The 57671-nt window shown below is 27.1% G+C and carries 50 protein-coding genes and 1 riboswitch (1 of these 51 running past the window's edge); of the genes, 10 read left to right on the top strand and 40 right to left on the bottom strand.

All coding sequences use genetic code 11. The features are described 5' to 3' along the window. The 13 genes from ABUA17_RS09495 to cobT form a co-directional block, all read right to left on the bottom strand. Nucleotides 1-463 carry the 5' end (the start) of an ABC transporter substrate-binding protein gene (locus tag ABUA17_RS09495; RefSeq protein WP_195951476.1) on the bottom strand. The gene continues 920 nt to the left of window position 1, outside the view, so 463 of the gene's 1383 nt are visible here — the first part of the coding sequence; it begins with the start codon at nucleotides 461-463; its stop codon lies beyond the left edge, outside the window. Between the two features lie 403 nt (nucleotides 464-866). After that, nucleotides 867-2342 carry a cobyric acid synthase gene (locus ABUA17_RS09490; protein ID WP_042394882.1) on the bottom strand — a complete coding sequence of 492 codons (1476 nt, stop codon included), beginning with the start codon at nucleotides 2340-2342 and terminating at the stop codon, nucleotides 867-869. After that, complete coding sequence (locus tag ABUA17_RS09485; protein WP_042394884.1) at nucleotides 2335-2997, bottom strand: Dph6-related ATP pyrophosphatase; 663 nt, start codon at nucleotides 2995-2997, stop codon at nucleotides 2335-2337. The genes ABUA17_RS09490 and ABUA17_RS09485 overlap by 8 nt, the downstream gene beginning before the upstream one ends. A gap of 3 nt (nucleotides 2998-3000) precedes the next feature. Then, complete coding sequence (locus ABUA17_RS09480) at nucleotides 3001-3756, bottom strand: ABC transporter ATP-binding protein (RefSeq protein WP_042394887.1); 756 nt, start codon at nucleotides 3754-3756, stop codon at nucleotides 3001-3003. A 12-nt stretch (nucleotides 3757-3768) separates the two neighbouring features. Further along, entirely contained in the window at nucleotides 3769-4800 is a 1032-nt protein-coding gene (locus ABUA17_RS09475) for a FecCD family ABC transporter permease (protein ID WP_042394888.1), read from the bottom strand. Continuing rightward, nucleotides 4781-5710, bottom strand: a complete 930-nt coding sequence (locus ABUA17_RS09470) for an ABC transporter substrate-binding protein (protein WP_055292136.1) — start codon at nucleotides 5708-5710, stop codon at nucleotides 4781-4783. Before ABUA17_RS09470 ends, ABUA17_RS09475 begins: the two co-directional genes overlap by 20 nt. A gap of 319 nt (nucleotides 5711-6029) precedes the next feature. Continuing rightward, nucleotides 6030-6210: riboswitch (cobalamin riboswitch) on the bottom strand. 24 nt (nucleotides 6211-6234) lie between these two features. Then, a complete protein-coding gene (cobD, locus tag ABUA17_RS09465) occupies nucleotides 6235-7308 on the bottom strand; it encodes a threonine-phosphate decarboxylase CobD (RefSeq protein ID WP_042394893.1) in 1074 nt (357 codons plus the stop codon). A 12-nt stretch (nucleotides 7309-7320) separates the two neighbouring features. Then, complete coding sequence (gene cbiB / locus ABUA17_RS09460) at nucleotides 7321-8268, bottom strand: adenosylcobinamide-phosphate synthase CbiB (RefSeq protein WP_042394895.1); 948 nt, start codon at nucleotides 8266-8268, stop codon at nucleotides 7321-7323. Between the two features lie 19 nt (nucleotides 8269-8287). Further along, entirely contained in the window at nucleotides 8288-8890 is a 603-nt protein-coding gene (locus ABUA17_RS09455) for a histidine phosphatase family protein (RefSeq protein ID WP_042394899.1), read from the bottom strand. Nucleotides 8891-9155: 265 nt separating this feature from the next. Next, nucleotides 9156-9533, bottom strand: coding sequence for a bifunctional adenosylcobinamide kinase/adenosylcobinamide-phosphate guanylyltransferase (locus ABUA17_RS09450; RefSeq protein WP_042394904.1), 378 nt, complete (start codon nucleotides 9531-9533; stop codon nucleotides 9156-9158). Nucleotides 9534-9579: 46 nt separating this feature from the next. Further along, entirely contained in the window at nucleotides 9580-10365 is a 786-nt protein-coding gene (locus ABUA17_RS09445; RefSeq protein ID WP_195951474.1) for an adenosylcobinamide-GDP ribazoletransferase, read from the bottom strand. A gap of 31 nt (nucleotides 10366-10396) precedes the next feature. Continuing rightward, entirely contained in the window at nucleotides 10397-10981 is a 585-nt protein-coding gene (locus ABUA17_RS09440) for a bifunctional adenosylcobinamide kinase/adenosylcobinamide-phosphate guanylyltransferase (protein ID WP_042394909.1), read from the bottom strand. An 8-nt stretch (nucleotides 10982-10989) separates the two neighbouring features. Continuing rightward, complete coding sequence (gene cobT, locus ABUA17_RS09435; protein ID WP_042394912.1) at nucleotides 10990-12090, bottom strand: nicotinate-nucleotide--dimethylbenzimidazole phosphoribosyltransferase; 1101 nt, start codon at nucleotides 12088-12090, stop codon at nucleotides 10990-10992. Between the two features lie 113 nt (nucleotides 12091-12203). Between cobT and ABUA17_RS09430 the strand changes: the two genes are divergently transcribed. Both ABUA17_RS09430 and ABUA17_RS09425 read left to right on the top strand, forming a co-directional pair. Further along, nucleotides 12204-13061 (top strand): choline/ethanolamine kinase family protein, encoded by an 858-nt coding sequence (locus ABUA17_RS09430; protein ID WP_042394913.1) that lies wholly within the window; start codon nucleotides 12204-12206, stop codon nucleotides 13059-13061. A 19-nt stretch (nucleotides 13062-13080) separates the two neighbouring features. Then, a complete protein-coding gene (locus ABUA17_RS09425; RefSeq protein ID WP_042394915.1) occupies nucleotides 13081-13728 on the top strand; it encodes an HAD family hydrolase in 648 nt (215 codons plus the stop codon). 231 nt (nucleotides 13729-13959) lie between these two features. Here the strand turns inward: ABUA17_RS09425 and ABUA17_RS09420 are convergent, their stop codons facing one another. The 9 genes from ABUA17_RS09420 to ABUA17_RS09380 all read right to left on the bottom strand — a co-directional run bounded on the left by ABUA17_RS09420 (nucleotide 13960) and on the right by ABUA17_RS09380 (nucleotide 22416). Then, nucleotides 13960-14316: a hypothetical protein gene (locus ABUA17_RS09420; RefSeq protein ID WP_042394917.1), complete on the bottom strand. Its 357-nt coding sequence runs from the start codon at nucleotides 14314-14316 to the stop codon at nucleotides 13960-13962. A gap of 200 nt (nucleotides 14317-14516) precedes the next feature. Continuing rightward, complete coding sequence (locus tag ABUA17_RS09415; RefSeq protein WP_042394920.1) at nucleotides 14517-14840, bottom strand: hypothetical protein; 324 nt, start codon at nucleotides 14838-14840, stop codon at nucleotides 14517-14519. Between the two features lie 238 nt (nucleotides 14841-15078). Next, on the bottom strand, nucleotides 15079-16425 hold the full coding sequence (locus ABUA17_RS09410) for an MATE family efflux transporter (RefSeq protein ID WP_042395193.1): 1347 nt from the start codon (nucleotides 16423-16425) through the stop codon (nucleotides 15079-15081). A 127-nt stretch (nucleotides 16426-16552) separates the two neighbouring features. Continuing rightward, the gene (locus ABUA17_RS09405; protein ID WP_055277129.1) at nucleotides 16553-17194 is read right to left on the bottom strand and encodes a flavodoxin family protein; all 642 of its coding nucleotides are present in this window, start codon (nucleotides 17192-17194) and stop codon (nucleotides 16553-16555) included. Next, entirely contained in the window at nucleotides 17194-17694 is a 501-nt protein-coding gene (locus ABUA17_RS09400; RefSeq protein WP_195951473.1) for a flavodoxin family protein, read from the bottom strand. Before ABUA17_RS09400 ends, ABUA17_RS09405 begins: the two co-directional genes overlap by 1 nt. Nucleotides 17695-17725: 31 nt before the next feature. Beyond that, nucleotides 17726-19171: a MocR-like pyridoxine biosynthesis transcription factor PdxR gene (pdxR, locus tag ABUA17_RS09395; protein WP_042394925.1), complete on the bottom strand. Its 1446-nt coding sequence runs from the start codon at nucleotides 19169-19171 to the stop codon at nucleotides 17726-17728. A gap of 13 nt (nucleotides 19172-19184) precedes the next feature. Further along, nucleotides 19185-20084, bottom strand: a complete 900-nt coding sequence (locus ABUA17_RS09390) for a D-alanine--D-alanine ligase (protein WP_055292130.1) — start codon at nucleotides 20082-20084, stop codon at nucleotides 19185-19187. Between the two features lie 134 nt (nucleotides 20085-20218). Then, on the bottom strand, nucleotides 20219-21556 hold the full coding sequence (locus tag ABUA17_RS09385) for an MATE family efflux transporter (protein ID WP_195951472.1): 1338 nt from the start codon (nucleotides 21554-21556) through the stop codon (nucleotides 20219-20221). 62 nt (nucleotides 21557-21618) lie between these two features. Continuing rightward, nucleotides 21619-22416: a MerR family transcriptional regulator gene (locus ABUA17_RS09380; RefSeq protein ID WP_052330583.1), complete on the bottom strand. Its 798-nt coding sequence runs from the start codon at nucleotides 22414-22416 to the stop codon at nucleotides 21619-21621. A 294-nt stretch (nucleotides 22417-22710) separates the two neighbouring features. Between ABUA17_RS09380 and ABUA17_RS09375 the strand changes: the two genes are divergently transcribed. Continuing rightward, complete coding sequence (locus tag ABUA17_RS09375) at nucleotides 22711-23457, top strand: FAD-binding oxidoreductase (protein WP_042394931.1); 747 nt, start codon at nucleotides 22711-22713, stop codon at nucleotides 23455-23457. A gap of 38 nt (nucleotides 23458-23495) precedes the next feature. Here the strand turns inward: ABUA17_RS09375 and ABUA17_RS09370 are convergent, their stop codons facing one another. Then, a complete protein-coding gene (locus ABUA17_RS09370; RefSeq protein WP_055277119.1) occupies nucleotides 23496-23906 on the bottom strand; it encodes a hypothetical protein in 411 nt (136 codons plus the stop codon). A gap of 255 nt (nucleotides 23907-24161) precedes the next feature. Between ABUA17_RS09370 and ABUA17_RS09365 the strand changes: the two genes are divergently transcribed. After that, nucleotides 24162-25442, top strand: coding sequence for a dicarboxylate/amino acid:cation symporter (locus ABUA17_RS09365; RefSeq protein WP_042394935.1), 1281 nt, complete (start codon nucleotides 24162-24164; stop codon nucleotides 25440-25442). A 56-nt stretch (nucleotides 25443-25498) separates the two neighbouring features. On the opposite strand, the gene ABUA17_RS09360 is transcribed toward ABUA17_RS09365, so the two are convergent. The 3 genes from ABUA17_RS09360 to ABUA17_RS09350 all read right to left on the bottom strand — a co-directional run bounded on the left by ABUA17_RS09360 (nucleotide 25499) and on the right by ABUA17_RS09350 (nucleotide 27500). Then, nucleotides 25499-25654 (bottom strand): hypothetical protein, encoded by a 156-nt coding sequence (locus ABUA17_RS09360; RefSeq protein WP_156327858.1) that lies wholly within the window; start codon nucleotides 25652-25654, stop codon nucleotides 25499-25501. Nucleotides 25655-25788: 134 nt separating this feature from the next. Beyond that, nucleotides 25789-26265, bottom strand: coding sequence for a DUF6106 family protein (locus ABUA17_RS09355; RefSeq protein ID WP_042394938.1), 477 nt, complete (start codon nucleotides 26263-26265; stop codon nucleotides 25789-25791). A 98-nt stretch (nucleotides 26266-26363) separates the two neighbouring features. Next, nucleotides 26364-27500, bottom strand: a complete 1137-nt coding sequence (locus ABUA17_RS09350) for an NAD/NADP octopine/nopaline dehydrogenase family protein (protein WP_042394942.1) — start codon at nucleotides 27498-27500, stop codon at nucleotides 26364-26366. A 277-nt stretch (nucleotides 27501-27777) separates the two neighbouring features. Between ABUA17_RS09350 and ABUA17_RS09345 the strand changes: the two genes are divergently transcribed. The 3 genes from ABUA17_RS09345 (at nucleotide 27778) to ABUA17_RS09335 (ending at nucleotide 31590) form a co-directional block, all read left to right on the top strand. Then, nucleotides 27778-29175, top strand: coding sequence for a TRAP transporter large permease subunit (locus tag ABUA17_RS09345; RefSeq protein WP_195951471.1), 1398 nt, complete (start codon nucleotides 27778-27780; stop codon nucleotides 29173-29175). 232 nt (nucleotides 29176-29407) lie between these two features. Then, nucleotides 29408-30322 carry an ABC transporter ATP-binding protein gene (locus tag ABUA17_RS09340; protein WP_042394944.1) on the top strand — a complete coding sequence of 305 codons (915 nt, stop codon included), beginning with the start codon at nucleotides 29408-29410 and terminating at the stop codon, nucleotides 30320-30322. After that, the gene (locus ABUA17_RS09335) at nucleotides 30322-31590 is read left to right on the top strand and encodes an ABC transporter permease (RefSeq protein ID WP_042394946.1); all 1269 of its coding nucleotides are present in this window, start codon (nucleotides 30322-30324) and stop codon (nucleotides 31588-31590) included. The genes ABUA17_RS09340 and ABUA17_RS09335 overlap by 1 nt, the downstream gene beginning before the upstream one ends. Before the next feature lie 48 nt (nucleotides 31591-31638). Here ABUA17_RS09335 and ABUA17_RS09330 read toward each other — a convergent pair whose 3' ends face one another. The 9 genes from ABUA17_RS09330 to ABUA17_RS09290 form a co-directional block, all read right to left on the bottom strand. Then, a complete protein-coding gene (locus tag ABUA17_RS09330; protein ID WP_195951469.1) occupies nucleotides 31639-34515 on the bottom strand; it encodes a YhgE/Pip domain-containing protein in 2877 nt (958 codons plus the stop codon). Then, nucleotides 34512-36596, bottom strand: a complete 2085-nt coding sequence (locus tag ABUA17_RS09325; RefSeq protein ID WP_042394952.1) for an efflux RND transporter permease subunit — start codon at nucleotides 36594-36596, stop codon at nucleotides 34512-34514. Before ABUA17_RS09325 ends, ABUA17_RS09330 begins: the two co-directional genes overlap by 4 nt. A 334-nt stretch (nucleotides 36597-36930) precedes the next feature. Next, nucleotides 36931-37776 carry a MurR/RpiR family transcriptional regulator gene (locus ABUA17_RS09320; RefSeq protein ID WP_042394954.1) on the bottom strand — a complete coding sequence of 282 codons (846 nt, stop codon included), beginning with the start codon at nucleotides 37774-37776 and terminating at the stop codon, nucleotides 36931-36933. An 11-nt stretch (nucleotides 37777-37787) separates the two neighbouring features. Next, complete coding sequence (locus ABUA17_RS09315) at nucleotides 37788-38870, bottom strand: MupG family TIM beta-alpha barrel fold protein (RefSeq protein ID WP_042394957.1); 1083 nt, start codon at nucleotides 38868-38870, stop codon at nucleotides 37788-37790. 79 nt (nucleotides 38871-38949) lie between these two features. Beyond that, on the bottom strand, nucleotides 38950-40311 hold the full coding sequence (locus ABUA17_RS09310) for a PTS transporter subunit EIIC (RefSeq protein WP_195951107.1): 1362 nt from the start codon (nucleotides 40309-40311) through the stop codon (nucleotides 38950-38952). Between the two features lie 38 nt (nucleotides 40312-40349). Further along, complete coding sequence (gene murQ / locus ABUA17_RS09305) at nucleotides 40350-41255, bottom strand: N-acetylmuramic acid 6-phosphate etherase (RefSeq protein WP_055292217.1); 906 nt, start codon at nucleotides 41253-41255, stop codon at nucleotides 40350-40352. Between the two features lie 257 nt (nucleotides 41256-41512). Next, nucleotides 41513-42700, bottom strand: a complete 1188-nt coding sequence (locus tag ABUA17_RS09300; RefSeq protein WP_042394963.1) for a YibE/F family protein — start codon at nucleotides 42698-42700, stop codon at nucleotides 41513-41515. A gap of 102 nt (nucleotides 42701-42802) precedes the next feature. Continuing rightward, complete coding sequence (locus tag ABUA17_RS09295) at nucleotides 42803-45013, bottom strand: purple acid phosphatase family protein (RefSeq protein ID WP_195951106.1); 2211 nt, start codon at nucleotides 45011-45013, stop codon at nucleotides 42803-42805. 218 nt (nucleotides 45014-45231) lie between these two features. After that, nucleotides 45232-46011, bottom strand: a complete 780-nt coding sequence (locus ABUA17_RS09290; RefSeq protein ID WP_055292221.1) for an endonuclease/exonuclease/phosphatase family protein — start codon at nucleotides 46009-46011, stop codon at nucleotides 45232-45234. 195 nt (nucleotides 46012-46206) lie between these two features. On the opposite strand from ABUA17_RS09290, the gene ABUA17_RS09285 reads away from it, so the two are divergent. After that, a complete protein-coding gene (locus ABUA17_RS09285) occupies nucleotides 46207-47043 on the top strand; it encodes a tetratricopeptide repeat protein (RefSeq protein WP_042394970.1) in 837 nt (278 codons plus the stop codon). A gap of 102 nt (nucleotides 47044-47145) precedes the next feature. Here the strand turns inward: ABUA17_RS09285 and ABUA17_RS09280 are convergent, their stop codons facing one another. From ABUA17_RS09280 to ABUA17_RS09260, 5 genes are all read right to left on the bottom strand, one after another. Continuing rightward, nucleotides 47146-47301 carry a zinc-ribbon domain-containing protein gene (locus ABUA17_RS09280; protein ID WP_042394973.1) on the bottom strand — a complete coding sequence of 52 codons (156 nt, stop codon included), beginning with the start codon at nucleotides 47299-47301 and terminating at the stop codon, nucleotides 47146-47148. A 132-nt stretch (nucleotides 47302-47433) separates the two neighbouring features. Then, nucleotides 47434-48597, bottom strand: coding sequence for an AI-2E family transporter (locus ABUA17_RS09275; RefSeq protein ID WP_042394976.1), 1164 nt, complete (start codon nucleotides 48595-48597; stop codon nucleotides 47434-47436). Between the two features lie 144 nt (nucleotides 48598-48741). Beyond that, nucleotides 48742-50064 carry an APC family permease gene (locus ABUA17_RS09270; protein ID WP_042394978.1) on the bottom strand — a complete coding sequence of 441 codons (1323 nt, stop codon included), beginning with the start codon at nucleotides 50062-50064 and terminating at the stop codon, nucleotides 48742-48744. A 74-nt stretch (nucleotides 50065-50138) separates the two neighbouring features. Further along, nucleotides 50139-51014 (bottom strand): radical SAM/SPASM domain-containing protein, encoded by an 876-nt coding sequence (locus ABUA17_RS09265; RefSeq protein WP_042394980.1) that lies wholly within the window; start codon nucleotides 51012-51014, stop codon nucleotides 50139-50141. Between the two features lie 49 nt (nucleotides 51015-51063). Then, nucleotides 51064-54264: a ligand-binding sensor domain-containing protein gene (locus tag ABUA17_RS09260; protein WP_349817986.1), complete on the bottom strand. Its 3201-nt coding sequence runs from the start codon at nucleotides 54262-54264 to the stop codon at nucleotides 51064-51066. Between the two features lie 293 nt (nucleotides 54265-54557). Between ABUA17_RS09260 and ABUA17_RS09255 the strand changes: the two genes are divergently transcribed. Both ABUA17_RS09255 and ABUA17_RS09250 read left to right on the top strand, forming a co-directional pair. Continuing rightward, nucleotides 54558-56690 (top strand): ATP-binding protein, encoded by a 2133-nt coding sequence (locus ABUA17_RS09255; protein WP_055291840.1) that lies wholly within the window; start codon nucleotides 54558-54560, stop codon nucleotides 56688-56690. 177 nt (nucleotides 56691-56867) lie between these two features. Further along, entirely contained in the window at nucleotides 56868-57590 is a 723-nt protein-coding gene (locus tag ABUA17_RS09250; protein ID WP_042394984.1) for a gamma-glutamyl-gamma-aminobutyrate hydrolase family protein, read from the top strand. The last annotated feature ends 81 nt before the right edge of the window (nucleotides 57591-57671 follow it).

The following is a 57671-nucleotide window of genomic DNA, read 5'->3' as shown; positions in this document are numbered from 1 at the left end:
CATTATAAATAATTCCATATCCCTCAACAGCATAAGGAATACCATAAACGCCATCACCATCTGTTACTGCTAAAGTTTTATCAAGTAAATGACTATATAGTTCTGTATCTTTTAGATCTAAACAATAGTCTTTCCAAGATTGATATCCAACTGGTCCATTAATTTGGAATATTGTTGGAGCCTCTTTCTTTGCAATTTCAGATTTTAACGTTTGTTCATAAGTACCACTAGCTGCAGTTTCAACTTTTACCTTTACTCCAGTTTCTGCTTCATACTCTTCAGCTATCTTTTTATATACATCTGCAATTTCCGGTTTGAAATTTAAAAAATAAATTTCCTCTCCTGATGATTTAGAATCACTTGTAGCATCACCAGTACTGTCCCCCTTACTTCCACATCCTACAAATGCACCTGCAACTAATGTTGTTGCAACAGCAATAGCTAATAATTTTTTAATCTTCATAAACTTCCCTCTCCCCTTAAATATACTTTATATATAAATGACTTACAGATATATTGTAAATCTTTATATAACATTTTAAAAAAATATTTCTTCCTAAATTTAACTTAGAATAGTTGCTGGAACCGTTTCCTTTTTGCATTAAAAAAATCCATTTATTTTATATTAATTCAAATCATCTTATAATTTTATTTTACTGTAAATTATTGTTTAAATCAATATATTTTTCCTTTTTTATTAATATACACCTTTTTATTCAAATAATTTAAACTATTAGTAAATAAAGTTTTAAATTTTAACTATTTCATATTTATTTTAAGTCTATATTAATATTTACATAGATATTTTCTTTATTAAACTTCCATAAATAAAGAGTAATTTGAAATTTTAAATTACTCTTTATTTATTACATATTGAATATTCTATTTAAATTTATATTTTCCTCAAAAAGTTTTGCTAATTCATCATATTGATTTAATTTATATTGTTTATAATCAATTAGTTCTTTATCTAAAATATTAATTCCTTTATTTATTCTTAATGAATTTATAAATGTATTAAGAAAATCTCCCTCATCGAAAATCCCATGTAAATACGTTCCTAAAACATTATCTTTAAATGAACCTTGTATATGTCCATGTTCATTTTCAATGAATACTTGTCCTTTATCTTTAACCTTTGTTATACCATTATGTATTTCATAACCATATACATTTATTCCAACACATTTACTTAATACATCACAAGAATTTTTTATATATCCCTTTGTTTGTTGAGTTATTTTTTCATTATTAAAGATAGTATCAATGCTTAAAAATCCAAAACCTTCTTCTGTTGTTATTTCACCCTCTACTCCTTGTGTATCCATTATGTTATCTCCTAACATTTGATACCCTCCACAAATTCCTAATATCATCGTTCCTTTATTCTTAAGCTCAATAATTTTATTGAAAAGTCCATTTTTCTTAATTACTCTTAAATCATTTATTGTATTTTTAGTTCCTGGAATAATTACTAAATCTGGTTCACTAATATCGCTTATATTTTCTACATATCTAACACTAACACCATCTAATATTTCTAAACTATTAAAATCAGTAAAATTAGACATATGAGGTAATCTTATAATTGCTATATCTAAATCTTCTATTTTATTATTTTTTATTCTTTCAGTAACACTATCTTCATCTTCAATATCTAATTTAAAATAAGGTAATACTCCTAATACAGGTATATTAATTATTTCTTCTAACTGTGTCATTGCATCTTTAAAGTAATCGACATTACCTCTAAATTTATTGATAATAACACCCTTTACTCTTTTTCTCTCATTTTCTTCAAGTAACATTAAAGTTCCAACTACAGAAGCAAATACTCCCCCTCTATCAATATCAGCTACTAAAATTACATCTGCATCAGCAGATTTTGCCATAGACATATTTGCTATATCAGTTTCTCTTAAATTTATTTCGGCACAACTTCCTGATCCCTCTAATATCATAACCTCATAGTCTTTTGAAAATTTATCAAAAGTCTCTTTAACTACTTTTTTTAATTCCTTATTTAATTCTTTATATTTATAAGAATTCATCATTGAATGAACTTTACCATTTACAATTACTTGTGTTTTATTATTTCCACTTGGCTTTAATAAAACAGGATTCATATATGCCATAGGCTTTAATTCACAAGCCTCTGCTTGAACAACCTGTGCCCTTCCCATTTCTAATCCATCTTCAGTTACATATGAATTTAATGATATATTTAATGCTTTAAATGGAGCTACTTTAAACCCTTTATTTCTGTAATATCTACATAAAGCTGTTGCTACGGTACTTTTACCTACTCCAGATGCTGTTCCTAAAACCATTATCTTATTCATTTTCACTTTCCTTTACATCTAAAAAACCATGTGTTTCATTTTTTATAATATTTAAGCTTTTAAATTTTATTGGATACTTAAATATTGGTCCATCATATACAAAAGTATGGTATTCTCCATTTTCTCCACAAGCATCTGAACCTGTTTTCTTTATTTCTTCAACTACTTCTTTTGTTAAAACTTTCCCTAGGAAATCTTCTCCCATACACTCAAGCTTTACATTCTTTATAACTGTTTTAAATCCACTATCTATAAACTCGTATACTAGTTCTTCTCTATTTTCTTGCCATAAAGGGAAAATTGCCTCTATTCCAGCTTCATTACACCTTGATGTACACCATTCTCTATGTGGTTCTAAATCTATATCACCAAAAACACAAGAATCTATTTTAAAATTTTCTTTAGCTTTCAATAATTTTTCAGTAAATTTAATTTCGTAATCATCACCACTTGTTTCTACTAATATTAATGGTATATTTAGTGATTTAGAAATATCAACTATTAACTCTCTAGGAACTCCATGAAACCATGACCTATTTTCACCCTTATTTACTGTTATAAGTAAAGCTGCTGGAGTATTGCTAGCCTTTATCATTCTATACAATGCTAAAGTGCTATCTTTTCCACAACTATATGACATTACAAAATTTTTCATATACTACCTCCATTTTTCTAAAACCTCGAGCATAAAGCCTTTTACATCAATTCCATAAACTTCTTGTAGTCTTTCTTCAGTTAATACATCTTTTGGATTTCCTGACCCTATAATTTTTCCATCATTCATCATTACTACCTTTTCTCCAAAAGCTTGAACTAGATTTAAATCATGTAATACAGCAACAATAATTTTATTATTTTCCTTCGTCCATTTATTTAAATAATCTAATATTTCTATTTGACATTTTAAATCTAAATGATTAGTAGGTTCATCTAATAAAATTATATCTGGATCTTGTGCAAAAGCCCTAGCTAAATATACTCTTTGCAGTTGTCCTCCTGATAATTGACTTATAAGTTTATCTTTAATATCAATTAACCCTACATTTTCAATACTTTTAAGAATTATTTCTTCATCTTTTTTATTTATCTTTGAAAATACTCCTTTTAAATGAGCATATCTTCCTAAAGCTACTGTTTCATAAACTGTATATGGAAAATATATATTACTAGCTTGTGACATTAATGCAACATTTTTTGCTAAATCTTTTCTATTTAATTGGCTTATTTCTTTAGAGTCTAATGTTATATTTCCTTTATACTCTAATAAATTTGCTATTGATTTTAAAAGTGTACTTTTCCCACAGCCATTAGGACCAACTATGCAAAGATTTTTACCTCTCTCAACGCTAAAGCTTACCCCTTTAACAATTTCTTTATTGTCATATCCACATCTAACTTTATTAACTTCTAGCATTAAAATACCCACCTACTTTGACTTTTTAAAATATATATAAGCAAAAAATGGTCCGCCAATTAATGCTGTTATTGCACCAACTGGTAATTCTGATGGAGCTACAATAGTTCTTGATACTAAATCCGTCATTATCATCATACATCCACCAAAAACAACAGACATTGGTATAACATAAGCATGCTTTGAACCAAATATTTTTCTAACAACATGTGGTGCAATTAAATCTATAAACCCTATAGTTCCACTAAGTGCAACTGCGCTACCTGTAAGTATTGCAACAAATAAAAATAACCTTCTTTTAACTTTATTTGTATCTACTCCTATAGTTTTTGCTGCTTCTTCTCCAAATGTTAATACATCCATTTCTTTAAAATAAAAAGATACACCTAAAATTCCTATAATAAAAAAAGGTATACCTGCTTTAACATAACTCCATCCTCTCATAGAAAATGATCCCATAGACCACATTGTTATACTTTCCATCTTATCTGATGCTAAAGCTGAAATAGTAGTTAATGTAGCACTAAAAAATAGTGATAACACCATACCTGCAAGTATTATTGTTGTATTAGACATTCCTCTATCTACTTTTTCTGAAAACTTTAATACTATTATCATAGTAATTAAACTGCAAGCAAATCCTACTACTGGCATAGTTAATCTTCCCAAAAACGGAATTGATATTCCTGTTACTATAATAATACCTACACCTAATGAAGCACCAGATGATAATCCTAAAGTATATGGTGAAGCTAATTGATTTTTCAAAACTGATTGTACTATTGCGCCACTAGCAGCAAGAGAACCACCAACCATAAATGCAAGTAATACTCTTGGTAACCTTAAATTCCATATTATAGATACTTGCTTAGGTTCAATTCCATCAAGCAATGGGACACTAAAAAACTTATTAGCTAATATAGAAAAAGTATCCAATATGCTAATATTGGAACTTCCTAAGGAAGTTCCAATACATATAGCTAATAATACCAACGGAATTGATAAAATTAATAATATTTTATTTTTATAGGTCTTTATACTCATCTGGATAAATAGCTTTTGCTATTTCCTTTAAAGCTTTTATAACATTTTGTGATGCTCTTGAAGATGAGTTTTTATCTATTTGATATACATCTCCATTTTGCACAGCAGTTATTGTGTCCCAGCCTTCTCTGCTTTTTATATCTTCCACAGCAGTTAAACCTGCTTCATTAGTTCCTGGAGTATTTGCTAAAATAACATCAGGATTAGCATCTATAACAGCTTCTGGTGTTACTGTTATCCATGAATTTTCTTCTCCAAAAATATTAGTAGCTCCTACTGTTTCTATAAGCTCATTTAAGAATGTATCATTTCCAAATGTATAAAGCCCTGCTCCAGCCCCAATTTCAAAATAAACTTTCTTTTTATCTGCTATAGTATCTCCAATTGCCTTTATCTTAGCAACTTCTTCTTTCATAGAATTAATTATTTCTTCACCTTTTTTTTCAGTACCTGTTAAACTTGCAATAAACTCTATATCACCATATATTCCATCAATACTATAACTACTTGGAATATATACAACTGTAATACCAGCCTCTTTTATTAAAGCAAATGGATCTTCATCTCCAGATTTATTATGACCTGATGCTATAACTATATCAGGATTTAAAGAAATTATTGTTTCCGCATCTGGATTTCTAAAATCTATTTTAGGTAAATCTTCACTTACTCCTTCAACATCAGCTGAGTATTTATCTACAGCTACTAATTTATCTGCTAAACCTAATTCTACTAATACTTCTGTATTAGATGGTGCTGTAGAAATAATACTATTAATTTCACTAGGAACATTAAATTCATTTCCTTCTCTATCTGTCATCGTTGTAGGCTTACTTGAACATCCTACAAATATCATCATAGCCATTATAAATGTAAAAGCTAATGATAAAACCTTTCTCATTTTTTGCATTACTATTCCTCCTAAATGTATACTTTAGAGTGGTGTAATTTAGTTAGTAATATATTAATTAGGCTTTTCATATATATTTTTTACTAATTTTAACCCTATTAATTTTTTCTAACTAAAAAAAGCGCTTTCATATTTGAGAGCGCTCTAAAATACATAATAACTTTGATAATTTCTTAATATTTCTTAACATTAAATATTCATAAAATAAACTTAATATTATAATTTATTAAGTTTATTCTCTAACACTTAAAATCTAAAAACAAATCATATTAATTATATTATCTATTATTCGTATCTATTATCTCACCCTCAGAAGATAATATTATCATCATAGTAGGCAGGTCTCCCGACTTAACTTCATCCTACTCTCCATACCTTCCCGTATTTTTATACAGTGGCTATACATGAATTTCGTCAGTCTTACGGTTACTGGGGTAGTTTAGGACTTCAACCTAATTCCCTATTAAGTTTAAAAAAACACCTATTATGGTTTAAAATTCATAATGATTATATCTTTATGAATTTTATTTGTCAAATAAAATATGCTTTAATTCAGCAATCAATTTATTATTTTCTTCTCTTGTTCTTACTGCAACTCTATAAAAACTATTATCTAGTCCTATATAATTATCACAGCTTCTAACTAATATTTTTCTTTTAATCAATTCACCTTTTAAATCTAAATTAGTTAATATTTTAAACATTATGAAATTCACACTTGGTTCAAAAACATATAAATATTTTATTTGCTTTAAAGCACTATATAAATATTCTTTCTCATCTTCTATATATTCTATACTTTTTTTAATATACTGCTTTTCTGTTAGTCCTTTAGTTATACCTTCAGCTGCTATAACGTTTATACTCCACGGCACTAAAATCTTATTTATTTTATCCATTATTTCCTTATTTGAACACAATCCATACCCTATCCTAGCCCCTGGAATTGCAAAAAATTTAGTTAATGATTTTACAATTATTAGGTTTTCATAATCATTTAATAATTTATTACTTGAATATTCCTTATTATCTTTAACAAAATCTAAAAAAGATTCATCAATAACAACTATTGTATTTGTAAGTATTGACTTATTTAATACTTTTTTGATAAATTCATTTGTTGTCAAAACTCCAGTTGGATTATTGGGATTACAAATAAAAACTATATCTATATTATTTTTTATATTCCCTATAAATTCATTATCTAAATTAAAATTCTTAGATTCCTTTAAGTTATAATATTCTATCTCACCATCAATACTTAAAATTGCTTCTTCATACTCTGAGAAAGTTGGAGCTGGCAATAATGCTTTTTTAGGTTTCAAAGCGCGTACTATATTAAATATTACTTCTGCAGCTCCATTCCCTAATGTAATATTTCTTGTATTTATTTTTTCAAACTCTCCAATAGAGTTCTTTAAATCAAAATAAGTTATATCTGGATATTTAACTACTTTATCAATTGCATCTATCATTGCCTTTTTAACATTTTCACTTATCCCTAATGGATTTATATTGGCTGAAAAATCTATAATTTCACTTGGATTTAACTTATATTTTCTTGCAATTTCTTCAGTATTTCCACCATGAACTGCCATAACCTTTCCTCCTTAAAAAATAACATTTATACTCCAATTAATAATTAATGCCATAATACACCCTAAAACAGCACTACAATATAATATATTGTTTGTGTTATTTACCTTATTAATATCTATTTTTTCTCTATCATCACCTATAGTTTGTTTTTCCACGAGCTTTCCAAAATAATAGTTTGGACCTCCTAATTGAACATTTAAAGCTCCTGCCACAGCAGCTTCTGGATGCGCACTATTAGGGCTGCTGTGATTATTTTTATCCCTTTTATAAATTTTAAAGCTATTTTTATAATCTAAACCTAAAATAAAAGATACTACTACAATAAAATACCCACTTAACCTTGCAGGAATATAATTAAATACATCATCAAGTTTTGCTGGAAAATATCCAAATTCAATATATTTGTCATTTTTATATCCAAACATAGAATCCATAGTATTTACTGCTTTGTATAGAAATGCTAACGGAGCCCCTCCTATACCTGCATAAAAAAGAGGTGCTATAACCCCATCTGACATATTTTCAGCTACTGTTTCTACAACAGCTTTTAATATTGATTCTTTATCTAAATTCTTTGTATCTCTTCCTACTATATATGATAACTGCTTTCTTGCTCCTTCAATATCATCCTTAATTACATATTTAACAACTTTCAAACCTTCAATCTTAAGAGCCTTTGTTGATATACAAAAATAAATCATTACAGATCCTAATATCATTGTTACACTTGGATTAATTCTATATGTAACTTTAAGTAATAAATAATTAAATATAAATACTATAAAAACCACAAGTATCCAAGTTAATAAGCCTGCGACTTTTAAGTATCTCTTTAATATACTTCTAAAAAACTTTTCCACTGTCTTACATAACGATCCTATTATTCTAATTGGATGTATAGGATTTTGTGGATCACCTACTATTAAATCTAATAAAAATCCTAATATTATTTCAATCATTTTTCTAACCTTTCTATAACTATATTTTGTTTATCTCTTCAAATTTAATATTATTATCTATCTTTTCTAAAATAATTTCATAACCTCTTCCACACTCCGGTTGATACTCATAAAAGCTTTTACTGCTATCATAAAATATTTCTAGTATAGTTCCTATTGTTCCCCCATGAGAAACTAAAACTACTTCACTCATGTTCTCTTTATAACACCCATCTATAAACCTATTAAATGCTTCTTTTATTCTTTTTTTATATTGACTCTTACTTTCTCCATTAGGACATAATACTTGTCCATCTTTATCTGTAATCCACTTAATATACTCTTTATTTTCTTTAAGCATATCATAACTTTTCATTTCAAAATCTCCAAAGTTATACTCCCAAAATTCATTAATTTCGCTATATGTTTTTTCTGGATATAAAATTTCTAATGTTTCATTTGCTCTTTTTGCTCCGCTACTAAAAAAACTAATACACTCTGGATACTTTACTGTACTTTTAATATCATATAATTCTTTTTTTCCTCTTTCACTTAATGATATATCAGTCTTTCCACAATACAGATGCTTTTCATTAGCTTCTGTTTTTCCATGTCTAATTAAATAAACCTTCAGCTTTTTCATACATCTTTTTCTCCTTATAATTATCTCTTACGAGAATATCATTTTTAAATCTTTTCTACAACTAAGTTTTGTTAATTATTAAATTTAAGTATGCTTGTTTTAAGTATTACTACAAGTAATTTTTATAGCATTTTCATAATATTCTTCTAATTTACTTACAGAAAAATTTGATGTATCATATATGCTACTTACAGTATGGCCATCTTAAAAAAAGAAAAACCAACAAATAATTTTGTTGGCTAAACTTAGCATATAAACTTAATTCTTAACTTTTAATTATTGTTGATATACCACAAAAAACTCTATATACGCAGGAAGATTCTTTTGATAAATATTGAAGACATCTTCCTGTTTCTTCTCTCCACATTCTATCTTCTTTTTTTAATGGAACTATTCCACTTGATATTTCATCAGAAATTATTATTTTATCTTTAAATAAATTTATATTTTCTTTTATATATTCAAGTGAACTTTTATTTTTTAATGTATTATTATATGTAAATTTATGAAGTCCGCAAATAACCTTTTTAGAAAAATCTATTTCACCATCACTACAATAAAATATATCCTCCTCATTAATATTAAACTTTTCTTTGATAAAATCTTTTTTCCCGTTATATGCTCCACCAAAAACTAATATCATAATTTTCTCCTTAAAACCAAATTTGTTTTATTATGAATATATAATATTAAATAAAACTTAAAACTAAAACTCCAATAACTTCTGCAATAACAAGTCCATATCCAGCACTATCTCCAGACATTCCATCAAATTCCTTAGCTGCATTATTAACTAAAAAGACACTTATTAAAATCATGCCTAAAATCATTATTAATCCATATATACCAAAAATGAATACTGAAATTAAGCTTGCTATTATTAAACCAGATAGCAATACTACTTTATCTACTTTTCCTGTTCCTTGTTTGAAAAATGCACCTAATGAACTTGCCTTCATGGATTCTTTTGACAATAATAAATATCCCATTAAACTTCTAGATATAATAGGTATTAAAATTAATCCTACAGAACTACCATTAAAATTATTAATAGTACTCTCATTAATATTATTACTTATTACTGTATGAAGTGTAGAAAAGTTTAGTATAAATAACATAATTACAGATATAACTGCAAATGCCCCAGTATGAGGATCTTTTAATATTCTTAACTTTTCTTGCTTATCTCTTCTAGAAAGAAGTGCATCACAAACATCCATATATCCATCTAAATGAAGCATTCCAGTTAAAATAAATGGTGTTATTAACGTAACTGCAGTAGTTACCATGATGCTGGCACCTAATAAATTTAGTATTCTAAAAACTCCATACCAAATTACTCCTACAATCAATCCTATAACAGGATAAAACTTCATTATATTTTTTCCACCTTCATCATCCCATTCATATTTAGGTAATGGAATAATAGTAAACATGCTTATTGCCATTAAAAATCCCTTAAAATATTTTTTCATTTTTCCTCCTTTGGATTTAGCTGTGCCTCTATTATATAACTTTACCCTTATGGTAAATTATATTTCCATAAGAACATTCAACTACTGTATCAGCTATCTTTGCTAGTTTTCTATTTACAACTCCTATTTCTTTTCTGAAATTTTCTGTATAACAATCATATTGAATGCTATCACTAAATAAATAGTCTGATACTATAACTACATTTTTAGAATTATTAATAATTTCTAATATTCCTGATAAAATATCATCACTAACATCTTTGTAAAATTCTTTTCCTCTAAACATATAGTTTGTAACAAGTGATGTTATACTATCTATTAAAACAGTATCTTCCTCTTTTATAAGACTTGAAACTTTGCTCATATTTAATGTTTCTTCTATTGTATTAAATCCATATCCTTCTCTTTCCCTTAAATGATTTTCTATTCTTTTTAAATCTTCTAAGTCATATGGATTCATTGTTGCAACATAATATAATTTGCCTACTTCCCTTTCTATCTCTCCATCTAACTGGCCACTTATAGGATTTTTTAAGCTTTCATTTAACGATTTTGATAAATTTTGCGCAAACATGGATTTTCCACTTTTAGCTCCACCAACTACTAAAACAATCATCTTATCTCCTAAACTATATAGTTTTCTTCTCCTCTAACTTCATCTAAATAATCATCATTTATTTCAGCTTCATCAAATGTTGCCATATTATTCATCATTGCACAACTAAATTCAATTACCGAAAATGCTATAGGACACCCGCTACCTTCCCCTAATCTCATATCTAAATTAAGCATTGGCTGTAATTCCAATTCTTTCATTGCAATATTATAACCTATTTCTTTAGAGCAGTGTGATGTTATTAAATACTCTTTAACTAATGGATTTATTCTTACTGCTGCTAATGCTGCAACTACCGATATAAATCCATCTATCACTATAGGTATTTTATAATAAGCCGCTCCTAAAAACACTCCCATCATTCCAGCTATATCAAAACCTCCAACTTTAGAAACTACATCAATTGGATCTTTTTTATCTGGATTATTAACTTTAATCGCTTCTGATACTACCCATTTTTTCTTTTCAAAAGCCTCCTTCGTTATTCCTGCGCCTTTACCAACAGCTTCTTCAATACTACATTCAGTTAAGCTTACAAGAACAGAACTACTTGTTGTTGTATTTCCTATACCCATTTCTCCAACACCTAATATGTTATATCCATCTTCATAAGCACTCCTAGCCATTTCAATTCCTATATTTATTGCTCTTATACATTCATCATAACTCATAGCTTGTCTCTTAACTATGTTATAAGTTCCTTTTCTTATTTTCCTATCTATAGCCCCTGGAATTTTTATATCTGTATTTACTCCTATATCAACAACTTTTAAATCACAATTATTTTCTTTAGCTAGTACAGCAACTCCTGTTACTCCCCTTGAAAAGTTAATTGTTTGTGCTAGTGTTACACTTTGAGGTGCTGAAGCAACTCCTTCTTCTACAACCCCATTGTCTGATGACATTATAATAATACATTTTTTATTTATAGAATTTTTTATCTTACCTGTAATTCCAGCAAGCTTTATTGCTATATCCTCTAATTTACCTAAGCTCCCTAAAGGTTTTGCAAGCGAATTAACTCTTAACCTAGCTTCTTCTATAGCATCTTCATTTAATCCTGTTATATCATTAATAATTTTTTTAAGCTCTAATTTTTCGTTTCTCATTGTTTCACCCCAATTATTTATTTAAAACATCCTCTTTTTTTGTTATAATACTTTATTATTTGTTTAAATGTCAACAATCATATATTAAACAACTTTTCATTTAGGAGAACAATATGAACAATACTATAATTAACTTTTTACAAAATGAAATGAAATGGAATAAATTAAACATATCATCTATAAAAAAAATAGGCGGACTTAGTAGCGAAAATTATAAAGTTTCTTATAATAACAATAATTATTTTGTAAAAATTTGCACTCATAATTATTTACATACCGATAGAAAAAGTGAATTATCAATAATAAATAAAGCTATAGAAATAAATTTAGCTCCACATTTATATTACTTTTCTACTGAAACTGGTAATATGATTAGCAGTTGGATTAATGGTACCATGCCCTCCTTAAATGATTTTTCTTCAACTAAATTTCTACATAAACTTTCTGTTGCTTTAAACAGTTTTCATAATTTAAAATGCCAAAAATATTTTAACCCTTTTAATCATATAAGAAAAAGAATCAATCTATGCAATGATTTGAATCTTCCCTTACCAAAATCTATAGATACACTACTAAACCATTTAAATAATCTAGAAGTAAAGCTTAGTAAAAATCCTTTAATAGGTCTTTGCCATAATGACCTAAATGCTTCAAATATTATTTTAACTGAAGATAATATATATTTTGTAGATTATGAATACTCTTCTATGGGTGATGTATTTTTTGATTTAGCAACAATATCTTGGTTTTTTAATGAAAGATCTAGGAAAAACTTATTAGAACTATATTTTAATGAATGTACTGAACAACATTATGAAAAATTATTAGATTACCTTTTCGTAGTGAAATTTTATAATGCCACTTGGTCATTGCTTAAATCTTCTGATTCTAGTTCTGACTATGATTATTTAGCTGGTGCTAAAATGATATTTAATGATTTGCTCGATTATAACTCTATACGAAATTTTTAATAAAAGAGAGGTTTAAACTGTGATAAAATACTTATTATTTGATTTAGATGGAACAATAACTGATCCTAAAGAAGGTATTACTAAAAGTGTACAATATGCTCTTAGCAAGTTGGGAATTGAAGAAAACTGTGAAAATCTTCTTAAATTTATAGGTCCACCTTTATTAAATTCATTTATGGACTTTTATGACTTTGATAAAGAAAAGGCTGAGCTTGCAATAAAGTATTATAGAGAACGTTATTCTACTATTGGTTTATTTGAAAATAGTGCAATTGAAGGTATTGAAGAAGTTTTATCTAAATTAAAAGAAGCTGGATTTGTACTAGCTATTGCTACTAGTAAGCCAACTCATTTTGCTATTCCTATTTGTGAAAAGTATAATTTAGATAAATATTTTGATTTAATTTTAGGAAGTGAATTAGATGGAACAAGATCAAAAAAATCTGAAGTAATTCTTGAAGTGCTTAATAAGCTAAATGCTATACCTAATGAATCAATTATGATTGGAGACCGCATGCACGATATAATTGGAGCTAAAGAAGCAGGAATTAAAAGTATTGGAGTTACATTTGGATATGCAGAAGATGGAGAATTAGAAGAATCAGGAGCTGACTTCATAGTAGAAAGTTCCTCTGAACTATTATCTTGTATATTTAAATTAATTTAGTATATATTTAAAAATATAAAAGAATTTGTATAAAACAAATTCTCTTATTATCTCATTTTATAACTTTATTCCTTACCAAACACCTTTAAATATCATTACTTATTTCTTCTAACTCATTAATTATTTTGCTGCTTATCTTTTTTAAAATATATTTTAAATTATGCTTTAGAATTTTATATTTAAAATATCGCAAAAAAATAAAGGAAATCTATTTCTAAATCTCCTTTATTATCATATACCATAATGAATTAAATGCTTATTTTGTTTTATTGCAAGATTAATTTTTATAATTAATTTTTCAAGTTCATTTGATTTAAATTGCTTATTTGCAGTAGTAATTATTTTTCTAAATTCTTTTAATGAACCTGGTGGTATAATTGTAGTTCCACAATAATCTAGTCCTAGTGCAGGATGTTTTTTCATATGAAAATAAGTTTTTAAATTTCCCAATTCCTCCAAGTATTCTGTTATCATTTCTTCTATTAAATCATCACTAACAGAAATACAATTATACTTTTCAGGTTCATAATCACTATACAATTTATCATCTTCAAATCTTTCAATGATTCCAAAATCATGTTTTGCCAAATTCCCACCCCTAATAAATTATATTTTCCAAATTATATTCTTAAACTAAACCTTAAAATTTTAACTCCTTATTAAATATATAATCAAACCTCTAAGTATAAATTACATTAATGTTACAAATTATTATTGAAATACATTTTATATTACTATGTATTATTACTCATCAAAAAAGAATAACATTTCTGCTATTCTTTCTCTTACTACTTCTTATTATTACAATTTTTGTCCAAACAATCTTCTAACAAATCACTGATAGCATTTGTTAGTTGACAATTTGAGTTCATAAAATAACAATTAGTCATTTGGTTATTCCAAGCATATAAGAATATTAGAAATAATACTAAATTCATAAATCTTTGTCCATAACACTGTAGTAAATTTAATAATTGACAAGCCAAAAATTCATTTGTTCCTTCTGTATCGCTATTGCTACCGCAATAATTTTCACAAAGTTCTTCTAACTCACCATCATTTAAGTCATTTAATATATCGTTTAAATTAGATGTTGATCCAAATGTACTCAATTTTCTTTTCCTCTCAAAAAGTTATCTAACGCTTCATAATACGCTAAAAACATAGAGATTGCTACAATTTTATATAATTTAACCTAAACTCATTACTTATGTATATTCTCCTTCGCTTAAAAACTCCTTTTAGATAAATTTATATTTATTAAATACCTAATCATAATAATATGTGATAAATTAATAAAAAAAATGTCACAACACTAAATAAAGTATTGTAACATTTTTTAACTACATATTAAACTTTTATAGTTCCATGCTTTAATAAATGATTTATTCTCTTAAAATAAGTTATACCTAATGGAATTGCCGCTGCAAGCCAAGCTACTGGATCCGCTAAGCATATTCCTAAAAACTCTATATATCTTGGTAATGTAAATGCTACTACAGCTCTTGCAATAAGCTCATATGCTCCTGCCATCATTGGAACGAATGAATCCCCTATTCCTTGAAGTGCATTTCTATATATAAATATTAATCCAAGAGGTATAAAGAATATTGCTGATATATCAAGCACTTGTTGAGCATATTTTAGTATTTCTGCATCTGGATTACTTATAAACATCATAACAAAATATTTACCAAGGAATATTAATACTGCTCCCGCAATAATACTAGTAATAATAGAAATTTTAGTACATGCCTTTACGCCTTCTCTTATACGATTATACTCCTTAGCACCAAGATTTTGACCACAATACGTAGCCATAGTTACACCAAAAGTAATTGCCGGCTGCATAACAAGTTGAAGTGCTTTCGAAGCTGCAGTATATGAAGCAATAATAGTAGAACCAAATACATTTAATGCTCCTTGTACTGTCATTATACCAATTGCAGTTATTGAAAATTGAAGCGCCATTGGAATTCCTATTTTTAAATGTTTATGATAGTATCTTTTCTTAACTTTAAAATCTTCTTTCTTAAGTCTTAAAATAGTAAATCTCTTATATGTATATATTAGACAAAGTATTGCCGATACACCTTGAGAAATAATTGTTGCATATGCAGCACCTGCAACTCCCATATTAAAGTTAATTATAAATACTAAATCTAAAATTACATTTAATACTGAAGAAACTATTAAGAAATATAACGGTGTTTTACTATCTCCTAATGCTCTTAATATACTTGCAATTAAGTTATATGCAACCGTTGCTACAACTCCTGCATAAATTATTTTTATATATAAATATGCATCACCTATAATATTTTCAGGTGTATTCATTAATTTTAATAAAGGCATAGCTCCTAATAAGCTAACTATTGTAATTACCACTACTGAAATTACAGTTAATGTAATGGCACTTGCAACCGCTTTACGTAAGCCTTTTTCATCTTTAGCTCCAAACCTCTGAGAAACTAATACTGCAAACCCACTAGATAATCCAGTTGCAAATCCATTAACTAAGAATACCATTGAACTAGTTGCTCCAACAGCTGCTAATGCATCTACTCCAACAAATCTACCAACTATTATAGTATCAACCATACTATAAAACTGTTGAAATATATTTCCTATTAATAAAGGTATTGAAAATAGTAAGATTAATTTTGTTGGATTACCTTTAGTCATATCATTTGTCATATTGTTTTTCATCCACTCATCTCCCCCTAACATCTTATTTCACAATTAAATAGAATATCATCTTTATTATACTTTTGCAAAACAAATTTTAAGAGGTAAGACTAGTTTCCTTACCTCTTATATATTATTATTGTTTTACTATACACTTATTTAGATCTCGCTTCTTTAATCCATTTCTATTAGCTTTACTTATCCAAAATCTATTTGCTGCAAGTCTAAATGCAAACCTTGGAAACATACTTGGTGTTGTAAATATATCATCCCCACTTTTATTTTCATTTATATTTTTAGCCAAATTATCTAATGCTAATCCTAAATTAGTATTGGGACCTTTACCCATAGGTACATTCCTTAATCCTCCCATCATTTCTCCAGCCCCTATACCAATTCCTTGTGCCCATTTTATATTCATCTTTTTACACCAACATTTCATTATATTAAGTGCTATTTTATTTTGCTTACCTTCATAAAAGCCGCAGTTGGCAATAACATATACATTAACTCCTTTTAGATTATCTTTAAAATTCTCTTCTAGCATAATCAAAAATTCTAAAACATGAGAAGGTAATGAATCTACATATAATGGAAATGCAAATACTAATGTATCAATAGTATTAATCTCCTTTATAATATCTTCATAATCTACTTTTTTAGATAATTTATATTTAACTATATCTTTGCTTTCAATAAAATCACTTAATATATTTAGAAAATATTCAGAGTTACTTTTAGATACCTTTGGACTACCATCTATCATCATTATTTTCATTACAAAGTACCTCCTATTGTCAATATATTTTTTACAAAAATAGTATCACTAGTTTTAGTATTTAAATTTATGCCATTTCCTTTAACTAATTCTTGAGCCATTTCCTTTTCTTCATGAGATATATTATCACCATAAAAATACACTCTCATATTTATTTGCTTTTTATACCTACTTTTATGGTGAATTTCATTATTTCTTATTGTAAAATAAGGATGTATATATCCTATACTACGATCAAGTATATTTTTAATAAATGGACTATACATTCCATACTTACATTCACTTATTATTATAAGTTCATCACAACTAACAATTTTTTCTCCCATTTTATTATAATCATCTTTTATAACACATTCTCCTGGAGTTTTTATCCAAAAGCCAAAACACCTAATACACTTGTTTATTCTTTTTCCTTTACAAATTATAATATCCTCTTCATTTAAATTCTCTGAAATATTATTAAAATCTTCTTTACTTAAATCATGAATTATTAACTTCATATTTTTTATCCTCACTCTTTTTAATAATAAACTATTTTCGTAATTCCTTACTTACTTCTCCAATAATCTTAATTCCTTCTTTTATTTCATTAAGTGATAATCTAGAAAGTCCTAGCCTTAAAGTATTTTTACAACTATAATCAACTGAAAATATATCGCCCGGAGTAAATATAACTCCCTTTTTATAACACTCATCTAAAAGCTTTCTAGAATCTACTCCTTCTATTCCAATATAAATATGCAATCCGCCTTCACCCCATATAAATGTTGGATTAATGTATTTATTAATACATTCTACAGCAAGCTCATATTTTTCCTTATATACTTTTCTTACTTTTTTAATTTGCCTTTCAAATGATCCTGAACGTAAATATTCATATAATATACCTTGATCTAAAAATGATGTATGAATATTTTTACACCTTTTTACACTTTCTAATATATCAATAACATTTTTATCTGCAAGGATCCATCCTACTCTTATTCCTGGAAATAATATTTTTGAAAAACTCCCAATATAAATAACACCACTTCCCCCATTATCAAGAGCAGCAATTGGAGATACATGCGTACTATTATATAAAAGTTCTTCATTAAATCCATCCTCAATTATAGGAACATTATACTTTTTGAATAAATTATAAACAGAATATCTTTTTTCACCCTTCATTACAATTCCTGTTGGATTATGATATGAAGGAATTAAATATCCGAACTTTATATCATTATTTTTTAAGCTTTCTTCTAATTCATTAAGATCTATTCCATCTTCAGTCATAGGAACTCCTATAACATCTAATCCATGAACTTTCATAATTTTAATAGCTGTATTATGTGTTGGATTTTCGCAAATAATTTTATCACCTTTATTTGTATAAGCAGTTAGAAGCATTTCAAGCCCTTCTGTAAATCCATTAGTAATTATAATATCTTTGCTTGTTGTATCTACTCCCTTTGCCTCCATGTACTTTAAAAAATATTCAATAAGTGGCTTATACCCCTTTGCATATCCATAATTTAATATTTTATGCCCTTCTATTGAAATTCTATTTAGAAATGCTTTTTTAAACTCTTCCATATCAAATAATTCACCATCAGGTGAGATGCTTTTGAAAGATATTAAGTTTTTCTCCCAAGGTATTTCACTTTTTACAATATCTAATTTTTCTGCAAGTTTCCCATAATCATTAGCTCTCTGACTCCAAGCGACTTTCCATCCATCTTCATTTACTGATTTAACCTGCGAAACAAAGGTCCCCCTTCCTTTTACTGTATATAAAATACCTTCCTCTTCAAGATTTTCATATGCAGTTATTACAGAGTTTCTACTAACACCAAGTAATTTAGAAAGCTCCCTGGTAGCAGGGAGCTTTCCATTTGAAACAAGAAGATTACTAGCAATCATGTTCTTTATATAATTTTCTATTTGTACATATAACGGTTCTTCATCATTAAAATCAATTTTAGAAAATATCATTAACTTTCAACTCCTAAAATAGTGAATACTCTATTATCTTATCTAATAGGTCACTAAATTCTAATCCTCGCACCTTTGCACTTTTAGGAATAAGACTTTGAGTTGTCATTCCTGGAAGAGTATTTACTTCTAATAAATAAGGTACTTCATCTCTTATTATCATATCAATTCGTGCATAACTATTGCAACCCAAAATATCCCAAACTTTCTTTGATATATTATTAATTTTCTCTTGTAGCTTTTCTTCTAGTAAAACTACTTCTTCTTTTGCTCCATTTTCCTCATATTTAGATTTATAATCAAAGAATTCACCATTTTGTGATTTTATCATAACCGTAGGAAAAACTTCTCCATTTAATACAAATGAAGTTATCTCTTCGCCATTTATATACTCTTCTATCATTACTTCATTATCATACTTTAATCCTTCTCTTACTGCTTCTTCTACTTCATTTTCATTTCTAATAAAGAAAGTAGCAACACTTGAACCACCTTTATTAGGTTTAATAAATACAGGATACTGTAATTCTTTTATTTTTTTATAATCTATTTCTTCAACAGATTTAACTATAATCCATTTTGCAGTATCAACATCAACAGTTTTTACTAGACTTTTAGTTAATCCTTTATTCATACATATAGCACTTGGCAACACCTTACATCCACTATATGGTATTCCCATAGTTTCAAGAGCACCTTGGATAGTTCCATCTTCTCCAAATTTTCCATGTAGAGCAATAAAAGCAAAATCAATTCCCTTTATTTTTTCTATAACCTCTTGCTTTGAATTTATTGTTATAGGAATTATTTTTTCATATTTATCTTTATTTAAATGTTTTATTACTTGTTCCCCTGATTTCAAACTTATTTCTCTTTCTGATGATACTCCACCCATTATTACCCCAATTTTCATCAATATCACTCCTAATTTTTAATCTTTACTTTATTTTATTAATTATATATAAAATAAAAAAGCACCACATTAACACTAAATTCATTAACCTGTGGTACTTTTTTATGATTATATTCAACTTTCAACTATGATAATTATGCTATTTTCATTTTCTGAATTTTCAAATCTGCTTTCTTCATATAATTAACAGCTATAAATACTGTTACCAATTCACTTGCTGGAACAGTTAACCATATTCCAATATCCCCCAAAATTATAGGTAGAATTATTATAAATATTAATATTAAAATTACTCCTCTTAATACGGATATAATAGCTGATGTCTTTGCATCCTCAAGTGCTGTAAAGTAAGCTGATGTCAAAATATTTAACCCATTAAAAACAAAAGCAACAGAATATAATTTAGTAGCTTCTGCAGTAATTCTAATTAATTCCGCATCACCTTTACTAAACATTTTAATAAGAGTTTCTCCTCCAAATATCATAAGTATAGTACTTGAAATTCCAATTATGATTATTGTTGATATTGCTATTTTTAAAATTTTATTTATTCGATCTTTATTATTTGCACCATAATTAAAACTAATTATAGGGCTAATCCCATTACATATTCCTGAAAATATAGCTATGACTAAAGAAGCTATATAGAGAATTATTGAAAAAGCAGATACACCCATTTCTCCAATTCTAATCATTAATACAATATTAAATATAAAAGTTGAAAAAGCAACTGCAAACTGTGTTATACCTTCTGATGATCCATTATAAAATATTCTTACTATTTTCTTAAAATCAAATTCAACTTTGCAAAATTTTAATATAGAGTCCTTTTTTAAATAGTGACTTAAAGCAAATAAAAATCCAATTGTAAATGCAATTCCTGATGCTATGCCTGCACCAACTAATCCTAAACCAAACTTCACTATAAATATATAATCTAATAGTATATTTAGTAGTGAACTAATAATATCTGCTATCATAGCATGATTTGGTTTTCCCATAACTCTAAGTCCACTACTTAAATAAGAACTCCCTACAAATGTAGTCAAAAATAAACATAATGCTCGTAAATATTGTACAACTAATGGCACCAAATCATCACTAGCCCCCAAAATTTTTGCTATAGTCGGTGCAAAAATAATGGTAAACACCGATAAAAATAATGTTATCACTGTTAGTGTGTAAAATGCTAAGCTAAAAGTCTTTCTTGCTTCTTTTTTATTTTCTTTACCAAGCTCAATACTAGTAATAGTCCCTCCCCCAATAGCAACCATTATCCCAATTGCCATTGCTACTCCGAAGAACGGCATTGCTATATTAACTGCTGACAATCCTTTAGAACCTACTACATTTCCAACAAATATGCCATCTACAACTATATATACTGAAAATACTATCATAGCAATAACTGATGGTATTGAATATTTTACAAATAGCTTCCCTATATTTTCTTTTCCTAATGATAAATCCATAGTACTCACTTCCTTTCCTAAAAAATAATAAACCTTAGAGTAACTCCAAGGTCAATATATTTTTATTTAATAGGAATCCATATTTCAATGTAATCAGTAGTTTTATCATTCTTATTTTCAAAAGTTATAAATCTTGCTACACTATCGCCTATAATTTCTATATTATTACCATCTATATATTTTTTAAGATACATTATACTTTCCTCTGTAATATCAATATTAATTTTAAATATACTATGAATACATTTATCATATTTGAAACATTTATAATCTATCAAGTTTCCTATATAGTCACTCTTATAAACTATTCCGCTAATAGCATAAACTATATTATTTTCAACTTTATTTATCTTAAAAAACTCCTTTTTTATTACAGATGAAAATGTAACTTCATTTAAGTATTCATAACTATTAAACTTATCCATTATCTTATAAGTCTTTAAATCCATTCCATCTGCTAGTTCTTCATAGAATATAATAGGTGAATTAACAATTTCTATTTTATTTAATAATTTTATAGTCTTCTCTATATCATATTTAAAGTTACTAACAGTTTTCTTTAACTTTTTTAGCTCTAAAATTTTATTATCTATATCAGACTCTTTATCTTGAAGAACTTTTTTTAATTGTTCAAGAGTACAGTTATTAATAATATCTTTAATTTCTTTTATAGATATATTAATTTCTCTAAAAGCAATAACATAGCTTAATTTAATAATATCTTCTATTGTATAATAACGATAACCATTTTTCCCTATGATTGAAGGCTTTAAAATATTATCTTTATCATAATATCTTAATGTATCTCTTGAAACTCCTAAATATTCTGATACTTCCCCTATTAAAAATCTATTTTTCACTTCTTTATTTCTCCATCTTGTTTATTTATTATAACTCTTAAAATTTATACTAATATATTAATTTATTATTGTCTATTTTTAAAACATCTCTTCTCATATATAATTTAAATTCACCTTAACACATTCAAAAATCAAAATAAATTATAAATAGCAATTACCATCATAAAATTATTCTCTACTTTATTTATAATAAAAGTGTTTTTGGAAAAATATACTTAATATATATTGACTTACTTTTCTTTTTATTAGATAATAATAATTATTAGTTAATAATAAAATTATAGGAGGATATTTATGAGTAATATAATTAATGGGTCTTGGAATGATTTTAGAGAGTTGATTTTAGTTGATAAAGTTGAAGTTTGTCCTACAATAATTTCTTTTTATTTTAAAGCAAAAGATGGTGGTAAACTTGTTAAACCAAAAGCAGGACAATTTTTACCCTTTAAAATAAAAACAGATAATCCTAAATATAAAGATATAATGAGAACTTATAGTCTTTCAATGTTTCCTAATGATGATACCTATAGAATAAGTGTAAAGAAAATTGATGGTGGTTTAATCAGTACTTATTTACATGAGAATCTTAATATAGGTGATTCTATTGAAGCTATGATCCCAATGGGTGTATTTACTGTAAAAGATAAAAAGAATGATATTGTTTTAATTTCTGGTGGAATAGGTGTTACCCCTCTTTTAGCAATGCTATATGAAGAATCTTCAACTAGGAATAATATTCATTTTATTCAAGCCGTTCAAAACTCTAGTTTGCATCCATTTAAGAATGATATAGAATCTATTGCTAAAATTAAAGGTATTAAAAATACTGTATTTTATTCAAACCCTTTAGATAGTGACAAAGAAGGAATAGATTATAACTTTACTGGATATGTTAATAAGAATTATTTAAAAGATAATGTTAACTTAGATTCAGATTTCTATCTTTGCGGTCCTCCTGTATTCATGAAGGCTGTAGAAAGTACTTTGCTTGAACTGGGAGTAGATAGTTCTAAAATTAACTATGAGCTTTTTAGCAAATAATTATTAGAGTTATAGCCTCTAAAGGAGACTATAACTCTTTATTCATAATGTAGCTTTACTGCATTAATATTCTTTTCATAACATTTTTTACATAAGACAATTAACTCATCATTACTACTATTAACATTATTTTCATATACACCGAGGTTGGCTATGTTACCACATTCTTCACATTTATACTTGGCTTTTTCTAATGCATCTTGACGTTTTAAATTCCAATCTTCTTCATGTATATTATTAACTTCTTTATTATTATTTTTACTATTTCTATAAATAAATATATTGTTTCCTTCACTAAAGGCTTCTTTTATTTTACCTACAATAGATTTTCTAAAACTAAATAATTCACCCTTCTCTTTACCTCTTATTTTTTTATAATCCCTTACTATTCTTATACTTATAATTTTTATTAAGTAAATTCCTAATAATATATAAATTAAATTAAACATAAACATCACCATTTTTTATCTTTGACCATTTATAAAAATTTATTCATTTATCCTTTCACTTTATATTCAGTAAAATGAAGGATTAATTTAATTTTATTCATCATTTATTAAACTTTTTCACTATTTTTCTAAAAAAAATTCCCATTTTCCTTATAAAATCATATTGTATGATTTTATTTTATATGGTAAAATTTATTTAAAATGCAATTTTTTTAAAAAAATAATTCATTTTTTCCAAAAAATAAGGGGGCTAATATGAAAAAAAAATTAGGTTTAACAACAAAAATTTTTATTGGACTGATACTTGGAGCAATTTGCGGTATAATTCTTTATGGTATAGTTCCACCTGGAATAATAAGAGATGATATACTAATTAATGGTGTTTTTAAAGTCATAGGAAAAGGATTCTTAAGAGCAATGCAGATGTTAGTTGTGCCACTGGTATTTTGCTCTTTAGTTTGTGGAAGTATGGCAATAGGAGATACTAAAAAATTAGGACGTGTCGGTGTAAAAACTATAGTTTTTTATCTTGTTACAACTGCTATTGCTATTAGTTTAGCTATAGGTGTAGGTAAATTAATTAATCCTGGAATAGGCCTTGATATGAGCAATATTGAAATTGCTGAAACTACAGTAAGTGAAGCAACTTCTGTATCAGATGTTCTTTTAGATATAATTCCAACAAATCCGATTTCGGCATTAGCAAATGGAAATATGTTGCAAATTATATTCTTTTCAATTCTAGTTGGAATCATACTTGCTATGCTTAATGAAAAGGCTAAAACTGTTGCAAATTTCTTTAGTGAATTTAACGAAATAATGATGAAAATGACTATGATAGTGATGAAAGCTGCTCCAGTTGGAGTATTTTGTTTAATAGCTACAACATTCTCTAACATTGGTTGGAGTGCCTTTGCTCCAATGCTAAAATATATATTTGCAGTAATGTTAGCATTAGTATTACAATGCTTAATAACTTATATGTCAATGTTAAAGGTGTTTACAAAATTAAATCCTTTAACATTCTTAAAAAAGTTTTTCCCTGTAATGAGTTTTGCTTTTTCTACATCATCTTCTAATGCAACTATACCTCTTAGCATCGAAACTCTTGATAATGAAATGGGGGTTTCTGAAAAGATATCATCTTTTACAGTTCCATTAGGTGCTACAATAAATATGGATGGTACTGCAATAATGCAAGGGGTCGCAGTTGTATTTATATCTCAAGCTTTTGGAATTGAACTTGGTTTAAATGCTTATCTTACAGTTATATTAACAGCAACACTAGCTTCTATAGGAACTGCAGGAGTACCAGGAGTTGGACTTATTACATTATCAATGGTTCTTAATTCAGTAGGACTTCCTGTAGAAGGTATAGGAATAATCATGGGAATTGATAGAATTCTTGATATGACAAGAACTGCTGTTAATGTTACAGGAGATGCTATTTGTACTACTATTGTTGCAAAACAAGAAGGTGAATTTAATGAAGAGACCTTCTATTCAGATGTAATTGAACTTAATAAAGCAATTTAATATAAAAATAATTACCCACTTGATATAAATTAAAGTGGGTAATTATTTTATAACTATTAATTTAAGTTTGGAAAGTTAAATATATTTTCAATTCCTCTTTTTTCTTTAGGGTTATCTCCATGAATTAACTTTTTCTCCTCTTCTTCACAAATTATAACTCCATCAATTAAACCTTCACTATTTTTATTGTTAATATCATTTTTATTATTCATAAAAATACACCTCTTATAATCTTATTATGTTATTATTATTCCTATATGCTTCTTATTTATAAATTAACAATAAAAAAACTTCTATATTTACTCTATATTAAATTAGAGTAATATATAGAAGCTTAAATTATCTACTAAAACTGTCTTACTATTTTCAATGCAAAAACTGTAGAAATTCTTCTTTTTAGCTTTTCATTCAAAGCTAACTCTATTATTCTATTATCATTCATTTCAAATGTAAAAATGTTTAACCCACTAACTTTAGAATTATAATAAGAAACTTTATTTTTATTATTGGTATTATTAGTACTTTCATAAACTTTTCTTACATCTTCCATTGAAATATTAGCAACTATTTTTCTTTTACTTTCATTATAAATTTTAGTTACAGTAATAGTTTTATTATACAACTCATACTCATATTCAACATAACTTAAATAACTTAAAATAAAAGCTCCTATAGCTAATAATAACATAACAATTGCAATAACTAATGATGATAATAAAAAGAATGCTGATAATACTACTAATATCATAGCTAATCCTTGTAATATCTTAACTCTTCCTTTTCCCTTATCACATTCAATTAATTGCTCAAAAATTTCATCCATATTTCTCCTCCCATTATCCCTAAGTAATATACCATAATTTAATTATATCAAATTTATCACTACATTAATACTTAATATAGATATAATATTAATAACTATTATAGTCCTTTATAATAATTAATTAATTCCTCTTTAGTATTAATTCCCATATTTTGTGGTATTGTTAATTCATTAATATCTTTTCCTTTAAGCTTACCATCTACTATATACTCTTTTTCCAAAAACTTTTGTCCCCATGTTGCTATCTTATCTATTTCAGGTGTATCAACATTTAATATCTCTGCAAATGATTTTAAAATACATAAACCAAATTTTATATCTTCAATAAAATATCTTGAAGATTTATCTGGAATATATCCCCCATCTATTTTAACCATAGGAGAATCAATTCCTATAAATCCAGGAGCTGTATTTATCTTTTCACTTAATTCTTCTGCAGTATTTATATTATATCTTGACTTTATTTTTTCAATATCCCTAGGATCAAAATCACCATTTTCGTTAAATGCATTAAAAATTGCTTCTAACTCCTCATCTAATTTTAATAACTCTGTAGATGCTAAAGTTCCCCACTCCTCATAAAAATATGGATTTCTTTCATAAATATGTTCTCCCTCAACATAATCATGGAATAATTCATATAATCTTGAAGGATGCATAGTAGGATTAGAAGGTGATAATGTTATTGCTAAATATGAATTTAACGGAATACATGGAATATCTATAAAATTACTCATATCTTTAGCAACCTTTTCAGAATATTCTCCTGGTATAACTCTAATTTTCATAAATGGATTTTTTTGCTTTAACAAAACACTTTCGCCATACTTTTCAAGTCTAATAATGGACGGTACTCTTTGAGTTCCAAAGAATATACATCCTTTATCTAAAAGCTTATCTATTAAATACTCTTTTCCACCAAAGCCTGGAATTGCACCAACAACTGCGCCTTTCTTTAAATAAGGAAGTATTGATTCTATTGTCTTTTCCATCATAAATGAAGGATATGTAATTAATATGTAGTCAGCATTACTAACAGCCTCCTCATAACTACTTGTTATACAATGTAAAGTTATATGATGTGTTATATTTTTTTCCTCTTCAATTAAAGCAATAGTATCATTAAATGCTTCTGGTTTAGAAGTATGCAACCAAACCTTATTTTCATGTTTCATTGAAATATATGCAGCTAAATATGTTCCTATATTTCCTGCACCTATAATACAAATATTCATTTTTATCCTCCTACTTTTATTTATCTTAAGTCTTTTATAATTATATATTATCATCTTTTACATTAATAACTTGTATATTTTCTGTAAACTTTTACTTGTTAATTATAATAAAATATAATAATATCCAATATTGGCGTTATATAATTTCACATACAATCATTTTATACTATCACATAATAATATTTTAATTAATTATAATTTATATTTATTATTTAAAATCACACAAGGTAGAAAAAACTCATATCTTGTAATATAACAATAAATATAGGTATATTATATGACTTTATCAACTATACATTTCATTTATATATTTTTTACAATTTTAATACTAATATCGATTTTCAGAAAAAAGGACATAACTATAGTTTGTGTCTTTGGTGTTTTATCAATAGCTCTATATAGCAGTAAATCTATACCACTATCTATAATTTCCGTGTTTAATGGATTCTTATATGCTATAACAGAATTATTGCCTATTATTTTAATAATATCTATCATTACTGCTTTTAGTAAATTATTATCTGTAACTGGCATAAACGAAGCCATAGTATCACCATTATCAAAACTAATAAAAAATAAATATATAGCTTATTGGGTTATTGGAATAACAATGATGATTATTTCTTGGTTTTTCTGGCCTTCTCCTGCTGTTGCATTAATCGGTGCAGTTTTAATTCCAGTTGCAAAAAAAGTTGGACTCCCAAAGCTATCTGCTGCAATGGCTATGAATCTATTTGGACATGGAATAGCATTATCAAGTGATATTATAATTCAAGGCGCCTCTAAATTAACTGCTAACGCTGCTAATATTAGTATTAGCTCTCTTAATTCAACTCTTATTCCCCTAGAAATAGTAATGGGAATTACCACCACTGTAATCGCTTTTTTTATAGTTTTGAAAGATATCAAAAAAAATACTGTTTCTCAAGGTTATTCTGAACAAACAACACAAGAATTTAGTAAATCGGCTTCAAATATAATCAAGCTATCCAAAAAGCAAAAAAACTTATACGCTTTATTAGTTTTTGCCGGATATCTTTTAGATATTATATTAATGATAGTATTTTCTTTAACTGGAGGCGATGCAACCGCTTTAGTCGGCGGTACTACCTTATTTTTGTTGATTATAATTTTTCTTGGAAACTATAAATTTAATAACATGAAAGAAATAACTCCATATATTGTAGATGGTTTTCAATTTGCTTTTAAGGTATTTGGTGCTGTTATCCCAGTAGCAACATTTTTCTATCTTGGTGGAAATGGCTTTGAATCAATTATAGGAGATATATTGCCTGCCAATTCTAATGGTATTATTAACGACCTTGGAATTGCACTTTCTAATGCAGTACCATTAAATAAAGCAATTGCAACAGCAACTGTTTCTAGTGTAGGTCTACTTACCGGTCTTGATGGATCTGGCTTTTCCGGTCTTTCATTAGTAGGTTCATCTGCAATGCTTTTCTCTCAATCAATGTCAATAAATATTTCTGCCTTAGCGTCAATAGGACAAATATGTACAATTTGGATTGGAGGAGGCACATTAATCCCATGGGCATTAATCCCAGTAGCTGCAATCTGTGATGTTTCCCCTTTTGATTTGGCTCGAAAAAATTTATTGCCTGTATCCATCGGACTAATTGTAACAATAATTTTTGCTATAATATTTTTTGTATAAAACTTAATACTTTATCACATGGTTGTATGATTTTTGTACAACCTTTTTCATTATATTAAACCATTTTTTTCTAATTATGTTTTATTATTAAATAACTTTTGTTAAAATTTACTTAACAATTATTGCAATTAATTATTTTATACTTTATAATAAGTTATAAATTACTGTTTTATATTTTTATTTCAAACTTTTTTAACAGTAGTTAATTCTATTTTATGTTTAGGGGGATATTATGAAACTAGAAGTGAAAAATATACGAAAAAGCTTTTCTGGAAATGAAGTACTTCACGGAATTTCTTTTTCTGTTGAAAGTGGTAAGGCATTAGGTCTATTAGGTAGAAATGGTGCTGGTAAAACAACAACTATCAGAATATTGATGGACGTATTTAAATGTGATTCTGGTGAAATATTAATTGATGGTAAACCTTTTATACCTAAAAATCATCAAATTGGATATTTACCAGAAGAAAGGGGGCTGTATCCTAAAAAGAAAGTTACAGAACAAATCATATACCTTGCTTCATTAAGAGGTATAAGTAAAAAAGAAGCTAAAGAAAATACTTTAAAATGGCTTAAAAGACTAGGTATTGAGGAATATGCAAATAGGAAGCTAGACACTTTATCAAAGGGTAATCAACAAAAAGTTCAATTAGCTCAAACTTTAGTTTGTAATCCTGAAATTATAGTTTTAGATGAACCTTTTAGTGGGCTTGATCCTGTAAATGCTCAAATTCTTAAAGATGTAGTAAATGAGTTAATTCAAAATAATAAAATTGTTATTTTTTCTAGCCATCAAATGAGCTATGTAGAAGAATTTTGTGAAGACATAGCTATAATTAATAAAGGTAATATTGCATTAAGCGGTAATTTAAAAGATATAAAAAAGGATTTTGGAAAAAATAGACTTATATTAAGTGCAAGTAACTATTCTCTAGAAGAACTAAAAAAAATATTTGAAGAACAACTTACTAATTTAGTTAGTATTTACGAAGTAAAAAAAGATTTTTTAGTATTAGAACTTTGTGAAAATACTACTAAAAATAACTTATTAAAACATATTTTAACTACTAATATTGATATTGAAAAATTTGCAATATATGAACCTACATTAACTGATATTTTTGTATTAAAGGCTGGTGATGAATAATGAAACAATTTTTAAATGTATTAAGCTTTGAATTAAGTAACTATTTTAAAAACAAGGGATATATGATTACTACAATTCTTTTTTCTATATTATTGATAATAGGATTATCTTTACCTTCATTTTTTAATATGTCTAAACTTATTCCTCAATTAGACCAAAACTCTACAGAAAGTATTGAGTCTGTAGAAGAAATCTCTGAAGAAGATAAAAAAAGCTTTGTAATAATAGATAATAATAATATTTTTGAAAATTTAGATATTCTTGAATCAGCTTTCTTAAACTCTAAATGGACAAAGGTTACTAGTTTAGATGAAGCCGAAGAATTAATTAAATTAGAAAATGTAGAAGCTGGTTTTTCAGTTGATAGCTTAACTAAATATTCATATTTAGTTAATAATTCAGGATTTACAGATACAAACCAAATGATTTTTGAAAATCTATTATCAAGCTTAGGCCAACAAGTTTATGCAAATGAACATAACTTAAATATAAATGATTTACAATCTGTCATACATCCCTCATTTGATTCTGATGTTACTATCCTTGGAAAAGACAGTGCTAATAACTTCTTTTATGTATACATCTTTATTTTTGCAATGTATATGATGATTTTATTATATGGACAACTTATTGCAGTTGCTGTAACATCTGAAAAAAGCAATAGAGCCATTGAAGTCTTAGTTACAAGTGCAAATAGCAATAGCCTTATTTTTGGTAAAGTAATAGCTGCAGCTTTAGCTAGTTTTATTCAAGTTGGAGTAATTCTTGCTTCTGGAATGATAACTTATTCCCTAAATAGTAAAGCATGGAACGGCCTTTTAGATGGCATATTTAAAATTCCATCAAATATATTATTAACTTTTATTATATTTGGTGGTTTAGGATACTTCTTCTATTCATTTATATTTGGAGCTTTAGGAGCATTAGTTTCTAAAACAGAAGATATAAGTTCTAGTATTGGACCTATAACAATGATTTTCGTTATTGTATTCTTTATAAGTATGTTTGGATTATCAAATAGTGATAGCTTACTTATCAAAATTGCATCATTTATTCCTTTTAGTTCTTCAATGACCATGCTAATAAGAGTTGCAATGGGAACTGTATCTAATTTTGAAATTGTAATTTCATTTATTATTTTACTAGCTTCAACTATCTTAACAGCTCTTGCATCTGCTAAGATTTATAGATTAGGTACTTTAATGTATGGTAATCCAATTAAGCTTAGAAATGCTTTAAAATGGTTTAAAAAAGAAAAAATTTCTTAAAATATAAGGAGCATGATTAATTTACATGCTCCTTAATAATAAAACTTACTAATTAAATAGACCCTTTATTTTATCAATTAATGACTTATCACTTTTATCTGATTTATTCTCTGTATTCTTAGTGCTTGAATCATCTGTTGTCTTATCAATATCTGAACTTTCAATAGCATCACTTCTCATTATAAATTTAACAGATCCTTTCATATCACTTGTTAATCCTGAATAAACACCATAATCCTTTGCCATTTGCACTAATTCATCCTTTGCTTGACTAAATCCATCGATACTATCTAAAGCTTCACTTCCTAAATCATTGATTTTGTCTAATCCCTCATTCTTTAGCTTATCAACACCTTCATATAATGATTGTGTTCCACTTTTTAATTGTTCTGTTCCATTTAAAATCTTTTCTGAGTTATTTTTTAATGTTCCTGTACCTTCTGCTAATGTCTTACCTCCAGTTGCTAAGGCACTTACCCCTTGACTTAATGTTTTTCCTCCACTAACTAACTCCTTTGTTCCATCATACAGTGCACCTAATGCTGAATCTATCTTCTTTGAATTTGTATTTAATTCATTAGCTCCATTTGATAATTGATTACTTCCTATTGCTAAATCACTTACTCCATCAGCTAACGTCTTACCTCCACTTGATAATTGATTTGTTCCATCATATATTGATCCTATTCCGGAATTTATCAACTTTGAATTGGTGCTTAATTCATTAGCTCCATCTAACAATGTATTACTTCCTTCACTTAAAGCTGTTGTACCATCTAATAAAACTCCTGTACCTGCCGCTAATTTTTGACTTCCATTAGATAAATCTCCCATGGCAGAATTTATAAGTTTAGAATTATCATTTAATGAATTAGCCCCATTTAACAATGTATTGCTTCCACTCTTTAAATTACCTACACCACTTTGCAAGCTTGATGTTCCTGCTAATAAAGACTTACTACCATCATATGCTGAGCTTATTCCATTACTTATAGCTTGTGCTGCTGCATTTAAAGAATCCCCATTTGATGATAATTGCGATAATCCAACTTTAACTTCTGCAGATCCACTAGCTAAATTTCTTAAACCATTTTCTAGCTCATTTGCTCCACTTGCTCCTGATTGAAGTGCAGAAGATAAATTTGTTAATCCTTCGGTTTGACCATCTGCAATTGCTTTAATTTTAGCGCTATATTCTCTAAGCTCTTTTGATTGAGTAGGATCTATTTTTTCAATTGATGTAGCCATTGTATAAATCGACTCTGCAATTTGCTTTAAGCTACTTGTAGTATCTTGAAGCTTTCCAATTCCATCTCCAGCTCCTTGCAATCCATTATTTAATTCTGTCATACCACTTAATGCAGATGATATACCACTATCTATTGAATCATAATTTTCATTTAAACTACTTACGCCTCCTACATACTCATTAACTTTAGAAGTAAATTCTTCTTGTGAAGACTTTAAAGTTCCAAGTCCACTACTCAATTCTGTAGCACCTTCATTTAAACTTTTTGATCCCTCTTCTAAATTAGATACTCCTTCATCTAAATTTTTAGCTCCATCAGCTAAACTTGATACTCCCAAATCAAATTCTGTGTATTTTCCTTGTAATTCACTTACACCTGAATTTAATGCAACTGCTCCATTATTCAATGTTGGTACACTATCATTTAATGTATTAATCCCCTCATTTAAAGCACTTGCACCTGTTGCTAATGATGATATTCCAGCATCAAATTGTGTATATTTATCCTTTAACTCACCTGCTCCACTATTTAATGTATTAACTCCACTTAATAATGTTGGTACACTACCACTTAAAGTATTAATTCCACTATTTAAAGTGCTTGCACCACTTGCTAATGATGATACTCCTTCATCAAATTTATCATAATTCTCTTTAATTTGACCTGCTCCACTATTTAATGAATTTACTCCACTTAGTAATGTTGGAACACTTCCATTTAAAGTATTTAATCCATTTCTAAGTTCAATAGCTCCACTATTTAATGTTCCTACTCCTGCATTAAATATAGAATAATTACTTGCTAATTCTGTTTGTCCATCTAATAATTCCTTAGATCCACTTAATAAATCTTCTCCACCTTTTTGTAGATCATTTAATGATGTCCTTAAATCATCCAAACTATCAATACCTTCAATTTCATCTATATCTTCACTTGATGTAGTAGCTAAAACCATTATCGCTGGTATCTCAAAATTATTAGTTTCACCTGTAATTTCAAATGAATCAGATAAATCAATACTACTGCTACCTAATAAGTCATCTAATACATCTCCCAAATCTAAAGATTCTTTTAATCCTGGTATTGTTACAAATGTTACTAAGGAATTATTCCCATCATTAATAACCTTACCAGAACTAACTTCCACATTACTAAAGTTACTATTAGATAAAGTAAGTTCTGCTGCAGTTAACAATGGTAAATAAATATTTCTCTTTTCATTATTTATAAATACTGTCTTACTTTGATTATTAGTTATATTAACAGAAATCTTAAACTTACCACTTTCCCCCAAAACCTCATTTGGATCAACCTTCTTACCATTAAACTCATAATTAACTGATATTGTTATTGGTAATTGATTATTACTTTTACCCTGATAATAAAGTTCATTAGAATCAATATTCCAACTTAATTCATCTCCATTTTTAGTTGGTTCTTCATCACCTTTTACATTCTTAACATCACTTAATGTAGACTTATCTGTAAATTGCCCTAAATTTTCACTTCCTTTAATCCAATCACTAACAATTTGCTCTGTCGGATTTCCATTTTCATCTAATATAACATAAACAGTTTCATCCTTTTTTATATCTTGAGCGAAAACTACTGAATTTGATGTAACTGTTATTAATGCAACTAAACATGCTAATTTTTTTGATAACCCTTTTCTCATATCTCTTTTCCCCCTTCAACACACTCTACAAAAGACTTACTTGTCTTAACTATTAATTTTTCACAAAGCAATAATATTCCTGGCAATATAAATAGAATTACAACCATACTTATAATTGCGCCCCTAGCCATTAATGTACATAATGAGCTTATCATTTCCATATCTGATATAATTCCAACCCCTGCTGTTGCCCCAAAGAAAGTTAAAGCACTAGTTACAATTGATCTTGATGAACTTTGAAGTGCTATTGTCATTGCTTTTTTCTTATCCGAATTTAATGCTAACTCTTCTTTAAATCTAGAAGTTAATAATATCGCATAATCTACAGTTGCTCCTAATTGAATAGTTCCTATGACTATTGATGATATAAATGGAATGCTTGTACCCATATAGAACGGAATACCCAAATTTATAAAAATAGCTAATTCAATTGCTAAAACTAATAATATAGGTATTATTGCTGATTTAAACACAAATAGTATTATTACAAATATAGCTAAAATTGATGCTACACTAACCCGATTAAAATCACTATCTGCTATTGTAATCAAATCTTCTGTTAATGGCGCCTCACCACCAACTAATCCATCTTTATCATACTTTTTAACAATATTGTTTATTTCCTTTAATTGAACTTCTACCTCATCAGATGCTGCCTTATACTCTGAATTAAGCATTATTTCTTCATATCCACCATTTTTTATTTTCTCTAACAAATCACTTGGTATGAAACTTTGAGGAATTCTAGGCCCTAGTAAATCTTCTAAACCTACTACTGAAGTAACCCCATCAACACCTTTTAACTCATCAATCATTGCATCAACCTTATATGCTTCTAAATCATCTCTTACTAAAATTATGTTAGTAGACATCATGTTATATTCTGACTTTAATTTATTATTAGCTACAATAGAAGGTAAATCCTTTGGAAGTGATTCATCTAGGTTATAATAAACCTCCGTATTATTATTTCCTATAATAGCTGGTATCAAGATAATTGCACCAATAATTACAAGAATCTTGTGATGCTTTATCACAAAGGCAGAACTTTTTTCAAACTTAGGTAATAAAGTCTTGTGTTTATATTTGTGAATAAGCTTATCAAATGTTAATATCATTGCTGGCAATACTGTTATAGTGCATATAACACCAAATACAACACCTTTAGCCATTACAAATCCTATGTCTTTTCCAAAACCTAATTCCATAATGCATAACGCTAGGAATCCAGCGACTGTTGTTAAAGAACTACCTGCAATAGATGCTATAGTTTTTTCTATTGCTACCGCCATAGCTTCAGTCTTATCTGGCTGACTTTTACATTCTTCATCATATCTATTTAGTAAGAAAATTGAATAATCCATCGTTACAGCTAATTGTAATACTGCTGACAATGCCTTTGTTATATAAGAAATTTCACCAAATATAATATTTGATCCCATATTATAAGCTACTGCAATTCCTATACTTAACATAAAAATAATAGGAATTATAAAAGATTCCATAGTTAAGCTTAAAATTATTATTGATAAAATTACTGCTATTAAAATATAAATTGGTGTTTCCTTATCTGCTAAATCCTTTGTATCTTTTATTACTCCCCCTATTCCACTTAAAAAGGCTTGTTTGCCTGTTATACTTCTTATTTCCTTTATTGCTTTTTCAGTACTTTCACTTGCATCAGTGTCTTTTAACTTAACAATCATCAATGTTGAGTCATCTGAAAAAAGCATATCTCTTACTAAAGAAGGTAATATTTCCTTAGGAACAGAAATATCAAGTGCATCATCTATCCAAATTACATCTGATACTCCATCCACATTGGATACTTTTTCTTTAAGCTTAGCTACATCTTTATTTTCCATACCTTCAACTATTAACATAGCTAAAGATCCACAATCAAATTCATCCTTCATAATTTTTTGAGCTTCTCTAGTTTCTAGGTCATCAGGTAAATAACTTAAAATATCATAATTAACTTTTGTATTAAAATAACCTATTGCAGAAGGAATTAATAAAATTATTGCAACTATTAAAATTAAAATTCTGCTTTTGGCTATTGCTCGTGAAATTTTTTTCATAATGTTCCCCCCTCATCATTCTCTGATTTAAACTTTATACCCTATAAACTATTTTTTCAATTTTAGTTTTATTACTCTTTTTCTTAATTTAAAATGATTTATTCCATTTATGATGTTTCACAATAATATTCCTTTAATTTCCTTTCTTTTGCTCGCATTTCAACCTTCATCTTTTGTCACTCGTTTATTTGTCTCATTTCTCATCTTTTAATAAAATTCTGTTAATCAAAAGTTTACATCTTGTTAAACTTTTAAGACAAAAAAACTAATACTAATATTAGTAATTCATTTATGAACCACTAACATTAGTATTAGTTTTAATACATCTATATTCCTATATCTTTATTTTTTTCACTGCATCTCTTGTTACTAAAAGCTTTTCTTCCACATCTTTTATATTACTTCGTGCTATCCCTAAGAATAGCATATCTATGATGGCCAATTGTGAAATTCTTGAAGTCATAGCACCTTCTCTTAATGATTTTTCAACAAAAGGTACATGCAATGTTACATCAGAATATTCTTCTAAGCTATTATTTATACTTGCTTTTGTAATTACAATTAAAGGTATATTATTTTTCTTTGCATTTTCAGCACATAATATTACTTCTTTTGTATCTCCTGAATATGAAATAGCAACTGCAACATCTCCTTCTTCCATCAAAGCTGAAGAAGTAATTTGAAGGTGTGTATCAGAATGAGCAATACACCTTTTATTTATTCTGCTCATCTTATAATATAAATCTAATCCAACTAAATTTGACACCCCTACACTGAAAACATAAATATTTTTAGCTTTACTTAATAAATCAATAGCGTTATCTAATTCACATTCACTTATTAAATTTACAGTTTCATCTATTATTGTATGAATTGATTGCTTAACTCCACTAATAATACTTTTAGTACTTAAATCTCTATCTAAATACTCAAACTCCTCTTTATTTTTACTATTAGATAAACTAATAGATAGTTTTATCTTCATTTCATTTAAACTACTAAAACCTAATTTTTTAGAAAATCTTACTACTGTTGGTGCTGAAGTATTAGTTGCATCCCCTATTTCCTTTGCAGACATCTCAATAATATCATTATTATCATTAAGAAGATAATCAGCTATACGCTTTTCTCTTTCTGTAAAGCTTTCATAGTTTTGTCTTATATACTGCAATAAATTCATATTCTCACGTCCTATTTATTGTTAATAATATTAAAGTAAAATTTTTTACCTCCCTTTATATATTTTAATAAATAAAAATCATTCTGTAAAACAGATGCTACAACATTTGTTCTTCTATCGCTTGATTGATTTACCTTTAAAATTTGCAATTCACCCATATATCTTTTATATTCAATATTATCAATAGTAATATCTCCATATTTTTTATCAATGGTATTCATAGGATTTATAATATCATTATTTAATATTAATCTACTTTCAGCTGCTCTTATAGCATCTCTAGCTTCATCTGTTCTTGCCGAAAATGTTTCACCTAAAATTCTTTCTACAACCTTATCTCTTATCTTAAGCTCAATCTCTAATTCTATTGCTTCTTCATTTAAATCAGCTAAATCCTCAAGCTCTTTTATACTTGGTAAAGAATCGCCTATAAATACTGATTCATTATTTAAAGCAAATAAATGATTTGCCGCTTTCCTTACATCTAATCCCCTATGATCTTCTAATGTTGGTAATCCATCCATAAGAGGACTTCTTTTTCTGTTATTTGATTGAACAAATGCACAAGTTTTAATTCCTCTTTTATTAAGAATTTTATTCTTTTCTAACATACATTCCTCTGAAATACCTGTCCCTTTTCTAGGATAAAAATTATGAAGTGCATCTATATTTTTATAGTCTGGATTATATTTATCTAATTCTAAAAGAAAATCTTCAGTTACAGTTGATGCATTAAGCTGTATTTTAATATTACAATTATTCTTACTCATTCTAGATATCTCTTTTGGAGTATATCCAAAATCTATTCTAATAGTTTTAACCCCATAATTTCTTAATCCTTCTAAGTCCATATTTTCTAACTCCAAAAATTTGAATGTATTTGGAGAAATATCACTTATTATATCCATTTCATAACCTTTAGCTATATTAAAAAATTCATTAACCTCTTTTTTTAATATTTCATAATTTGCTTCTGGTATGTGTAAAGATGTAAATATTCTTGTAAAACCTAATTTTTTTGCTTCACTTAACAATTTTATATTTTCTTCCATAGTGTTATCTAATCCAAAATAAACTGAAATACCTAAACTCATAATAATCCCTCCTAATTTAACTAAGTATAATTTAAGGGTGATATGTTTATCGATATCATATCACCCTTTTAATATAATTCTATTCTACTGGATCTTCAAATCCTAATATACTTGTAAAGAAATATCCTGCTGCATATGATGCTAAAACTCCTATTAAGAATACTAATATTTTTCCATCAGCAATTAATAAAGCTAATGGTAATCCTGAAACACCTAACGCAACAGCACCAACTTTAAATAAAGCCATCACAGCTCCACCTATAGCTGCACCAAGACAAGCCCCTAAGAAAGGTTTACCTAATGGTAATGTTACACCATAAATAAGTGGTTCTCCTATTCCTAAAAAACCTGGTATTAATCCATTTTTCGCCGTTTTCTTTAATCTTTCATTTTTAGTTTTTCTTATAACAGCTAAAGTAGCTCCAACTTGAGCCATACCAGCAGCTGCTAATGCAGGTAATAATATTGTATATCCAACATTCGCAATTAAATCAGCATGAATTGGTGTTAATGCTTGATGCATTCCAGTCATAACAAGAGGTAAGAATAATCCTCCAGATATAGCACCTGATAACACTGAAACTATTGTATTATCAGAAGCTATCGTATTTGAAACTAATATTCCCATAGCATCTGATATTGCTCCACCTACGGGTTGTAATATAAATAAAGCTGCTAAGACTGATATTGTTAATGTTATTAACGGAGTAACAAATAAATCTAAAACATCTGGTATAAATTTTCTACATTGCTTTTCTATAAATACAGCTAATGCAACAACAAGAATAACTGAAATAATTCCTCCACGCCCTGGTGTTAATGCTTTACCAAATAAAGTTATATTAGCTAATGTTGCTGATGATATCACTCCACCTAATGCTCCACCTATCATTGGCATTTGAGAACCAAATTCTTTAGATGCATTTACACCTACTAAAATTGGTAAAATTGAAAATACTGCATTACCTATTAACCCTATTATCTGAGCTGTATTAGTTGTCTTATATGCATCTCCAAAATAAACTCCAGCTATATTATTTACAGCAAGTACTAGTCCACATGCCACGAATAATGGTATTAAAGGAATAAATATATTTCCTAATTTTTTAAGTATATTTTTAAATTTTGTATCATTTTTTTCTTTTAGTTTAGCCTTTGTAGCTTTAACAGCTTCTTCTCCTATAGCTATCTTTACTCCTACTATTTTTTTCACTTCTTCTGTTATCTTATTAACCTTACCTGGTCCATAAATAACTTGTAATTGACCTTTTGCTTCGACCACTCCTAAAGTTCCCTCTGCCTTCTTAATCTCAGCAATCTTAGCCTTTGATAAATCAACTAACTCTAATCTACAACGAGTCATACAATTTTCAACTGCTTTAATATTTTCCTTTCCTCCTACAAGTTCAACCAATTTCTTAGCTATTTCTTGGTTTGTAATAGTTCCTTGCTTTGTCATCTTCTCTCCCCCTATATACTTTAAATAGTTTCCATTGCCTTAGCAATATAACCTTTATTTTGTGACAATTTTTCTTTTGCCTCATTTATGTCTAATCCTGTCAGTATCATTAATATTGACAGTTTAACATCATAATTTGTTTCTTTTAATACTTTTTCTGCTACTTCCCTATCTACCCCTGTAGCTTCACAAACTATTTTTTTTGCTCTTTCAACTAACTTTTTATTTGTAGCTCTAACATCTACCATTAAATTTCCATATACTTTTCCTAGCTTAATCATAGTTCCAGTTGATAGCATGTTTAATACTAACTTTTGTGCAGTTCCAGCTTTCATTCTCGTTGAACCAGTAACTACCTCTGCACCTACTACTGGAGCTATTGATACCTTTGAAACTTTTGCTACTTCTGAATTTGCATTGCACGTTATTGATACTGTTAATGCTCCTATTTTGTTTGCATATTCTAATCCACCGATAACATAAGGTGTTCTTCCTGATGCAGCTAGTCCAACTATTGTATCATTTTCAGTTATATTCTTTGATTTTAAATCTTCAATTGCTAATTCCTTAGAGTCTTCTGCGCCTTCTTTTGCCCTAAATATTGCCTCAGTTCCACCAGCTATAATTCCTTGAACTAATTCTTCAGATACACCATATGTAGGTGGACATTCTGAAGCATCTAATATACCAAGTCTTCCTGATGTTCCAGCTCCTATATAAATCAATCTTCCACCTTTTTGCATTCCACTTACTATTCCATCAATAGCTTCTGCAATTTTCACTAATTCTTTCTCAACTGCTAAAGCAACCTTCTTATCTTCATTATTAATAATCTTTACCATATCTAATGTTGACACCTTATCGATATTTAAAGAACTACTATTTCTACTTTCTGTTGTTAAATTTTCTAATTTTATTGTATTCATATCTTAAATCCTCCCCACTAAACTTGATTACGTTTACATCTTGTACATTTATATTACCACTTTTGAAATTTTATTTCAAGTATTTTGTTATTTTTTATTATTTTATTTCATAGTTACGAAAACATTTGATTTTTCCCAACTAAAAACACCTTAAGATTTAAAAATCTATAAGGTGTTTTCTCACTTTCATTATTCTTATTAATACTGCACATATAATAGCTATATCCCCTTAAAATCAATAACCACATGTGTATAACTTAATTATATTCTAATATTGAGTCCAAATTAATTTTACTTCTTAATGACTTTTTTCTTCCATAAGTTAAAAAATAAGATGAAATAATTGATACTAACGGAACAGATAATATTATGGCTATACTTCCAGATACCCCTTGCATTATCTCTATACCTATTTCATACATATTGATAATTTGATTATGCTTTAGAGCATAAGCATAATTTAAAATTAATGTATTTATTGAGCCTCCAGTAAAAGCTAATATTAATGTATTGGACATAGTTCCCATCATATCTCTTCCAACATTTATTCCTGACTTAAAAAGTTCCACTCTTCCAATATTTTTATTATGGTTATATATTTCTGTAAGTGTTGAAGAAATTGACATGCTTACATCCATAACAGCTCCTAATGATGCAATAAGTATTGCTGAAAATAATATACCTCCAACCTTTAGCTCTGTATTATTTGCTACAAATACTAATTCTTCAACCTCAGAAACATTATAACCAGATATTTTTGCCACATAACCAAAGCCAGCTGCACATATACCAGCTATTATTACCCCTATTATGGTACCTATCATTGCCGAAATTGATTTTTTAGTTATTCCATCTATAAGATACAAAGAAACAATTGTTATTAATATTATTACTATTACCGCTGATAAAAATGGAGAATATCCTTTATATAACATAGGTAAAAACAAGTAAATTATACATATAAACGTAAAAACTAATCCTATTGCTGACTTAAATCCTTTTTTGCCCCCAATAATCCAAAGCATAAGTAAAAATAATCCTACAAATATATAAATAATATTAGATCTATCATAGCTATAAACTGCTGCTGAAGCGTTATCTTCATATTTGCTTATACTTGCAATAACTTTCATTCCAACAGTACAATCTGCCCCATATAAATATCCTGCAAAGCTTGTTCCTTCTATTAATTGCCCTTTTAATTTTCCACTTAATACCTTTAACATTACCTTTTGATAACCAATTCTAGAACCATCCTCTTGGATATTATCTTCTACTATTTCATTAACCACAGCTTTTACATAACTTGTTCCTGAACTATTTACTAACTCTACCCTTTCAATGTTATTAAAAAAGTATAAAAATATAAAAAATATTATTAAAAAACAAAATGTAATAACTTTACTATTTATATTTTTCTTCCTCCTTAATAAACCTGCTACCATGATATTCCTCCATTTAAGTAGAGTTTATCCCAAAATATTTTAAATACTATTTTGATTATTTTGAGATAACCCCCTATTTTTTATTTCACTTTATCTTTTATATTATTTAACAATACTTTTTCTTTTCTTTAATCCTAAAGCAGCTAATCCAACAACAGCTAATGATAAAATACTATAAACTAATACATTAGATAAATCTCCAGTTTTCACAGCTGTATTAGGTTTCTTCGTTGGAGTTGATGTATTATTACTTGATCCATTATTAGTATTTCCACTGCCATTATTATAATTGTCATTATTTCCATTATTAGTATCTGTAGATGAATTCTTAACTATTACTTTAGATTCAAATGTTGCAATTTCTGTTTTTAATGTTGTTAAGGCTTCGTCTATAACTGCTTGGCTTGAATTATCTGAATAACATGCTTCTTTAGCAGTATTAATTGCCACTAATAAACCCTCCTTAGCCTCCTCAGGATATTGACCTTCTTCTGTTCCAATCACAGCATTTTCTACTAACTTTTCTGCAAGAATAATTTCATTTTCTAATTCTGATACATCCCCTCTTAAAACTAATTGATCTATTGCTGCTTTTAAATTACCATAAGCATCTGTAACGATTTCTTCATTTATATTTGACTCTTCTGCAATTTTTTGTGCATTTTGAAGTGTTGCTTCAAAAGCTTCCCAAGTTGATGAAGTATAATTATCCTTTTCTTCAACTTTTGCTTCTGCATCTTCAATTATTTCTACTAAGTTTCCATACTTAACTGATTTTACAAGCGTAACTGTTTCATCAATTTTCTCCATTGTATCTGTTCTATATGTGCTTATTGATAAGCTTACATCATCAATATTAATAGTGCTAAAAGTTGGAGCATATTCTTGCCATCTATTTGCAATATATGCTTGTTGTCTTGCTAAATTATTATAATATTTACTACCTGTAGATGAACCTGCAGTAATATATAATATCCCATCAGGATTAGAAATATTATTACCTCGTACACTTAAATCATTAACAACAGCATCTTTATCTTCTATAGTTGATAAATATGACAAATATTCTTCATCATTTGAAAGTATTCCACTTTTATATTCTTCTTCTGCAATTTCATCAAATTTATCTTCATCCATTAATGATAACCCTTCACTTAATTTACCACCTTTTAATATTTGAGTTCTTGCATAAGCATGATCATGTCCAGTTAATACTATATCAACATTATTTTCTTCAAATATTGGCACTAATTTATATCTTAATTCTGCAATAGCAGGCTCATTTGAATGCTCTGCTGAACCATAAATATCTTGATGTAAAGTAACCACTCTCCAAGTAGCATCTTCATTTACTGCAATTGCTTCCTTCATTAATGCTTCATGTTCAGCAGTATTAGTATTATTAGTATTCAACATAATAAATAATGTGTTACCATACCTATAATAATAATCTCCATTAATTCCACTACCTAAACTACTCATTGCTCCTAATGAACTTGCATTTGGATTATTAAAATGATATGAATAGTTACCACTTACAGCATCATGATTTCCTAAAGATGTAGCAACTGGTAGTGAGCTTAATGCATCAGCACTTAAATACCCAGCATATTCTACTTCATTTCCTGTATATTCTAAGGCTTCTGTTTGATTTGCTTTTTTGTTTCGTGATTGTATTTGATCACCAGCAGATAAAATAAAGCTAGCATTTGGCATTAAACTTAAAGCTTTATTAATTGTATTATTCCAGTTAAAAGTATCATTTCTTGTAGCATTATCCTGACCTTGTTCTGTAGTTTCACCAGTTGCAATATTACCTGCTGATGATCCTATTTGCGGATCCCCTACTAAAATAAAACCAAATTTGTTAGTACTTTGAGTTTTAAATTCTATGGCTTCGCTCCAATTATCATTAGTTCCATAACTATAATAATATTTGGAATTTTCCTCCAATCCCATTACTGTTACTTTATTTGAAACATAACCTGGTACTGCACTACTTTGATTTCCTTCAAAAATTTTTGCATCACTCATATCATAATTTTTACTTACCTTAACAATCGGATTTTCTTCTCCAATTACCGAATACCAAGCAAAATTTAATTGTGTTGCATCAGCTCCTGGTGTTAATGATAGTTGTGTCCAATCTGTTTTTATTATTTCCCATCTTTCGCACCATTCATCCCATGCTTCTCCCTTAGTTGCTTCTGTCCATTTGTCATCATCTGCTGCAAATACATTATAACTGTTTGTTGTAACCACCATCATTGCAACTATTATTGCTGACATTATTTTTTTAGTTCTTTTTATCATTTTAAAATCCCCCTTGTAATTACTTACAAAATGAATTATATATTAACTTTTTTATGAAATATCATTTTTTAACATTTATTAACTTTATATTGCTACTTTTTACATATCTTAAAATTACTTAACTTTTATTTAACTTATAAAAAGCAACTCATTACAATATATTTTTAATAATCCTAAAAATATATTTATAATAAAGTTGCTTTTTATTATTCAATTATTCACTTTTTTATTTTTATATCTGCAATTAATGGATAATGATCTGATGGATAACTTCCATTGTCGTTATATTTTACAATATCTACATCTACAATTTCTAAATCTTCACTTACAAATATATAATCTATATGAAGTCCATTTTCTTTACCTTTAAATTTACTCATAGTAGACTTTTTATACAGTTCCCTTTTAACTTCTTGAACAGCTACAAACCTATCTGTATTATACTCACCAGCCGCAAACTTTTTAATAATTTTACTGTCTGGAGTTGCATTAAAATCTCCCATAACTATCACAGGAAGTTTTTCCTCTTTGCGATTTTTATCAATAAACTGTGACAATTTTTTAAGTCCAAAATCCCTTGCTTGAGGTAAAAAACAATCTAGATGAGTATTATAAACCCTTACTTTATCTCCATTTTCAAGTTCAACCACCGCAGTAGTACATATTCTAGGATATAATGAATACCAAAGCTGACTTCCTACCTTATCTGGACTTTTAGATAACCAAAATGTATTATGCTTGATTATTTTATTTTTATTTTTTACAAATAAATTATTTCTTTCTGAAAAATACTTTTTACTTCTTGCACTTCCTACTATTGTATAACTTTTAAAGTTATCTATTATATCATCAAACATTTTATTTGTTACTTCCTGGACTCCTATAATATCACAATCATATTTATCAATAACTTCATATACTATATGTTTTCTCTTATCCCATCTATTCTTAAAATCTAAAATAAAATCACTTCTTAAGTTAAAGGACATTACTCTCATATCTTAATTCCCTTTCTATATTTTCGCTATTATAATTATACGCCCTATAATATTTTCTTCAAGATATTAACTTTTTATTAATGACTTGTGAAATTATTTACATAATATATAATAATACTATAATAGATTATTATACTAAATTTAACCTAAATATTATAATATATTTTATTTATACAATATAATGGAGGGGTTTATATGGGGAAGAATTTAAACAAAACAAATCTTATTTTAATTCTTATTATTGCAGTTTCTTTAATATCTTCAGTATTTTTAGGACTACAATTAGCAATTTTACTATGTTTATCATTATTATTAATTTATTTAATAATAACAAAAGGGTATTTTATTAAAGTTTATAAGGGTATGAAAGCATATAAATTAGAAGATTATGAAACAGCCTTAGAATGCTATAGGGATGCGGCTATGTCAAACTACTGTAATGGTCCTATAATTTCTAATTATTTAATTTGTGAATTAAAATATGGAAAAGCTTCTTTAGCTAGAGAATATATTAACGAAAACCTAAAACATAAAAATATAAAACCACGTGAATCATTAAATCTTGAAATAACAAAGGCTATAGTTTTATGGAAAACAAATTCTCAAGAAGAAGGTATTACACTATTAAAAAACTTAATAAAAGATAATAAAAATACTTATATTTATGAAACTTTAACATCATTACTTATAGGTTCTGGAAAATTTACTGAGGCTGAAAAATACATAACTGAAGCCATGGATTTCAATTCTGACAATAACATTATTAAATCAAATTATGCAGAAATCTGCTTTAAGCTTGAAAAGTTTGATGAAGCAAAAAAAGAGTTTGATTATTTAATAAAAGAAAATGTTAACTTTATTGAACCTTATTATTATTCTGCTTTAATCGAAAGAAAAAGTGGAAATTGCGATCAAGCATTTGAACTTCTAAGAACTGCAGAAGGATTAAATGAATCTCTTGTTAGTTTAGTTAGTCATAAAGATATTGATCAAGCTCTTAATTCAGTATTAATTAAATCATTTAATCAATAAAAATAAAACTATCTTGGAAATCATTTTTCAAGATAGTTTTATTTTTATATTAAAAGAGTCATAGATTTAAATCTATGACTCTTAAGAAACAATACGATATAATTATCTTCTATTATTTTGTTGTTTCTTAGCTTTTCTACAAGCAGCACATCTTGTTGGTTCATTTTCGAACCCTTTCTCCTTGTAGAATTCTTGTTCTCCTTCAGTGAAAACAAATTCATTTCCGCAGTCTCTGCATGTTAAAGTTTTGTCTGTCATTTATAATTCCTCCATATATGAAAGGTCTAAACAAAAATAACAACAAAATAATAAAATTTGGTTACTGTTTATATACCCTTCTTGTCTTTACATTATAATAGTATACACACCTTTCAAAATTCTATACATTTTTTATTTATATTTATCAGTTTCTACAGGTAACCCCTTTTTACTTAGCTTATCTTCTACTATTTCCTTTATTATAGAATAGAATATTGCAAATAATGGAACTCCAATTATCATTCCTACAAATCCCATGAATTTTGCAGCTACTAATAATGAGAATAATATCCAAAAGGCAGAGATTCCAATAGAATCTCCAAGAATCTTAGGTCCTATTATATTACCATCAATTTGTTGAATAACAATTATTATAACAATAAACCATAATGCTTGTATTGGTGAAACAAAAAGAATTATTATTGCTGCTGGAATCCCACCAATAAATGGTCCAAAGAATGGTATTATATTAGTTACACCAATTATAACTGAAATTAATAATACATATGGCATTTTAAAAATTGTTAATATAATAAATGTTAATACCCCTATGATAGCTGAATCTAAAATTTTCCCACCAATAAACCTACTAAAAGTCGTATTACTTTTAGTTGCTAATTTTAAAACAAATTTTGCTCTTTCTTCTGAAAATAGTGCATAAGTAATTTTTTTACCTAAAGCCATGAACTTTTCTTTATCTATTAAAATATAAATTGATATAATTATACCAATAATTATATTTAAAATGCTTGATGTTGCTCCTACAATAAAATTACCAACTACAGGAAGTAAATTACTCACTATAGTTATAATATAATTAATTGCTTCTCCTAATTTGCTAGTAATTAAATCTACATACTCTGGTTGTAAATTAATATTTCCTACAACTTCATTAGTAAGTTTAGTCACATCATTTAAATATTGCGGTATATTATTTACAAGTCCAACTATACTATCAATTAATTGTGGAAGTACAAATTGAATAAATAAGTAACTTATTATTGTAGCTGTTATATATGTAAATAATATTCCAATTCCCCTTTTACCATTTTTCTTTAAATTTTTAAACCATTTATATGATAAAACATATTCTTCATAAAACTTTAAAATAAAGTTTAATATATAAGCTAATGCCCCTCCTATAATAAATGGTTGTAATGTACCTATGAAATCACTTATAACTAACTTTATCTCATTAATTTGCGATATTCCTAAATATAAAAGAATACTACCACAAATAACCAAAAAAGCATATATTGAAATTGTTGCATATTTATTATTCCAATTAATTTTCATTTCTTATCCTCCCTACTAAAATAGTAATATTATTTTACCATACTTTATTAGCATTATTTATTAATATTTTCTAAATATATTACATAATAATATAATAATTATGTTTAAAAAAACAGTAACATTAAAAATGCTACTGATTTTTTATTATTTACTTATTTCATTTTTATGATGATTATACACATATACAGGTATTCCTAAAAGCATAAGTATGAAGCCCCACATTACTGTTTCAGCACCTGAGCCATATATAGTCCATAATACATATATAAATGCTAATAATGGTAATATAGATTTTTTAATAAATATTTTAAAACTAAATTCTTTATTTTCTTTAAATGTTAACATCATTTCTGCTGAAACACTTAATATATATACAGGTAAATATGAAAGTGTTGCTAATATTGTTATAAATGTAAATGCATCAACCATACCTTTTTGGAAATTCATCACTAATAATATATTAACTAAAACAGATCCAAATATAAGTGAATTTATAGGTGTTCCTGTTTTCTCATTTATCTTTCCAAAAAATTTAGGGAATACACCATCAACCCCAGCAGCATAAGAAACTCTTGCTGTAGCTAATAACCATCCAATAATAGTTCCTAAAATACAAACAACAACTGCAATAGTTAGAATTTTCCCAACTCCGTTTCCTAATGAATTGGTTAATATATCAGTAAGTGGCGCAGTACTATTTGCTAATGTTTTATTATCCATTGCTCCCATACTTGCTATACTTATTGCTAAATATATTACTGACGCAATTATTAAACCATAAATAGTACTTTTTCTTATATTTTTTTCTGGATTTTTAATTTCTCCTGCTGCAACAGTAGCACTTTCTAATCCTATAAATGCCCATAATGTTGATGTTGCAGCTAATGGTACCGTACTTAACCCTTTTCCTTCTGGGAATAAAGGAAGTATATTAACATTATCAAAGTTTAAAAATGCTACAATAATAAAAAGTGCAAAAAATCCGATTTTAAATACAGTTACAAATGATTGAAGCTTTCCAGCAATTTTTACACTTAAAATATTAACTATTGTAAATATCCATAAAATTGCACTAGAAAATATTATTGAAATCATTGGATTGCTTAATGCAGGAATAACTGCTGATGCATAGCTAGTTATTGCTACAATAATAGCTGCATTTCCTATCCATGACCCATTCCAGTATAACCACGCACTTAAAAAGCCTGCAAAATCTCCAAAAGCTTCCTTAGTATATTGATATGCTCCTCCAGTAGAAGGATACTTAGTTCCAAGATTAGCAAATGAAATTGCAATTAATATTGATCCAATAGTTGTTATTATCCATGCAATTATAGTTGCCCCAGGTCCTGATACTTGTGCTAATGTTGAAGGTAACATAAATACTCCTGAACCTATCATATTACCACACACAAGCATTGTAGCCATAAAAAGACTAATTTCTTTTTTTAAACTTCTTTCTTCCATTTTTCCTCCTTAGTTATAGGATTCAATTTTACTTGTAATCCATATTTATCTATCTAAAAGCTCTTAATTAAATATTATTTTTTAAATCTTGTTGCATAGCCACATCTCTTACAGAGATCTTCCACTGCTACTCTTCTAGAAAATCCATTGTATATATCAGATGCCCTTTTGCCTTCTAAAATACTTACAAATGGTTCTTTAAAAACATTTCCCAATTCAATAGTTCCCTCACTATCTAGGCAACAAGGAACAACTGTACCATCAACTAATATTCCTACTTGATTTCTAAGTCCATGACAAAATACTTCTTCACCAATAGAATTTATACTAATATCTGGCCAGTTAAATTTTTCAGCCATATTTAAATATACTTTATCCTTTAACTTAATTTTATGCGTTTCCTGTAACTTCTCCGCTAATGAAAAATCTAAATTAAGATTTTTCTCTAATAAATTTAATATTTCTAAATTTAATTTATTAGCACCCTTCAATTCTTCATTATCCATGTTCCAAAGTCTTATTGCACATATAATATCACTTTTTTCCCTAGCTTCATTAATAAAATCAGTAACTCTATTAATATATTCATATAATTCTACATTGCTTTCATTTGCTTCAAAGCTATGTAATGAAATATTTACTTGTCTCAATGATTTTGCATTAATAAGCTTTTCTGAATTTTTATTAAGTAATGTTCCATTGGTAGTTAAATTAACCATTAGCTCATTTTTATGGCATTCTTCAAAAAATCCTTCTATATTTTCATTTAATAAAGGTTCTCCCATTAAATGAAAATATACGTGATTTGTATATGGCTTTATTTCATTAATTATATAGTTAAATTCTTCCCTATTCATAAATTTATATTTTCTATTTGTCTTTGGGCAAAAATTACAACTTAAATTACATACATTAGTAATTTCTATATATATTTTCTTAAACTTTCTCATTTACTAATCTCCTACTCACTAATGAGGTTATATCATAATTTGAAAGATACTACCTTTCTTGCTTAACTGGTAACACTATAATAAACTTACTTCCTTGTCCTGGTATACTTTTTACGTAAATATCACCATTATGAAGATCAATTATCTTCTTGGTAATAGTTAATCCTAATCCACTTCCCTTTTTAACTTCAGATGATGGATCAATAACTTGATTAAATCTATTAAATATTAAATCATGATATTTTTTATCAATTCCAATTCCAGTATCTGATATTTCTATTCTAACACTATCTCCTAAATCAATAATTACTACCTTTATTACTCCACCTGGCTCTGTAAATTTATATGCATTACCAACTATATTAACTATACATCTTTCAATTTCGCTCTTATCAGCTTCTATTATTTTTTCTTCTATCTCAGGATCTACTATTAACTCGATATCCTTTGCCCCAATATATTCTTTCATTGATAAGGCTGCTTCTTCAACAACATAAACAATATCTATTTCTTCAATATTTATATTATAACTACCATGCTCAATCTTTGAAGAATCTATTAAGTCATTTATTATTTTTAATAATCTTTTAGTATTATTTTTAATAATGCTCATATAATGATCAAGCTTTTCTCTTCCTATACCCTCTTCATTTTTATTTAATTCTTTTATTAATTGCTCAGTTGAATAAATAACATTTAGTGGAGTTCTTAATTCATGTGATAAATTAATTAAATAACTATTCTTTCTTTTTTCTAAATCAATTATCCTATTAAATAACTCTGAATTTCTATCCATTTCTTCGCTTAATTCTTTTGTTCTTAATTCAACTAAATTATCTAATTTTTTAACTTTATTTATACTATTAATAACAAATGCAACTATTATGCCTATATAAAGTAAAATAGCATATTTACTTGCCCAAAATGGATACTTTATATAAAAGTGAATACTTGATTCTTCTGTAATTAATCCATTATTACTTCTTGCTTTTACTTTAAAAATATAATCTCCTGGTGATAAATTACTTAAAGTAATTGAATTACCATCCATTTCAAACCATTCATCACCATTCTCATCTAAGCAATAATAATATTGTATACCACTAACATTTTTGTAATTAGGTAAAAAGTATTCTATAAAAATATTATTTTCATAATACTCTAATTTATTAATATCTTTAATGTTTCTTTTAACTCCGTTAACTTTTACTTCGTCTAATATTAAACTATATATTTTATTATTACTTTTTATATCTTTAGGTGAAATAATATTAAATCCATTTATTCCACCAAATAATAAATCTCCATTGCTACTCTTTAAATAAGCATTTCCATTAAATTCATTACTTTGTAAACCATCAGTAACATCTAAATTAATAATCACTCCACTTTTTGAATCTATTTTAGAAATCCCCATATTAGTACTACACCATATGGCTCCATTAAAGTCTGTTAATATACCATATATGGTATTATTAGCAAGACCATATTTTGTTGTATATCTTAAAAATTTATCCCCTGATTTATTAAGTATATTTAACCCAAAACTAGTTCCAATCAATATATTTCCATAGTTGTCCTCTGAAATAACCCTAATAGAATTATTACTTAAAGAATTTTTATTACCTTTTATATTTTTATACACAGTTACTGTATTATCTACTGGATTTAATCTTATTAAGCCACCTTGCCTAAACATTCCAATCCAATACTCTCCAGAGCTATCTTTAAAAATATCTCCTATATAATTGTCACTATAACTATACTTTTTTATGATATAATTTAAATCTATTGATTCCTTTGTCTCTAAGTTTAAAATATATAATCCTTCTTTCGTTCCAACCCACAAGTACCCGTCATCATATAATAATCTTTTAACAGTTTTATCACCAGAAACAATAAAATCACTATAATTCTTATAAGTTTTACTACTCTTATTTATTATGGTAATACCTTTATCTGTAGCTATATATATTTCTTCTTTATTTCCATCTATATCATAAATATCATCTGTTTTAAAAATATTCATAGTTTCCGAGCTAATATTAATTATTTTATCTTTATTTCCATTTAAAACGTCTATCCCTTTATACTTACTACCTATCCAAAGATATCCTTCATCATCTTCATATAAAGCTGTTATCATATTGTTACTTATAGTTGAATTATCAAATGGATCATTTTTATAATGTTGAATCTCACTCTCTGGATTAAAAATACTAATCCCTGCATATGTTCCTATCCACATTAATCCAGTTTGGTCTTGAATTAAAGAAAAAATATTATCATCTACAATAGAATTTCTATCATAGATTTTATTCTTATATGTAATAAAAGTATCACTCTCTTCATCTAATTTAGATAAACCCAAATCTGTACCAATCCACATTTGACCATTATCATCTCTTAAAAAGCTTTTTATAAAACTTCCACCTAAAGAAGTTTTATCATCATTATGTACATATCTTTTTATTTCGTTAGTCTTAATATTAATGCTATATGCTCCTGAATTTCTAGTACCAACCCATATATACCCATTTTTATCGTAATATACTTTATATATTTCATTAATCGTCTTTTCATTCTCATTCTCATTTTCACTACTCAATAAAAATACATCTACTTTACCGGAAGTTATATTAATCTTATTTACCCCAGTATTTGTTCCAAGCCATATGTTTCCGTCTTCATCTTCAGTTATACTCTCAATATATGTATTTGAAATTTCACTTCTATATATCTCTTCAAAACAGTCTTTTTCTTCATTATAAATATTTAATCCATCTGCAGTTGCTGCTAATATTTTATTATCTTTAGTTATTAATATACTATTTACATTTGCATTAGTTAGATTACCATTATCACTTTTATCTAAATAATTAATTATAGATTGTCCATTATTTCTTATTCTACTTAATCCATCTGCTGTTGCTACCCAAATATCTCCATCTTCATCTTCTTTAATATCTAATATATAATTATTATTGATACTATTATTATTCTCTTCAACTCTATATACATTAAATTGATATCCATTATATCTACATAAACCATCGTTAGTTCCTATCCAAATATATCCTTTGCTATCTTGAAAAAGTGCTTCAACAGTTCCTTGGATAAGACCATCTTCTATTGTAATATTTTTAAAATTTATTTGTTCTTTAGCATAAACATTATATCCTTTCTCAACTCCTAAAATGGCGATCGCTAATAAGGTAATATAAATAACTCTAACTATATTATTTTTCATTTATTTCTTTTCCTTTGTGTAAATTGTAGAACTTAATAAATAAATCTTATATTCAATAAAGCTTAAATATAAGATTTATTTATTAAAACCTTCAAATAATTTTATCATTCTATAATTATAATTACAACTTGAATAATTACAAATTAGAATTTATCTTTTTCGCTTTTATTTTACTTTCTTTTCATTTTTTCTTAATATTTTATATTTTTTCCACAATAATACTACATTTTTTGTTAAAATAAGGTTATAATTGAAATCAAATATATAAATAGTGAAATATTCTTGGAGGAGTAATGGAAAATTTTTTAAATACTTTAAACGAAAAAATACTTATTATAGATTATACCGGTAAAATTTTATTTTTAAACAAATCTCTTCTTATACAGCTTGGTTATAAACCTAATGAGATAATTAATAAAAACATTTTATCTTTAACATTCACCAAGGACATTAATGCTTTTTTACTAAAAGATACACCATTAAAAAACTTATATATTATTTCTAAAAATTCTTTTCCAATTGAATTTAATATCAATACCTCTAGAGGTTTATATAAAAATACTGATAGCATATTTATTAAGCTTGAAAATTATACTGATAATATCACTTGTGATAATCATAAAAATTTTATATTTAATAATAAAGATAATATAAAAAAATTTGAAAGAATAGATAAATCATTAACACTAAAAAATAATTATGAAATAGATATAGCCAAAAGCAATGTACAATTAAATAGTATTGATAATTTATTAAAACAAAATCTAGATTGTACTAATGAATTTACTTTCTTTAATGAACTTAGTGATGCTATTTTAGAATCATTAAATTGTGATGAATTTCATGCTTGGATATACTTTAATGAATCATTAATTCCTTATTGTAGTTCTTCTTACGATGAACTTACAAAGAATTTTCAGTCAATTCAATTAACACATTACCAATATGAAACCCTTATTAAACCTTTTACAGGATGGGGATTATATGATATAGATTCTTTAGCTTCAAATAAACTTCATAAATATTATAGAAAAACTATAAAGCAAATATGTGTACAACCCATTTTCTATAATAATAAATTTTTAGGATTAATTTATATAGGATATAAAGATAAATTTACTCCTGTAGTTAATCGTAATGACTTTATATCTACACTTTGTAATCACTTTGGTATGTCAATGCATAATTATCTTTTATCTAATAATCTAAAAATAGAATTACATAAACGCCTTAAAACTGAAAAAGAGCTTTCTTTTTTATTAAGAACTGCAACAGATTTAACAGCAACTATAGCTTCTAACGGAGACTTCTTAAAAATTAATGAAGGTTGGATTAAACTCTTAGGATATACTAAAGAAGAATTACTATCTATGAATTTATTAACTCTAACACATAGTAATGATAAATATAAACTTCATGATTTATTTAGTGGCAACTTAGACTCTATATCAACTATTACCGATTTATGTATTAGGTTAATTACTAAAAACAACTGTATAAAATGGCTTAATTGGAATTGTTCCTATATTAATTCAGATAATGTTATTATGTTCACTGGAAAAGATATTACCGATAAAAAAGAATTAGAAATTGAAAAAAAACTTATGGAAGAGTCATTACATGTAGAAAATATTAAAAATGAATTTTTTGCTAATATATCTCATGAATTTAAAACACCACTTAATATAATTTTAGCTAGCTTGCAAGTAATTAATCATAATATCTTTAATAAAAATATTAAATTCTCTAAAGATTTCAACTTGAAAAAATATACAAATTCAATCAAACAAAATTCTTACAGACTTCTAAGACTTGCTAATAATTTAATTGATATTACCAAAATAGATAGTGGTTATTATGAAATACAGCCTAAAAATTGTAACATAGTTTCTATAATTGAAGATATAACAATATCTGTAGCACAGTATATGAAAGATAAAGGCATAGATTTAATTTTCGATACCTCTTTTGAAGAAATAATTATCTCATGCGACCCTGATAAGATTGAAAGAATTATGTTAAATCTTCTTTCTAATGCAGTTAAATATACTAAATCACCTGGAATAATAAATGTATTTATTGATAAAACTGAAGATACTGTTATTATTTCTGTTAAAGATACTGGTATTGGAATCCCTAAAGAAAATATATCTATTATTTTTGAAAGATTTATACAAGTTGATGATACTTTAACTAGGAAATGTGAAGGAAGTGGAATAGGCTTATCCCTTGTACAATCGCTTGTTCAAATGCATGGTGGCAAAATTGCTGTTTACAGTACTAAAGATATTGGTTCCGAATTTACCTTTACTTTACCACTTCAAACTATTAATAATTCAGATATTATTTATAATATAAACGAAGATAGCCATAGTAAATTAGATAAATGCAATATTGAATTTTCTGATATATATAGTCTTTACTAAACTGTATAATAAGATAAACATTACACGTAACTTTTAATTAGTATAGTTGTTTTTGTAATAAAAAATAAATGGATTATTTTAATAATGGTCCATTTTTTTCTTTATTACTATAGTAAACAATAGGTTTGTTTTCTACTATACTATATATTATAAACAATAAATTTTATGGAGGTTAAAATGAACAAACCAATTATTGGTATTGTAGGTTCTTTATATACAGAGTGTAATCTTTCATTTGCAGGGAATTATTTTGATTATAATAATAATAACTATTCAAAATGTATTGCAAAAGCTAATGGAATCCCCATATATCTTCCTATTATTGGAGATAAAGATGTTTTAGAGGATCAATTATCACTTTGTAATGGTATTTTATTACCTGGTGGTGCTGATATCAATCCACTCTTATACAATACTTCTCCAGAAACTCACCTTGGAAAATGTAATGATTTTATAGATTGGTATCAAATTTCCATAACAAAAAAAGCTTTATCTCTAAACATACCGATATTAGGAATATGCAGAGGTATACAAGTATTAAATGTAGCAGCAGGTGGTACACTCTATCAAGATATATCACATACTGTTCCTAATGCAATACTTCATAATCAAAATAGTCATTTATCAAATATCTGTCATCCAATATCAATTAAAGAAAATAGCAAAATCCATAATATCTTAGGCGATAAATACATTGTAAATAGTGCTCACCATCAAGCTATTAAAGATCTTGGTAATAATCTTATCGCCTCTTCAACTGCTCCAGATGGAATTATTGAATCTATTGAAATGGAAGGCAAAAATTTTGTAGTAGGAGTTCAATGGCATCCTGAAATGCTTTCATTAAAAGATTCTGTCATGCTTCAATTATTTGAAGACTTTATTTCTAGTTGTATGTAGATTTTTTTTATAAGATAAATTACAATATCAAGTGCAACACTAATTAATTGCAAAAAAAATAACCCATACGGGTACGTTCAT

The organism is Clostridium sp. RTP31139st1_H3_RTP31139_211217 (assembly GCF_040227035.1).
GTDB classification, from domain to species: domain Bacteria; phylum Bacillota; class Clostridia; order Clostridiales; family Clostridiaceae; genus Clostridium; species Clostridium saudiense.
The sequence above is the reverse complement of the archived record's forward strand: the minus strand, read 5'-3'. Positions and strand labels throughout refer to the sequence as shown.

What these genes read in the sequence shown, in the direction of transcription:
- ABUA17_RS09490 (WP_042394882.1), bottom strand. Translation starts at nt 2,342, where the DNA reads ATGAATAAGATAATGGTTTTAGGAACAGCATCTGGAGTAGGTAAAAGT.
- ABUA17_RS09485 (WP_042394884.1), bottom strand. Translation starts at nt 2,997, where the DNA reads ATGAAAAATTTTGTAATGTCATATAGTTGTGGAAAAGATAGCACTTTA.
- ABUA17_RS09480 (WP_042394887.1), bottom strand. Translation starts at nt 3,756, where the DNA reads ATGCTAGAAGTTAATAAAGTTAGATGTGGATATGACAATAAAGAAATT.
- ABUA17_RS09475 (WP_042394888.1), bottom strand. Translation starts at nt 4,800, where the DNA reads ATGAGTATAAAGACCTATAAAAATAAAATATTATTAATTTTATCAATT.
- ABUA17_RS09470 (WP_055292136.1), bottom strand. Translation starts at nt 5,710, where the DNA reads ATGCAAAAAATGAGAAAGGTTTTATCATTAGCTTTTACATTTATAATG.
- cobD (WP_042394893.1), bottom strand. Translation starts at nt 7,308, where the DNA reads ATGGCAGTTCATGGTGGAAATACTGAAGAAATTGCAAGAAAATATAAG.
- cbiB (WP_042394895.1), bottom strand. Translation starts at nt 8,268, where the DNA reads ATGATTGAAATAATATTAGGATTTTTATTAGATTTAATAGTAGGTGAT.
- ABUA17_RS09455 (WP_042394899.1), bottom strand. Translation starts at nt 8,890, where the DNA reads ATGAAAAAGCTGAAGGTTTATTTAATTAGACATGGAAAAACAGAAGCT.
- ABUA17_RS09450 (WP_042394904.1), bottom strand. Translation starts at nt 9,533, where the DNA reads ATGATATTAGTTTTTGGTGGAGCATATAACGGGAAAAAAGATTTTATC.
- ABUA17_RS09445 (WP_195951474.1), bottom strand. Translation starts at nt 10,365, where the DNA reads ATGAAAAAATATTTTAAGGGATTTTTAATGGCAATAAGCATGTTTACT.
- ABUA17_RS09440 (WP_042394909.1), bottom strand. Translation starts at nt 10,981, where the DNA reads ATGATTGTTTTAGTAGTTGGTGGAGCTAAAAGTGGAAAATCCATGTTT.
- cobT (WP_042394912.1), bottom strand. Translation starts at nt 12,090, where the DNA reads ATGAGAAACGAAAAATTAGAGCTTAAAAAAATTATTAATGATATAACA.
- ABUA17_RS09430 (WP_042394913.1), top strand. Translation starts at nt 12,204, where the DNA reads ATGAACAATACTATAATTAACTTTTTACAAAATGAAATGAAATGGAAT.
- ABUA17_RS09410 (WP_042395193.1), bottom strand. Translation starts at nt 16,425, where the DNA reads ATGACAAATGATATGACTAAAGGTAATCCAACAAAATTAATCTTACTA.
- ABUA17_RS09405 (WP_055277129.1), bottom strand. Translation starts at nt 17,194, where the DNA reads ATGAAAATAATGATGATAGATGGTAGTCCAAAGGTATCTAAAAGTAAC.
- ABUA17_RS09400 (WP_195951473.1), bottom strand. Translation starts at nt 17,694, where the DNA reads ATGAAGTTAATAATTCATGATTTAAGTAAAGAAGATTTTAATAATATT.
- pdxR (WP_042394925.1), bottom strand. Translation starts at nt 19,171, where the DNA reads ATGATATTTTCTAAAATTGATTTTAATGATGAAGAACCGTTATATGTA.
- ABUA17_RS09390 (WP_055292130.1), bottom strand. Translation starts at nt 20,084, where the DNA reads ATGAAAATTGGGGTAATAATGGGTGGAGTATCATCAGAAAGAGAAATA.
- ABUA17_RS09385 (WP_195951472.1), bottom strand. Translation starts at nt 21,556, where the DNA reads ATGGATTTATCATTAGGAAAAGAAAATATAGGGAAGCTATTTGTAAAA.
- ABUA17_RS09375 (WP_042394931.1), top strand. Translation starts at nt 22,711, where the DNA reads ATGAGTAATATAATTAATGGGTCTTGGAATGATTTTAGAGAGTTGATT.
- ABUA17_RS09370 (WP_055277119.1), bottom strand. Translation starts at nt 23,906, where the DNA reads ATGTTTAATTTAATTTATATATTATTAGGAATTTACTTAATAAAAATT.
- ABUA17_RS09365 (WP_042394935.1), top strand. Translation starts at nt 24,162, where the DNA reads ATGAAAAAAAAATTAGGTTTAACAACAAAAATTTTTATTGGACTGATA.
- ABUA17_RS09360 (WP_156327858.1), bottom strand. Translation starts at nt 25,654, where the DNA reads ATGAATAATAAAAATGATATTAACAATAAAAATAGTGAAGGTTTAATT.
- ABUA17_RS09355 (WP_042394938.1), bottom strand. Translation starts at nt 26,265, where the DNA reads ATGGATGAAATTTTTGAGCAATTAATTGAATGTGATAAGGGAAAAGGA.
- ABUA17_RS09350 (WP_042394942.1), bottom strand. Translation starts at nt 27,500, where the DNA reads ATGAATATTTGTATTATAGGTGCAGGAAATATAGGAACATATTTAGCT.
- ABUA17_RS09345 (WP_195951471.1), top strand. Translation starts at nt 27,778, where the DNA reads ATGACTTTATCAACTATACATTTCATTTATATATTTTTTACAATTTTA.
- ABUA17_RS09340 (WP_042394944.1), top strand. Translation starts at nt 29,408, where the DNA reads ATGAAACTAGAAGTGAAAAATATACGAAAAAGCTTTTCTGGAAATGAA.
- ABUA17_RS09335 (WP_042394946.1), top strand. Translation starts at nt 30,322, where the DNA reads ATGAAACAATTTTTAAATGTATTAAGCTTTGAATTAAGTAACTATTTT.
- ABUA17_RS09330 (WP_195951469.1), bottom strand. Translation starts at nt 34,515, where the DNA reads ATGAGAAAAGGGTTATCAAAAAAATTAGCATGTTTAGTTGCATTAATA.
- ABUA17_RS09325 (WP_042394952.1), bottom strand. Translation starts at nt 36,596, where the DNA reads ATGAAAAAAATTTCACGAGCAATAGCCAAAAGCAGAATTTTAATTTTA.
- ABUA17_RS09320 (WP_042394954.1), bottom strand. Translation starts at nt 37,776, where the DNA reads ATGAATTTATTGCAGTATATAAGACAAAACTATGAAAGCTTTACAGAA.
- ABUA17_RS09315 (WP_042394957.1), bottom strand. Translation starts at nt 38,870, where the DNA reads ATGAGTTTAGGTATTTCAGTTTATTTTGGATTAGATAACACTATGGAA.
- murQ (WP_055292217.1), bottom strand. Translation starts at nt 41,255, where the DNA reads ATGAATACAATAAAATTAGAAAATTTAACAACAGAAAGTAGAAATAGT.
- ABUA17_RS09300 (WP_042394963.1), bottom strand. Translation starts at nt 42,700, where the DNA reads ATGGTAGCAGGTTTATTAAGGAGGAAGAAAAATATAAATAGTAAAGTT.
- ABUA17_RS09295 (WP_195951106.1), bottom strand. Translation starts at nt 45,013, where the DNA reads ATGATAAAAAGAACTAAAAAAATAATGTCAGCAATAATAGTTGCAATG.
- ABUA17_RS09290 (WP_055292221.1), bottom strand. Translation starts at nt 46,011, where the DNA reads ATGAGAGTAATGTCCTTTAACTTAAGAAGTGATTTTATTTTAGATTTT.
- ABUA17_RS09285 (WP_042394970.1), top strand. Translation starts at nt 46,207, where the DNA reads ATGGGGAAGAATTTAAACAAAACAAATCTTATTTTAATTCTTATTATT.
- ABUA17_RS09280 (WP_042394973.1), bottom strand. Translation starts at nt 47,301, where the DNA reads ATGACAGACAAAACTTTAACATGCAGAGACTGCGGAAATGAATTTGTT.
- ABUA17_RS09275 (WP_042394976.1), bottom strand. Translation starts at nt 48,597, where the DNA reads ATGAAAATTAATTGGAATAATAAATATGCAACAATTTCAATATATGCT.
- ABUA17_RS09270 (WP_042394978.1), bottom strand. Translation starts at nt 50,064, where the DNA reads ATGGAAGAAAGAAGTTTAAAAAAAGAAATTAGTCTTTTTATGGCTACA.
- ABUA17_RS09265 (WP_042394980.1), bottom strand. Translation starts at nt 51,014, where the DNA reads ATGAGAAAGTTTAAGAAAATATATATAGAAATTACTAATGTATGTAAT.
- ABUA17_RS09260 (WP_349817986.1), bottom strand. Translation starts at nt 54,264, where the DNA reads ATGAAAAATAATATAGTTAGAGTTATTTATATTACCTTATTAGCGATC.
- ABUA17_RS09255 (WP_055291840.1), top strand. Translation starts at nt 54,558, where the DNA reads ATGGAAAATTTTTTAAATACTTTAAACGAAAAAATACTTATTATAGAT.
- ABUA17_RS09250 (WP_042394984.1), top strand. Translation starts at nt 56,868, where the DNA reads ATGAACAAACCAATTATTGGTATTGTAGGTTCTTTATATACAGAGTGT.